The 55,106-nt window shown below is 73.3% G+C and carries 54 protein-coding genes and 1 other RNA gene (2 of these 55 only partly in view); 28 read left to right on the top strand and 27 right to left on the bottom strand.

All coding sequences use genetic code 11. The features are described 5' to 3' along the window. From IE99_RS32630 to IE99_RS0109545, 4 genes are all read left to right on the top strand, one after another. On the top strand, positions 1-591 hold the 3' portion of the coding sequence (locus tag IE99_RS32630) for a zinc ribbon domain-containing protein (RefSeq protein ID WP_030166900.1). It extends 153 nt beyond the left edge of the window; 591 of the gene's 744 nt are visible here — the last part of the coding sequence; its start codon lies beyond the left edge, outside the window; it ends in the stop codon at positions 589-591. After that, positions 588-1,709 (top strand): bifunctional RNase H/acid phosphatase, encoded by a 1,122-nt coding sequence (locus tag IE99_RS0109550; protein WP_051712318.1) that lies wholly within the window; start codon positions 588-590, stop codon positions 1,707-1,709. Before IE99_RS32630 ends, IE99_RS0109550 begins: the two co-directional genes overlap by 4 nt. 25 nt (positions 1,710-1,734) lie before the next feature. Continuing rightward, positions 1,735-2,123: RNase P RNA component class A (gene rnpB / locus IE99_RS30195), an RNA gene on the top strand. 174 nt (positions 2,124-2,297) lie between these two features. Next, positions 2,298-2,516: a hypothetical protein gene (locus IE99_RS0109545; protein WP_245623131.1), complete on the top strand. Its 219-nt coding sequence runs from the start codon at positions 2,298-2,300 to the stop codon at positions 2,514-2,516. A 4-nt stretch (positions 2,517-2,520) separates the two neighbouring features. Here IE99_RS0109545 and IE99_RS0109540 read toward each other — a convergent pair whose 3' ends face one another. The 3 genes from IE99_RS0109540 to IE99_RS0109530 all read right to left on the bottom strand — a co-directional run bounded on the left by IE99_RS0109540 (position 2,521) and on the right by IE99_RS0109530 (position 7,569). Further along, complete coding sequence (locus IE99_RS0109540; protein WP_245623130.1) at positions 2,521-4,695, bottom strand: SulP family inorganic anion transporter; 2,175 nt, start codon at positions 4,693-4,695, stop codon at positions 2,521-2,523. A 150-nt stretch (positions 4,696-4,845) separates the two neighbouring features. Continuing rightward, on the bottom strand, positions 4,846-6,738 hold the full coding sequence (locus IE99_RS0109535) for a hypothetical protein (RefSeq protein WP_157610168.1): 1,893 nt from the start codon (positions 6,736-6,738) through the stop codon (positions 4,846-4,848). A gap of 252 nt (positions 6,739-6,990) precedes the next feature. After that, positions 6,991-7,569, bottom strand: a complete 579-nt coding sequence (locus tag IE99_RS0109530; protein ID WP_030166887.1) for a YbhB/YbcL family Raf kinase inhibitor-like protein — start codon at positions 7,567-7,569, stop codon at positions 6,991-6,993. Between the two features lie 386 nt (positions 7,570-7,955). Between IE99_RS0109530 and IE99_RS0109525 the strand changes: the two genes are divergently transcribed. Next, positions 7,956-9,317 carry an NAD(P)/FAD-dependent oxidoreductase gene (locus IE99_RS0109525; protein ID WP_037558949.1) on the top strand — a complete coding sequence of 454 codons (1,362 nt, stop codon included), beginning with the start codon at positions 7,956-7,958 and terminating at the stop codon, positions 9,315-9,317. A gap of 143 nt (positions 9,318-9,460) precedes the next feature. Here the strand turns inward: IE99_RS0109525 and IE99_RS0109520 are convergent, their stop codons facing one another. Together IE99_RS0109520 and IE99_RS0109515 are read right to left on the bottom strand one after the other, a co-directional pair. Then, positions 9,461-10,270, bottom strand: a complete 810-nt coding sequence (locus IE99_RS0109520; RefSeq protein WP_030166881.1) for an ABC transporter permease — start codon at positions 10,268-10,270, stop codon at positions 9,461-9,463. Further along, positions 10,267-11,256, bottom strand: coding sequence for a daunorubicin resistance protein DrrA family ABC transporter ATP-binding protein (locus tag IE99_RS0109515; RefSeq protein WP_030166878.1), 990 nt, complete (start codon positions 11,254-11,256; stop codon positions 10,267-10,269). Before IE99_RS0109515 ends, IE99_RS0109520 begins: the two co-directional genes overlap by 4 nt. Positions 11,257-11,466: 210 nt before the next feature. Between IE99_RS0109515 and IE99_RS0109510 the strand changes: the two genes are divergently transcribed. Both IE99_RS0109510 and IE99_RS0109505 read left to right on the top strand, forming a co-directional pair. Continuing rightward, on the top strand, positions 11,467-12,027 hold the full coding sequence (locus IE99_RS0109510) for a PH domain-containing protein (RefSeq protein ID WP_030166875.1): 561 nt from the start codon (positions 11,467-11,469) through the stop codon (positions 12,025-12,027). Next, positions 12,024-13,508: a PH domain-containing protein gene (locus tag IE99_RS0109505; RefSeq protein ID WP_245623129.1), complete on the top strand. Its 1,485-nt coding sequence runs from the start codon at positions 12,024-12,026 to the stop codon at positions 13,506-13,508. Before IE99_RS0109510 ends, IE99_RS0109505 begins: the two co-directional genes overlap by 4 nt. Here the strand turns inward: IE99_RS0109505 and sepH are convergent. The 3 genes from sepH to IE99_RS0109490 all read right to left on the bottom strand — a co-directional run bounded on the left by sepH (position 13,480) and on the right by IE99_RS0109490 (position 18,037). Next, a complete protein-coding gene (gene sepH, locus IE99_RS0109500; RefSeq protein ID WP_030166869.1) occupies positions 13,480-15,213 on the bottom strand; it encodes a septation protein SepH in 1,734 nt (577 codons plus the stop codon). The genes IE99_RS0109505 and sepH overlap by 29 nt on opposite strands. 289 nt (positions 15,214-15,502) lie before the next feature. Next, complete coding sequence (locus tag IE99_RS0109495) at positions 15,503-16,813, bottom strand: D-arabinono-1,4-lactone oxidase (protein WP_030166866.1); 1,311 nt, start codon at positions 16,811-16,813, stop codon at positions 15,503-15,505. Between the two features lie 9 nt (positions 16,814-16,822). Further along, a complete protein-coding gene (locus tag IE99_RS0109490; RefSeq protein ID WP_037558948.1) occupies positions 16,823-18,037 on the bottom strand; it encodes an MFS transporter in 1,215 nt (404 codons plus the stop codon). A gap of 130 nt (positions 18,038-18,167) precedes the next feature. On the opposite strand from IE99_RS0109490, the gene IE99_RS0109485 reads away from it, so the two are divergent. From IE99_RS0109485 to IE99_RS0109475, 3 genes are all read left to right on the top strand, one after another. Beyond that, entirely contained in the window at positions 18,168-19,496 is a 1,329-nt protein-coding gene (locus IE99_RS0109485; RefSeq protein ID WP_030166858.1) for a lytic transglycosylase domain-containing protein, read from the top strand. Between the two features lie 131 nt (positions 19,497-19,627). Then, complete coding sequence (locus IE99_RS0109480) at positions 19,628-20,536, top strand: ferrochelatase (protein ID WP_030166855.1); 909 nt, start codon at positions 19,628-19,630, stop codon at positions 20,534-20,536. Further along, positions 20,533-21,342, top strand: coding sequence for an inositol monophosphatase family protein (locus IE99_RS0109475; protein WP_030166852.1), 810 nt, complete (start codon positions 20,533-20,535; stop codon positions 21,340-21,342). The genes IE99_RS0109480 and IE99_RS0109475 overlap by 4 nt, the downstream gene beginning before the upstream one ends. Before the next feature lie 63 nt (positions 21,343-21,405). Here the strand turns inward: IE99_RS0109475 and IE99_RS32395 are convergent, their stop codons facing one another. After that, the gene (locus IE99_RS32395; RefSeq protein ID WP_169744409.1) at positions 21,406-21,582 is read right to left on the bottom strand and encodes a hypothetical protein; all 177 of its coding nucleotides are present in this window, start codon (positions 21,580-21,582) and stop codon (positions 21,406-21,408) included. 236 nt (positions 21,583-21,818) lie between these two features. On the opposite strand from IE99_RS32395, the gene IE99_RS0109465 reads away from it, so the two are divergent. Both IE99_RS0109465 and IE99_RS0109460 read left to right on the top strand, forming a co-directional pair. Further along, the gene (locus IE99_RS0109465) at positions 21,819-22,472 is read left to right on the top strand and encodes a response regulator transcription factor (RefSeq protein ID WP_030166849.1); all 654 of its coding nucleotides are present in this window, start codon (positions 21,819-21,821) and stop codon (positions 22,470-22,472) included. After that, a complete protein-coding gene (locus IE99_RS0109460; RefSeq protein ID WP_245623128.1) occupies positions 22,469-23,824 on the top strand; it encodes a sensor histidine kinase in 1,356 nt (451 codons plus the stop codon). The genes IE99_RS0109465 and IE99_RS0109460 overlap by 4 nt, the downstream gene beginning before the upstream one ends. Here the strand turns inward: IE99_RS0109460 and IE99_RS30185 are convergent, their stop codons facing one another. Together IE99_RS30185 and IE99_RS0109450 are read right to left on the bottom strand one after the other, a co-directional pair. Next, positions 23,825-26,623: an ABC transporter substrate-binding protein gene (locus tag IE99_RS30185; RefSeq protein WP_051712316.1), complete on the bottom strand. Its 2,799-nt coding sequence runs from the start codon at positions 26,621-26,623 to the stop codon at positions 23,825-23,827. A gap of 67 nt (positions 26,624-26,690) precedes the next feature. Further along, positions 26,691-28,358 carry a serine/threonine protein kinase gene (locus tag IE99_RS0109450; protein ID WP_030166840.1) on the bottom strand — a complete coding sequence of 556 codons (1,668 nt, stop codon included), beginning with the start codon at positions 28,356-28,358 and terminating at the stop codon, positions 26,691-26,693. Positions 28,359-28,795: 437 nt separating this feature from the next. On the opposite strand from IE99_RS0109450, the gene IE99_RS0109445 reads away from it, so the two are divergent. Together IE99_RS0109445 and IE99_RS0109440 are read left to right on the top strand one after the other, a co-directional pair. Continuing rightward, positions 28,796-29,092: a DUF4193 domain-containing protein gene (locus IE99_RS0109445; RefSeq protein ID WP_030166837.1), complete on the top strand. Its 297-nt coding sequence runs from the start codon at positions 28,796-28,798 to the stop codon at positions 29,090-29,092. 13 nt (positions 29,093-29,105) lie between these two features. Continuing rightward, positions 29,106-29,969: a hypothetical protein gene (locus tag IE99_RS0109440; protein WP_425423808.1), complete on the top strand. Its 864-nt coding sequence runs from the start codon at positions 29,106-29,108 to the stop codon at positions 29,967-29,969. A 6-nt stretch (positions 29,970-29,975) separates the two neighbouring features. Here IE99_RS0109440 and IE99_RS0109435 read toward each other — a convergent pair whose 3' ends face one another. Both IE99_RS0109435 and IE99_RS0109430 read right to left on the bottom strand, forming a co-directional pair. Beyond that, positions 29,976-30,557, bottom strand: a complete 582-nt coding sequence (locus tag IE99_RS0109435) for a maleylpyruvate isomerase family mycothiol-dependent enzyme (RefSeq protein ID WP_030166830.1) — start codon at positions 30,555-30,557, stop codon at positions 29,976-29,978. Between the two features lie 87 nt (positions 30,558-30,644). Further along, positions 30,645-30,932, bottom strand: coding sequence for a DUF4235 domain-containing protein (locus tag IE99_RS0109430; protein WP_030166827.1), 288 nt, complete (start codon positions 30,930-30,932; stop codon positions 30,645-30,647). Between the two features lie 128 nt (positions 30,933-31,060). Here IE99_RS0109430 and valS point away from each other — a divergent pair, with 128 nt between their 5' ends. Continuing rightward, a complete protein-coding gene (gene valS, locus IE99_RS0109425; RefSeq protein ID WP_030166824.1) occupies positions 31,061-33,580 on the top strand; it encodes a valine--tRNA ligase in 2,520 nt (839 codons plus the stop codon). Positions 33,581-33,599: 19 nt separating this feature from the next. Here valS and IE99_RS0109420 read toward each other — a convergent pair whose 3' ends face one another. The 7 genes from IE99_RS0109420 to IE99_RS32385 all read right to left on the bottom strand — a co-directional run bounded on the left by IE99_RS0109420 (position 33,600) and on the right by IE99_RS32385 (position 37,907). Beyond that, positions 33,600-34,883 carry a cytochrome P450 gene (locus IE99_RS0109420; RefSeq protein WP_030166821.1) on the bottom strand — a complete coding sequence of 428 codons (1,284 nt, stop codon included), beginning with the start codon at positions 34,881-34,883 and terminating at the stop codon, positions 33,600-33,602. Between the two features lie 91 nt (positions 34,884-34,974). Beyond that, positions 34,975-35,529 carry a hypothetical protein gene (locus IE99_RS28985; protein ID WP_051712315.1) on the bottom strand — a complete coding sequence of 185 codons (555 nt, stop codon included), beginning with the start codon at positions 35,527-35,529 and terminating at the stop codon, positions 34,975-34,977. Positions 35,530-35,547: 18 nt separating this feature from the next. Then, a complete protein-coding gene (locus IE99_RS32390) occupies positions 35,548-35,715 on the bottom strand; it encodes a hypothetical protein (protein WP_169744408.1) in 168 nt (55 codons plus the stop codon). Then, positions 35,703-36,254 (bottom strand): hypothetical protein, encoded by a 552-nt coding sequence (locus tag IE99_RS0109405; RefSeq protein ID WP_051712314.1) that lies wholly within the window; start codon positions 36,252-36,254, stop codon positions 35,703-35,705. The genes IE99_RS32390 and IE99_RS0109405 overlap by 13 nt, the downstream gene beginning before the upstream one ends. Then, a complete protein-coding gene (locus tag IE99_RS0109400) occupies positions 36,251-36,709 on the bottom strand; it encodes a hypothetical protein (RefSeq protein ID WP_030166812.1) in 459 nt (152 codons plus the stop codon). Before IE99_RS0109400 ends, IE99_RS0109405 begins: the two co-directional genes overlap by 4 nt. Further along, positions 36,706-37,224, bottom strand: coding sequence for a MauE/DoxX family redox-associated membrane protein (locus IE99_RS30180; protein WP_051712313.1), 519 nt, complete (start codon positions 37,222-37,224; stop codon positions 36,706-36,708). The genes IE99_RS0109400 and IE99_RS30180 overlap by 4 nt, the downstream gene beginning before the upstream one ends. Beyond that, the gene (locus IE99_RS32385) at positions 37,221-37,907 is read right to left on the bottom strand and encodes a hypothetical protein (RefSeq protein ID WP_030166806.1); all 687 of its coding nucleotides are present in this window, start codon (positions 37,905-37,907) and stop codon (positions 37,221-37,223) included. Before IE99_RS32385 ends, IE99_RS30180 begins: the two co-directional genes overlap by 4 nt. Positions 37,908-38,075: 168 nt before the next feature. Here IE99_RS32385 and dut point away from each other — a divergent pair, with 168 nt between their 5' ends. Both dut and IE99_RS0109380 read left to right on the top strand, forming a co-directional pair. Further along, positions 38,076-38,549 (top strand): dUTP diphosphatase, encoded by a 474-nt coding sequence (gene dut / locus IE99_RS0109385; RefSeq protein WP_030166803.1) that lies wholly within the window; start codon positions 38,076-38,078, stop codon positions 38,547-38,549. A gap of 3 nt (positions 38,550-38,552) precedes the next feature. Further along, complete coding sequence (locus IE99_RS0109380; protein WP_030166799.1) at positions 38,553-39,359, top strand: DUF3710 domain-containing protein; 807 nt, start codon at positions 38,553-38,555, stop codon at positions 39,357-39,359. 194 nt (positions 39,360-39,553) lie between these two features. Here IE99_RS0109380 and IE99_RS0109375 read toward each other — a convergent pair whose 3' ends face one another. Then, entirely contained in the window at positions 39,554-40,264 is a 711-nt protein-coding gene (locus tag IE99_RS0109375; RefSeq protein WP_030166797.1) for a PIG-L deacetylase family protein, read from the bottom strand. Between the two features lie 164 nt (positions 40,265-40,428). On the opposite strand from IE99_RS0109375, the gene IE99_RS0109370 reads away from it, so the two are divergent. Together IE99_RS0109370 and IE99_RS0109365 are read left to right on the top strand one after the other, a co-directional pair. Beyond that, on the top strand, positions 40,429-41,196 hold the full coding sequence (locus IE99_RS0109370) for an ABC transporter ATP-binding protein (RefSeq protein WP_030166795.1): 768 nt from the start codon (positions 40,429-40,431) through the stop codon (positions 41,194-41,196). A gap of 2 nt (positions 41,197-41,198) precedes the next feature. Beyond that, a complete protein-coding gene (locus tag IE99_RS0109365) occupies positions 41,199-42,557 on the top strand; it encodes an ABC transporter permease (protein WP_030166793.1) in 1,359 nt (452 codons plus the stop codon). A 65-nt stretch (positions 42,558-42,622) separates the two neighbouring features. Here the strand turns inward: IE99_RS0109365 and IE99_RS0109360 are convergent, their stop codons facing one another. Further along, positions 42,623-44,089, bottom strand: coding sequence for an MFS transporter (locus IE99_RS0109360; protein ID WP_030166790.1), 1,467 nt, complete (start codon positions 44,087-44,089; stop codon positions 42,623-42,625). 188 nt (positions 44,090-44,277) lie between these two features. On the opposite strand from IE99_RS0109360, the gene IE99_RS0109355 reads away from it, so the two are divergent. Beyond that, positions 44,278-44,700: an OB-fold nucleic acid binding domain-containing protein gene (locus IE99_RS0109355; RefSeq protein WP_084219394.1), complete on the top strand. Its 423-nt coding sequence runs from the start codon at positions 44,278-44,280 to the stop codon at positions 44,698-44,700. Between the two features lie 76 nt (positions 44,701-44,776). After that, entirely contained in the window at positions 44,777-45,424 is a 648-nt protein-coding gene (locus IE99_RS0109350; RefSeq protein ID WP_037559007.1) for a DUF3159 domain-containing protein, read from the top strand. 36 nt (positions 45,425-45,460) lie between these two features. Here IE99_RS0109350 and IE99_RS0109345 read toward each other — a convergent pair whose 3' ends face one another. Together IE99_RS0109345 and IE99_RS0109340 are read right to left on the bottom strand one after the other, a co-directional pair. Then, the gene (locus IE99_RS0109345) at positions 45,461-46,114 is read right to left on the bottom strand and encodes a potassium channel family protein (protein ID WP_030166783.1); all 654 of its coding nucleotides are present in this window, start codon (positions 46,112-46,114) and stop codon (positions 45,461-45,463) included. Continuing rightward, positions 46,114-46,779, bottom strand: a complete 666-nt coding sequence (locus tag IE99_RS0109340) for a potassium channel family protein (protein ID WP_030166780.1) — start codon at positions 46,777-46,779, stop codon at positions 46,114-46,116. The genes IE99_RS0109345 and IE99_RS0109340 overlap by 1 nt, the downstream gene beginning before the upstream one ends. Positions 46,780-46,984: 205 nt before the next feature. On the opposite strand from IE99_RS0109340, the gene IE99_RS0109335 reads away from it, so the two are divergent. The 3 genes from IE99_RS0109335 to IE99_RS0109325 are packed head-to-tail and all read left to right on the top strand — an operon-like array spanning position 46,985 to position 50,877. Next, a complete protein-coding gene (locus IE99_RS0109335) occupies positions 46,985-49,024 on the top strand; it encodes an APC family permease (protein WP_030166777.1) in 2,040 nt (679 codons plus the stop codon). Further along, the gene (locus IE99_RS0109330) at positions 49,017-50,345 is read left to right on the top strand and encodes a class I SAM-dependent RNA methyltransferase (protein ID WP_030166774.1); all 1,329 of its coding nucleotides are present in this window, start codon (positions 49,017-49,019) and stop codon (positions 50,343-50,345) included. The genes IE99_RS0109335 and IE99_RS0109330 overlap by 8 nt, the downstream gene beginning before the upstream one ends. 4 nt (positions 50,346-50,349) lie before the next feature. After that, the gene (locus tag IE99_RS0109325; protein ID WP_030166771.1) at positions 50,350-50,877 is read left to right on the top strand and encodes a PH domain-containing protein; all 528 of its coding nucleotides are present in this window, start codon (positions 50,350-50,352) and stop codon (positions 50,875-50,877) included. A 24-nt stretch (positions 50,878-50,901) separates the two neighbouring features. Here the strand turns inward: IE99_RS0109325 and IE99_RS0109320 are convergent, their stop codons facing one another. Further along, entirely contained in the window at positions 50,902-51,159 is a 258-nt protein-coding gene (locus IE99_RS0109320) for a GntR family transcriptional regulator (RefSeq protein ID WP_030166769.1), read from the bottom strand. A gap of 187 nt (positions 51,160-51,346) precedes the next feature. Here IE99_RS0109320 and IE99_RS0109315 point away from each other — a divergent pair, with 187 nt between their 5' ends. The 3 genes from IE99_RS0109315 to IE99_RS30175 all read left to right on the top strand — a co-directional run bounded on the left by IE99_RS0109315 (position 51,347) and on the right by IE99_RS30175 (position 52,258). After that, positions 51,347-51,604, top strand: coding sequence for a hypothetical protein (locus IE99_RS0109315; RefSeq protein WP_030166766.1), 258 nt, complete (start codon positions 51,347-51,349; stop codon positions 51,602-51,604). Continuing rightward, on the top strand, positions 51,601-51,822 hold the full coding sequence (locus tag IE99_RS0109310; RefSeq protein ID WP_030166762.1) for a hypothetical protein: 222 nt from the start codon (positions 51,601-51,603) through the stop codon (positions 51,820-51,822). The genes IE99_RS0109315 and IE99_RS0109310 overlap by 4 nt, the downstream gene beginning before the upstream one ends. Before the next feature lie 70 nt (positions 51,823-51,892). Further along, positions 51,893-52,258 (top strand): helix-turn-helix domain-containing protein, encoded by a 366-nt coding sequence (locus IE99_RS30175; protein WP_051712312.1) that lies wholly within the window; start codon positions 51,893-51,895, stop codon positions 52,256-52,258. Here IE99_RS30175 and IE99_RS30170 read toward each other — a convergent pair whose 3' ends face one another. Beyond that, a complete protein-coding gene (locus tag IE99_RS30170; RefSeq protein WP_051712311.1) occupies positions 52,259-53,281 on the bottom strand; it encodes a glycoside hydrolase domain-containing protein in 1,023 nt (340 codons plus the stop codon). It abuts the gene before it with no gap. A gap of 120 nt (positions 53,282-53,401) precedes the next feature. Between IE99_RS30170 and IE99_RS0109295 the strand changes: the two genes are divergently transcribed. Then, the gene (locus IE99_RS0109295; protein ID WP_030166754.1) at positions 53,402-54,328 is read left to right on the top strand and encodes an LLM class F420-dependent oxidoreductase; all 927 of its coding nucleotides are present in this window, start codon (positions 53,402-53,404) and stop codon (positions 54,326-54,328) included. A 179-nt stretch (positions 54,329-54,507) separates the two neighbouring features. On the opposite strand, the gene IE99_RS0109290 is transcribed toward IE99_RS0109295, so the two are convergent. Beyond that, a protein-coding gene (locus IE99_RS0109290) for a TIGR02452 family protein (RefSeq protein ID WP_030166751.1) crosses the window boundary here: on the bottom strand, positions 54,508-55,106 show its 3' portion. 223 nt of this gene lie beyond the right edge of the window; 599 of the gene's 822 nt are visible here — the last part of the coding sequence; its start codon lies beyond the right edge, outside the window — the gene reads right to left on this strand; its stop codon occupies positions 54,508-54,510.

Genomic DNA, 55,106 nt, shown 5'->3' with positions numbered 1-55,106 from the left:
GTCGCGGCGGAGACGGAGGTCGGCGACCTCCAGCGGGAGCAGAAGAAGGCCGAGCAGGACGTCGAGCAGGTCCGCACCCGGGCCGACCGCGACCAGAAGCGCCTTGACTCTGGCCAGGTCACGTCCGCGAAGGACCTCAGCGGCCTGCAGGCCGAGATCGAGTCGCTGCAGCGCCGCCAGTCCGACCTGGAAGAGGTCGTCCTGGAGATCATGGAGCGCGCGGAGGCCGCCGACGCCCGCGTGGGCGCGCTGCGCGCCGAGCGCGCCGCCGCCGAGGAGGAGCTGGCCGAGGTGGTCCGGCGCCGGGACGAGGCGCGGCGGAGCATCGACGCGGAGTCCGGGATGACCTCCACCGCCCGCACGGGCGTCGCCAAGGACGTCCCGGGCGACCTCCTCGCCCTCTACGAGAAGCTGCGCGGCCAGTTCGGCGGCGTCGGCGCGGCCAAGCTGTACCGGGGCGCCTGCCAGGGCTGCCACCTCGCGCTCAACACCGTCGACCTGAACCGCATCCGCGCCGCCGCGGAGGACGAGGTGGTCCGCTGCGAGGAGTGCCGCCGGATCCTGGTCCGCACGCCCGAGTCCGGGCTGTGAGCAGGGGGGTCGCCGGAGGCCGGGACGGAGCGCCGCGCCGGTTGATCGTCGAGGCGGACGGCGGGTCCCGGGGCAACCCGGGGCCGGCGGGCTACGGAGCCGTCGTCCGGGACGCCGTGACCGGCGAGGTCCTGGCGGAGGTCGCCGAGGCGATCGGGCGCGCCACGAACAACGTGGCCGAGTACCGGGGCCTGATCGCGGGCCTGACGGCCGCCGCCGACCTCGACGCGAACGCCCGCGTGGAGGTCCGGATGGACTCCAAGCTCGTCGTCGAGCAGATGTCGGACCGCTGGAAGATCAAGCATCCGGACATGGCCGAACTGGCGCGCACGGCGAAGCGCGTCGCGTCCGGTCTCGGCTCGGTCGCCTACGGCTGGATCCCCCGGGCCCGCAACGCCCATGCCGACCGCCTGGCCAACGAGGCGATGGACGCCGCCGCCCGCGGCGAGGACTGGGTCCGCAAGGTCGAGGAGGACCCGCCGCCCGTTCCCGCGCCGCGCGCCACCGCGTCCCCCATGACGACTCTGCTGCTGCGCCACGGCGAGACGCCCCTGTCGGTCGAGAAGCGCTTCGCCGGCACGGGCGACGTCCCGCTCACGGAGAACGGCCGCGCCCAGGCCCGCGCGGCCGCCGCCGCCCTGGCGGACCGGGGCCTCGAGGCGATCGTCACGTCGCCGCTGGCCCGCTGCCGCGACACCGCCGCCGAGGTCGCCGCGGCCACCGGCCTGGACGTCCGCGTCGAGGACGGATTCCGCGAGACCGACTTCGGTGAATGGGAGGGCCTCACGTTCAAGGAGGCCGGCGAACGCTTCCCCGACGCCCTCCGCGCCTGGCTGGCCGACCCGGAGGTCGCGCCCCCCGGCGGCGAGAGCTTCGCCCACGTCGGCGCCCGGGTCCGCACCGCCCTGGACAAGCTGAAGGTCCGCCACAACCACCAGAAGGTCCTGGTGGTCTCGCACGTGACCCCCATCAAGCTCCTCGTGAAGGACGCCCTGGGCGCGCCCATGCCGTCCCTGTACCGCATGCACCTGGACGTGTCGTCCCTCTCGTCCATCGCCTGGTACGCCGACGGCCCCGCGTCCCTGCTCACCTTCAACGACACCCACCACCTGAAATGACCGCTACGCTTGCCCTTACGGCGGACGAGCCGGCCGGGCGGCCGCGTCGGGGAGCGATCCTCGCCGAGGAAAGTCCGGGCTCCACAGGGCAGGGTGGTCGGTAACACCGACCCGGGGTGACCCGCGGGAAAGTGCAACAGAGAGCAGACCGCCACCGGCTCGCCGGTGGTAAGGGTGAAACGGTGAGGTAAGAGCTCACCAGCGCCCACGGCGACGTGGGCGGCTAGGTAAACCCCACCCGGAGCAAGGTCAAGAAGGGAAGCGGCGCTTCCCGCGCAGGCGTCCGAGGGCGGCCCGCCCGAGCCTGCGGGTAGACCGCTGGAGACCGCCGGCAACGGCGGCCCTAGATGGATGGCCGTCACCCGCCGCCGTGCGCGGCGGGCACAGAACCCGGCTTACAGGCCGACTCGTCCGCCGCCCTTTCCCTGTTGCGCGCGAAATAGTCCTGAAATGGGACGTGGGGTGTAACTCGGTTGGTTCGGGTCACGCGACACAGACCGGACGATATGGCGCGCTTACCGTTCTGGTAGGGCCGACGGAGGGGTCGGTGCGGGGCCCGGAGACGGTCTCCCGCGGAGAGGAGCGCACATGCTCGCCATCGTGATCATGCTGACGGCGTTCGCCGGGGTGCTGCTGTCGCTGGTCTACCTGTTCTACCTGTGGGACTTCGCGCGGGCCAGCCGCCGGGACGCGCTGTTCCTGCCCGCCTCCGACCGGCGCGCGCGGCGCGCGCGCCGGGTGACGGGCATGTACACGCGGGGCGGCGGCACCGGTGCCGCCGCCGACGACGAGCTCGTGGGCCGCTGAGAGGTCAGACCGGGCGGGCCTCGTCGGGGACGGGGCCGAACGTGCCGGTGGAGCGGTCGAGGACGTGGACGTTCGCGGTCTGGAGGTCGAGGTAGAGGCCGACGAGCTCGATCTCGCCGGACTCGACCCGCTCCCTCAGCCAGGGATAGGTCAGCAGGTTGTCGAGCTGCTGCATGACGTTGATCTTGCAGAGCCGGGTGATCGGCGCCTCGTCCGTCGGGTCGCTCTCCAGGTAGCGGGCGAGGGTGTGGTGACCGTGCCGGATCCAGCGGCTGAGGCCCTCTAGGTGCTCGACCTCGGTGCCGCCGGCGAGGAGCGCGGCCATCGCGCCGCAGTTGGAGTGGCCGCAGACGGTGATCGTCCGGATGTCGAGGACGTTGATGGCGTACTCGACGGTGGCCGCGACGGAGTCGTCGTGCGGGGTCGACTCGTAGCGGGGGACGAGGTTGCCGACGTTGCGGTTGATGAACAGGTCGCCGGGACCGCTCGCCGTGATGATGTTCGGCACGACGCGGCTGTCCACGCAGGTGATGAAGAGGTGCTCGGGCTTCTGCTCCATCGCCAGTTCGGCCATGATCGGCCGGACGAGGCGCGCGGTGCTGCCGTGGTATTCCCGGACGCCGTCGAGCAGCAGCGCGCTGGCGTCCGGCAGGTCGACCGGGAATTCGGACTTGCGGCGCCGGTTCGCCCAGGGCGCCCACCAGCGGGACTGGAGGGGCGTTTTACGTACCGGAGACATATCGCCTGTCACGGCTCTTTCATACCAAGCCTCGTGGATCTCGTCGATGTCGACCCTCCCCCCTTGGCGTTCGTGGCCGCGTTTCCACTGGTGGATGGCGTCGAAGGCGGCGTGGTCCATGAAGTCGACGTTCAGGTCCAGATCCACGGAGGCGCCCGCCGGGACGTCCTCCAGCACCCCCATGACGCGCGGGACGCCGAGGAAGGTCAGGGAGCCCTCCACGACCACGTGCCAGCGCGCCGGCAGCGGGCCGTCGTCCGGCAGCGCGGCGAGGCGCTCGGCCCGCACCCGCAGCCGGGTGAGCCGCCGCAGCGCCAGCACCGCCATGACCCCGATGCCGAGCAGGACGCCCTCGCCGAGGCCGAGGACCACGACGCCGATGAGGGTCGCGATGTACGCGGTGGCCTCGCGGTGGTGCCGCAGGTCGCGGAGGCGGGCCGTGTCGAGCATCCGGACGCCGAGCACCACCAGCAGCGCCGCGAGCGCCGACAGCGGCACCCGCTCGATCAGCGGGCCGCACGACAGCGCGAGCACCAGTACCCAGCAGCCGTGCAGGACCGACGACCAGCGCGTCCGCGCGCCGGCCTGCACGTTCGCGCTGCTGCGGACGATCACCCCGGCGATCGGCAGGCCGCCGAGGAAGCCCGACACGGTGTTCCCCGCGCCCTGTCCGATCAGCTCGCGGTCGAGGTCGGCGCGCGGGACGCCGGGCGGCCGCGTCCGATCGATGGCGACGCTGCACAGGAGCGACTCGACGGACGCGACCAGCGCGATCAGCACGACGGCGCCGACGACGCCCGGCAGCGGGCCGTGCGGGACGACGGGCGGGCCCCAGCCGGACAGCAGCGCGTCCGGCAGGTCCACGCGGGGCGCGCTCCAGCCGAGCGCCCAGGCGGCGAGGGTGGTGACGGCGATCGCGGGCAGCGGGGCGGGAACGAGCCGGGCCGCGCGGCCGCCGTACCTCGCCCAGCCGACCAGGACGGCGATCGTCAGCGCCCCAAGCAGCGCCGGATGCGCCTGCGGCCCGGCGAGCTGGCCGGGCAGTTCCCGCAGGTTGGCGAGCGGTGACTGCTGCGGGCTGCCGCCCAGCAGCACGTGCACCTGCGCCAGGACGAGGACGACGCCGACCCCGGCCAGCATCCCGTGCACGACCGCGGGGGACACGGCGAGGGCGGTCCGGGCGACGCGGCTCGCGCCGAGCGCGAGCTGGAGCAGCCCGCCGAGCAGGGTGATGGTGCAGGTGGCGCGCCAGCCGTAGGTCTGGACGAGCTGTGCCACGATCACCGTCAGCCCGGCGGCCGGGCCGCTCACCTGCAACGGCGTGCCGCCGATGAGCCCGGCCACGATGCCGCCGACGATCGCGGCGATCAGTCCGGCGGCGACGGGGGCGCCGGACGCCACCGCGATGCCGAGTGACAGCGGGATCGCCACCAGGAACACGACGAACGATGCGAGCAGGTCATACCGGAGAGTCGATACGCGAGGTGTTGTGGGAGTCACGCAGCGTATATAACCATGGTTCGCGGGCTTCACCCCCGGAAACACGACAGGGCCGCCGAATCAACCGGCGGCCCTGTGCGGACGGACGACCTAGCGGCGGTACTCGCCGTGCCGCTGCCAGTCGTCCGGCGGCTGCTGCGTGCCGTACTGGTCCTGCTCGTTCGGCGGGTAGCCGCCCTGCTGGCCGCCGTAGTAGCCGGAGCCGTACGCCTGGGTGGCGTTCGGGTCCTGCGGCGGGGCGGTGAGCGGGTCGCCGCCGTTGTAGCTGCTGCCGCTGAAGTCGCCGTAGCCGCCGGAGGCGTTGTGCGCCCCGCCGCCGGGACCGCCCTGGGCGCCGCCGCCCTGACCGGTGTCCGAGCCGTACGGGCCGTAGGGCTCCTGGCCGCCGCCGAGCGGGTCGTCGTAGCGCGGGCCGTCACCGTAGCCGGTGTTCTGCTCGCCGTACGCGGGCGCCGTCGGGTAGCCGTCGGGCTGGCCCTGCCCGTAGCCGGACGGGGCGCCGCCCGCGCCCTGGTCGTACCCGGACGCGCCGGGCGGCGGCCAGGGGCCGCCGGTGTTCCCGGAGCCGGGTGCGGGAGCGCTGGGGGCGGGCGCGCCCGACCCGAAGGGACCGGTGCCGAGCGGGTCGCCCAGCGGGTCGTTCAGCGACCCTCCGTAGGCGCCGCCGCCGTCGGCGGGGCCGGTCGTCCGCTGCCGGTCGGTCTGGATGCGCTGGAGCAGCTCGTCCACGGTGGGCAGCTTGTGGCCGTCGGTGTCGCCGCCGCCCTGCGCCGCGGCCGGGGCCGGGGCCGGGGGAGCCGCCGGCGGGGCCATGGGGGGCGCGGGCTGCTCGTAGCCGCCGAGCGCGGGCTCGTCCTGGCGGCCGAGGGGCAGTCCGAGCGGGTCGGACGTGCGGGGGTCGCCCGCCGCGGGCGTGCCGAGGGGCAGGTCGTAGGCGTCGGGACGGCCCTGCGGCGCACCGGGCCCGTAGGCGGGCTCGGGCGGACCCGACCCGTAGGGCTCGGGAGCGCCGTACTGCGGCTGCTCGGGACCGCCGTAGGGAGGCTGCTCGGGACCGCCGTACGGGGGCTGCTCCGGCGCGTTGTACTGGTCGCCCGGGACGCCGTACTGGTCGCCCGGCACGCCGTAGGGCGGGTCGGACTGCCCGTAGTCACCGGACGCGCCGTAGGCCGGCTGCGGCTCCTGGCCCCCGTACAGGGGCTGGTCGGGCGGGCCGTAGGGCCCCTGCGGGCCCGGCGCGCCGAGATCCGCGGGGATCGGGTCGTGCGCGGTCTGGCCGGGGTCGCCGACGCCGAACGAGGGGCCGCCCTGGAACGCGGGGGGCGGGGTCGGCATCTGCTGCGGACCGGTGCCGCCGCGTCCGCCGAGCGGCATCTCCGCGGCGAGGGGCGCGGGCTCGCCGGGCGGCGGGGCGTGCGGCTCCGGCGCCTGCTGGGTCTCCAGCGGGTCGGGCGCGTGCTCGGCGCCCTGGTGGTCGCCGTTGCGGTCGTGCTGCCAGGGGAACCGCGGCTTGTCGAACGTGATGGTGGCCCAGTAGTCGTCGTCCTCCATCTCGTCGGACGCGTGGGCGCTGGGAGGCGGCGGCGGGGACGCGGGGGTGGGCGCCGCGAGGGGACCGCCCGCGACGCGGCGGTCGACTCCCTGCTCGGGCGCGCCGGGGCCGTACTGGGCGCCGTCGTAGTCGTCCTCGTACCCGTCGTCGTACCCGGAGGAGGTGTACCCGGCGTTGGGGGGAGCGGCCTCGTTGTACCCGGCGTCGGCGTACCCGGGGTCGTTGTACCCGCCGTCGTACCCGTCGGGCGCGCCGTGTTCGTCGCGCGGTGGGAGGGCACGCCGGCCGCGCGGCTGCTGCTGCTGCGGCTCGTCGTCCATCCAGTCGTCGTCGTCGCGTCCTTGCTTGCCGGCCCGCAGGCCGAGGGCCACCAGGACGACCACGAGGACCACGACCACAATGAGGCCGAAGACCACGATGTAAGAAGTCATGCCACCACCCAATGCCTTGGCCCGGCGTATGCCGCCGGTGCGGACCGCGGATCCGTACCGTTCGCCGCCGGCGGCCGGTCGCCCTCGGAGCTAGCCCGATTCTGTCCGACTGCTATGACCGTTGTCACACCCTTCGCGCACATTTGCCCTCATCCGGCGTGTCCCACCCGGCCGTTCGGCCGGGTCGGGCACCCCTGTCAGCTCCGGCCCCCTGAGGGGCCCGCGACGACCGGGTTCTGTCAGGCCTCATGGTCAACGCGCCTGCTCGCCGCCGAAGTTCCCGGTGATCCGGCCCCGGCCCACGGTGTGCTCGGCGATGGCGCCGAGCGCGTCCTTCAGTGTCGCCCCGCTGCGAAACGGGGCCGGCGCGTCCAGCGCGTAGATGGTGAACCGGTACCGGTGCCGCTCCCCCTTGGGAGGGCACGGAGGCACGTAGCCCACCTTCTTTCCCGTGGTCACGCCTTCGACCGTGCTGTCCAGCCGGGCACCTTCGACGATCTCGTGCGTGGTGCCGTCGATGCCCGCGATCACCCAGTGGACGTAGGCGCCGTCCGGGTCGTCCACGACGATCGCGAACGACCTGGTCTCGGCCGGCGTCCCCGACCACCGCAGCGGCGGGGTCTTCCCCTGCCCGCCAGGGTACGTGCTGCAGCCGTAGCGCGTGGGCAAGTCGTGCCCATCACGGAAGACCGGGCTGGTCACCGTGAACCACTCCGACAGCTCCGCGCTCTTGTTCTGGGGCGGGCCGATCAGCCCGCAGCCGCTCAGCGCGCCCGCGAGCGCGAGGGCGCCCGCCGCGGCCAGGATCGGACGCCGGTCTCTGCTCATCATCGATAACGCTCCCGCGCGTGATCGTACGCGTCGGCCCGCCGGATCGCCTCGCATCCCGGCGGCGCGCTCGCCCGGGCGGCGCCCCCTTCCTCGGTCCGAGCCAACTTTAGGGGCTCCGCAGGGTGGAACGGGCGCATTCGTCCCGCGCCCTCGCCGCGCCGTGTCCCCGTCTCGTCCACCGGACGATGTGATGCGCGTCATGAGGCGTAGGTTCGGGTTTGTCCCACTATTTGAGAAGGAGTGGCTTAATTCACAGGGGTAGCCACGGTCCAGTTTGCCCTGACGAGAACAATCGCGGTTCTTTCGTTGTTATGGGTTGGTGCAGCGAAGATCTATCCGGTAGCTTGTGAATGTCTTCACAAGCCGACCGTGACAGGAGGGCCGCCATGGCCAGGACCGCTCAGGGCACCTCGGGCGCTCCCCACATCCTCATCGTGGGTGGCGGCTATGTGGGCATGTACACCGCACTGCGACTGCAGAAGAAGCTCCGTCGCGAGCTCAAGCGGGGCGAGGTCAAGGTCACGATCGTGGACCCCAACTCGTACATGACGTACCAGCCGTTCCTCCCCGAGGCCGCCGCCGGGAACATCTCCCCGCGGCACGTCGTCGTCCCGCTGCGCCGGGTGCTCCCCAAGTGCACGGTGCTCAAGGCGCGCGTCACCGAGCTGTCCCACGACGAGGGCTGGGCCATCGTCCAGCCCCTGGCCGGGCCGCCGGAGCGCATCGCCTACGACTACCTGGTCATGGCCGCCGGCGCGGTGCCGCGGCTGCTGCCGATCCCCGGCCTCGCCGAGAACGGCATCAGCCTCAAGACCGTCGGGGAGGCCATCCACCTGCGCAACCACGTCCTGGAGCAGCTGGAGATCGCCGAGTCGACCGACGACGAGGAGCTCCGCCGCAAGGCGCTCACCTTCGTCTTCGTCGGCGGCGGGTTCGCCGGCGTCGAGGCCGTCGCCGAGCTGGAGGACATGAGCCGGGACGCCACGAAGTACATGCGGAAGGTCACGCCGCAGGACCTGCGGTTCATGCTCGTCGAGGCCGCCGACCGCATCCTGCCGGAGGTCGGCCCCGACATGGGCAAGTGGACCGCCGAGCAGCTGCGCGGCCGCGGCATCGACGTGAAGATGAACACCTTCCTGCGGTCCGCCGTCGACGGGCGGATCGAGCTCTCGGACGGCAGCAGCTTCCACGCGGGGACGCTGGTCTGGAACGCGGGCGTCAAGCCGTCCCCCGTGGTGCGGCACGGCGACCTGCCCCTGGACGAGCGGGGCCGGGTGAAGGGCACCGAGTACCTCACGATCGAGGGCCGCGTCCGCGCCTTCACCGCCGGTGACAACGCCGCCATCCCGGACCTCACCCAGGAGGGCATGTTCTGCCCGCCGAACGCGCAGCACGCCGTCCGGCAGTCGAAGGTCCTCGCCGACAACCTCGTCCGGTCGCTGCGCGGCAAGGCGCTGAAGCCGTACGTGCACGGGAACGTGGGCGCCGTCGCCGGCCTCGGCCTGCACAAGGGCGTCGCGCAGACCTACGGGTTCAAGGTCAAGGGCTGGCCCGCCTGGTTCATGCACCGCAGCTACCACGGCGCGAAGGTGCCCACCTTCAACCGGAAGATCCGCGTCATGGCCGACTGGACGCTCGCGCTGTTCCTCAAGCGCGAGACGGTCTCCCTGGCGACCGTCGAGCAGCCGCGCGCCGACTTCGAGCTCGCCGCCCTCGACGAGGTGAAGCCGAAGCAGTCCGTGGCCTGACCGTCCGTCCCGGGCCCCGCCGGCGACCGGGCCGAAGCAGCCTCGGCCCGGTCGAACGCCCCGGCGCCCCCTCGCGAGGGAGCGCCGGGGCGTTCGCATGGCACGGCCGAGAACGCGTCGTAGGGACGACCGCGCGGACGCCCCTACGCGCGCTTCTTGAAGGCGTGCAGGGAGAGCGGGGCGAACACCAGCGAGATGCCGAGGCCCCACGCCAGCGCGATCCAGGCGTGCTCGAGGACGGGGCCGCCGACCAGCAGACCGCGCATCGCCTCGACCAGGTGTGTCACGGGGCTGTTGTCCATCACCCAGGCCACCGGACCGGGGATGCCGTCGGTCGACTTGATGAACGCGGTGCTGAGGAAGCTCAGCGGGAAGATCACCGTGAAGCCGAAGATCTGCACCTTCTCCGGCTCGTTGACGACCATGGCGATGTAGACCGACGTCCAGGAGAACAGCACCGCGAAGCTCAGCAGCAGGAGGAACGCCGAAAGCAGGGCGACGACGTTCGTCTCGAGGCGGAAGCCGATCGCGAAACCGACCAGCAGCAGGATCATCATCGACCACGCCTGCTTGACGGTGTCGGCGAGGATCCGGCCGGCGAGCGGGGCGCTGCGCGCGATCGGCAGGCTCCGGAACCGGTCGAACACGCCCTTGGTGATGTCGGTGTTCAGCCCGAAACCGGTGCTCATCCCGGCGAACAGGGCGTTCTGCGCGATGATCCCCGGGATCACCACCGGCAGGTACGCCTGCACGCTGCCCTCCATCGCCGGTCCGAAGACGTAGGCGAACAGCAGCACGAACATGATCGGCTGGATGGACAGGTCCAGCAGCTCCATCGGGTTGTGCTTGATCTGGACGAGGTTGCGCCACGCCAGCGTCAGCACGTTGCGCACGCCCGTCCCGGGCGAGACCCTCCTGGCCAGCCCCTCCGGGGCCAAGGTGGCGGTGCTCATGTGCGGGCCTCCTGCTTCGCGGCCGCGGCGAGCTCGTCGGCCTCGGCGTCGATGTCGTCGGTGTGGTGGCCGGTGAGGGCGAAGAAGACCTCGTCCAGGCTGGACTTGCGCAGCGACAGCTCGCCCACGGCGATCCCGGCGTCGTCGAGGCGGCGGACCACCGCGGGCATCAGCGCCGGGTCGGTGATCGGCGCGGCGATCAGGCCGTCGCGCAGTTCGGGCTCGCTGCCGGCGAGCTCCCCGACGATCGCGGCGGCGTTGCCGACCTCGGCCGCGCGCAGCGGCCGGACCTCCAGGATCTGTCCGCCGACCTGGGACTTCAGGGTGTCGGACGTGCCGTGCGCGATCACCTGGCCGCGGTCGATCACGACGATGTCGTCGGCGAGCTGGTCGGCCTCCTCCAGGTACTGGGTGGTGAGGAGGACGGTGACGCCGTCGTCGGTGAGGCCGCGGACGATGTCCCACAGGCCGCCGCGGCTGCGGGGGTCGAGGCCGGTCGTCGGCTCGTCCAGGAACAGGATCTGCGGGCGGCCGATGAGGCTGGCGGCGAGGTCGAGGCGGCGGCGCATGCCGCCCGAGTACGTCTTCGCGGCCCGCTCGGCGGCCTCGGTCAGCTCGAACCGGTCGAGCAGCTCGGCGGCACGGGCCCTGGAGTCGCGCCGGGACATGCCGAGCAGCCGACCGATGAGGATCAGGTTCTCGGTGCCGGTGAGCATCTCGTCCACGCCGGCGTACTGGCCGGTGAGGCCGATCAGCTGGCGCACCCGGTGCGCGTCCTTGTGCACGTCGAACCCGCCGACCCGGGCGCTGCCCTCCGTCGGCTCGATCAATGTGGCGAGGATTCTGGTGGTCGTGGTCTTCCCGGCGCCGTTCGGGCCGAGAATGCCGAGGACCGTTCCCGGTTCGGCGGTGAGGGAGACGCCCGCGAGGGCCTCCGTCGCGCCGAACCGTTTCACCAGGCCTTCGGCCTGGATTGCGTAGGTCATGTGATCTCCTGCATCTCGTCTGACCGGACTGACCGCGAAGACCTGCAAAAGTAAGCGGAGTCCGGTGTGATCCGCACCTCTTTTTCCGCCGCCCGAGGCACCCTGACGACTGTCCCACCTCCCACTGACAGAACGCCGACGCCCAGGTGAGGGCGGTACGACCGGAAATCGTCGGCGTGCCACCGCGCCTCCTGGATCTACACTCACGGTGTGACGTCGGTCCGGCACGGTCACCACCCCCGCGGCGGGGAGCCGTCCCCGCCGCGCTTGAGGCCGCCCGCCTACCGGGTCTCGCCCCGCGCGATCGCGCACTGGGCGATCGAGTACCTCCTTGTCTGGGGCCTGCTGTTCGGCCTCGCGCTCGGCGTGGCCGCCTGGATCGGCGACTCGGGCTGGAGCGCCCTGCCCGGCTGGCTGTCCGACCGCGTCCGGCTGCTGCCGCACGCCGTCGGCGGCGCCGGGCTGCTCATGGTGGCGGTCGCGCCGGTCTGGCGGTACCGGGTCCACCGCTGGGAGGTCAGCGCGGACGTCCTCTACACCCGGACGGGCTGGTTCAGCCGCGAATGGCTGCTGGTCCCCGTCAGCCGGATCCAGACGGTCGACACCGAGCAGGGCTGGATCGAGCGGCTCCTCGGCCTCGCGACGATCGAGGTGAACACCGCGTCCCACACCGGTTCGTCGGAGTTGTCCGGCCTGCCGGTGGGCGTCGCGACCCGGCTCGCGGAGGACCTCGCGCACCGCGCCCACGACCTCCGCGACGACGCCACGTGAACGTCCACGGCGAGGCGTCCCCGGCGGTGCGCGATCCGCACCTTCCGGACGACTCCGCGCCGGGCCGGCGGCTGCATCCGCTCACGTTCGTGGTGGGCGCCGTCCGGGAGATGCTCGCGCTGCTGGCGGCGGGGGCGACGGGCCTGCTCGTGGGCGGGCTGTCCACCGCCTTCTACTTCACGCTCGCCGGGCTGCTGTTCGGCCTGGTGTTCCACGTCGTCAGCTGGGGGACGTTCACCTACGTCCTGTACGACGACCGCATCGAGCTGCGCCGCGCCCTCGTCGGACGGTCGGTGAAGAGCATCCCGCGCGACCGGATCCGCGGCGTCGACATCAGCGCGTCGCTCCCGCACCGCCTGCTCCGCCTCGCGGTCGTCCACATCGACGCGGGCGCCGACGGCGGCGAGGGCACGCTGAACGCGGTGTCGCGGCAGGAGGCGGAGCGGCTCCGCCGCGCCCTGCTCACCCGAACCGGCGCCGTGCCGCGCCTCCGGCCCCTCGGCCGGATGCGGCGGCGCTGGTACGTGTACGCGCCGCTCAGCGGGGCGTATCTGCTCACGCCGTTCGCCCTGGCGGGCAGCCTCCTCGGCACCCTCTACAACGTGGGCGACGACCTCGGGCTGATCACCCGGGACCGCGTCGAGGCCATCGCCCATGACATGGTGGGCCTGCCGCCCGCCGTCGTCGTCGCCCTCGCGATCCTCGTCCTGCTCGCCATGCCGATCATGTCGATCGTCGTGTTCATGCTGTTCAACTGGGACTTCACCCTGTACGCGCGGGGCGGCTCGCTGGTCGCGGAGCGCGGCCTGATCACCCGCCGCAGCGTGTCGCTGGAGCGGCGGCGGCTGCGCGGCGTCGAGCTCGCCGACAATCCGTTCGAGCGGATGTCGGGGGTGGCGCGCCTGGGCGCGCTGGTCACCGGCCTGGGCGACGCCGCGCACCGGGGGCGGCTGCTGCCCGCCGCGCCCCGTCCGGTGGCGGTGTCGCTGGCGGCGCGCGTGCTGGGGGAGCTTCCGGGGCCGCTGCGCCGCCATCCGCGCGCGGCGCGCGGACGGCGCGTGGTGCGGGCGGTCGCCCCGCCGCTCGGCGTCGGCGCGCTCGCCCTCCTCGCCGGGCAGCCGTGGGTGGCGGGGACCTGCGGGGCGCTGGCCGTCCTCGCGGTCCCGCTGGGGCTGGACCGGTACCGGCAGCTCGGCCACGCCACCGACGACGCGCGCCTCACCGTCCGCTCCGGGTCGCTGCGCCGCCGCCAGGTGGTCGTGGAGCACGGCGCCGTGGTGGGGTGGCGGATCCGCCGCACGCTGTTCCAGCGGAGACTGGGCCTCGCCACCCTCTCCGTCGCCGTCGGCGCGGGAGAGGGCGGCTACCAGGCCGTCGACATGGCGGAGCCGGACGCGGTCGCCCTCGCGGCCGCCATCACGCCCGCGTGGGTGACCCCGTTCCTGGCGGCGCCTACTCCGGGCGGCGGGCGCCGAACATGATCTCGTCCCAGGACGGGACGGACGCGCGCTTGCCCTTGGCCTTGCGGCGGCTGCGCGCGGGCCGCTGAGCCGCCGGCGCCTCGGTGGCCGCCGCTGCCGCCGCGGCGGGCGCCGGCTTCTCCTGGGGGGCGGCGACCGGTGCGGCGGGCATCGTCGGACGGGCCGTCGGCTTCTTCTTCGCGGGCGGGCGCGCGGGCTCGCGCCGCGCCGGACGCTGCGGCGGCACCGGCTGCGGCTGCTCCACCGCGGCGGCGGGCTCCACGGGACGCTCCTGCGGCTCTTCCTCCGCCTCGGCCGGGGGCTCGGCGGCCGGCTCGGCGGAGACGGGCTCGTCGCGCCGGTGCTGGACGGGCCGCTCCCGGACGGGTGGGTCGTCGGCGGGGCGCTCGCCGACGGAGTCGTCGGCGGCCGGGCCGGGGGCCTCCGACTCCGGCACGGAGCGTTCCTGCGCGGGGGCCTCCTCAGGAGCCTGTGCGGCGGGCTGAGCGGGCGCCGCCTCGGCGGCCGCCTCGTCCGCCCGGGGCTCCTCCGCAACGGGCTCCTCCGCGGCGGGCTCCGCGGGCGGCTCCGGGGCGGCGGGAGCGGGGGCCTGCTCGATCCGCTCGGGCGCGGCGGCCTCCGCCGTCCGGTCGTCCTCGGCGGCGACCTCTTCCGGGGACTCCTCGTCCTCTGCGGCGACCGCGTCCTGTGCGGTGGGCGCGTCCTCTGCGGTCTCCTGCGGACGGACGTCCTCCCGCGGCGCGACCGCCTCGACGGCGGACTCCGCGTCGACCTGCTCGGCGGCGGGAGCCTCGTCCTCCCACGCCGCCTCCGCCTCCGGCTCCGGTTCGGGGGCACGCGGAGGCGGAGGGGCGGCCTCGCGCACGGCGGGCTCGGGGTCGCGGAACGCGGGACGGGGGTCGACCATCCGGCCGCGCTCGATGATGTACTCGCGCGGCTCCGCCGCCCGCAGGGAGTGCTCGGGCGTGCGGAGGGCGGGCTCGGGTGCGCGCAGGGGCGGCTCGGGGGCACGCTGCGGCTCCGGGACGCGCAGCCGGGTGTCGGACCGTTCGGGGTCAGCGACGACCTTCATCGCGGGACGGCGCGGCACGAGCGGAGTGACGGTGTCGGACAGGGACTCGTCGTCCTCCCACTCCACGGCCGTGAGGCGCGCGGCGATCTCGTCCAGCGGCGAGACGTGCCGGCGGCGCGGGTCGAAGACCCACTCGGCCGCGTGCGGGCGGCCGCTGTCGAAGAAGGACAGGCGGATGCGCCAGGTGCTGTCCTCGCACTTCCAGGCGTCCCACTCGACCTCTTCGAGATCGACGCCGCCGCGGCCGAGGCGCTCCTCGACGGTCTCACCGAGCGGCGGCCCGGGGGTGGTCTCGCCCGGCCGCCGGACGGCGACGCGCTGCGCCTGCTGGGCCATGTACTCGCGTTCCTGCAGGACGGGCCCCTCGAACCAGCGGACGCGTTCGACCGGGATACCCGCCGATTCGGCGATCTCCTCCGCGGTCTCGCCCGACCGGATACGGGCCTGGATCTCCTTGGGACGCAAGGAACTCTCCACTTCGATCTCGAACTGGCCGAGGCGGGAGAAGTGCCCACGGACCGCGGCTCTCAGCCGGTCGTCGACGGGCAGGGTGAACCGGGTGCCCCGGCCCGCGGTCGCCAGGACGAGGTACGTTCCGTCCTCGCTGACCGCGACGAGGCGCAGCTCCTGCATGCGTGTCCTTCCTGCCCTGTCCTGACGGCACGGAGGGCGCCGGACGACCGTGTGGCCGGTCCGGCCGATCGTCCGATGCCCGCCGAGGGCGCATGCGTGCCCTTTCCCCCGGGTTCCCGAGTCTCTCTTTCGGACACACCTGCTGCCAGCACCGTACCCGGCATGTCCGAACATCGCCGCTCTCGAAGCCCTCCTCACGAGGTTGAAGAGGGCACCTGAGCCAGCTTGCCGGGATCGCGGTGCCGCTGGGGGCGGCCTTCCGGATTCTTGTGCAACCTTTTCCACACTGTCAGTCGCCGAAGACCTGCCGCGTGTAGGGGTTGGCGAACCGGCGCCCGGGGTCGAGCTCGTCGCGCAGGGCCTGGAAGTCGCCGAAGCGGGGGTAGACCTTCTCCAGATAGGACGCGTCCCGGGTGTGGAGCTTGCCCCAGTGCGGGCGGCCGTCGAGGGCCGTGAGGAGGTCCTCCACGCCGCGGAAGTAGTCGTCGTGGGGGTCGCGGTTGAAGACGTGGACGGCGATGAACGCGCTGCGGCGACCGTGGGCCATGGACAGCCACGCGTCCTCGGCGGGCAGCAGGCGGACCTCGATGGGGAAGCTGATCCGCCAGCCGCGGCGGTCGAACAGGGACCGGAGCTCGCGCAGCGCGGGGACGAGCCGCTCGCGCGGGATCGCGTACTCCTGCTCCTTGAACCGGACCGTCCGCTCGCTGGTGAACACCTTGTGGGACGTGTCGGTGTAGGTGCGGGCGCCGAGGGCCCGCGCGGAGATGCCGTTCACGAACGGGGTCACGGCGGGCGCGGCGTGGGTGAGCCGGTTGATGGCCCCGAACACCGTGTTGGACAGGAACCGGTCGTCCATCCAGTGCTTGAACCGGGGGAGCGGCTGGGCGGGCCCCTCCGCGCGGTTGTTGCGCTTGGTGAGGCAGCCCTCGGTGTGCGGGAACCAGTAGAACTCGAAGTGCTCGTTCGCCTCGTCGAACTCGTCGATGCGGCCGAGGACCTCGTCCCATTTCATGGGTTCCTCCTGCGCGCGCAGGAGGAACGCCGGGACGGTCTTCCATGTGATGGCGGTGACGATGCCCAGGGCGCCGAGGCCGGCGAGGGCGGCGTGGAACAGGTCGGGGCGCTCGTCCGGCGAGCAGGTCGTGACCGTGCCGTCGGCGAGGACGAGTTCCAGGGCGGCGACCTGGGAGGCGAGCCCGGCGGCGTCGCGTCCGGTGCCGTGCGTGGCGGTCTGGAGGGCGCCGGCGACGGTCTGCTCCTGGATGTCGCCCATGTTGGCGAGGGCGAGGCCGTGCTCGTCCAAGAGCCGGTTGAGGCGGTGCAGGGGGAGGCCCGCCTCGACGGTGACGAGGCCGGTGGAGGTGTCCACGGAGCGGACGGCGGTCATCCCGGTGGGGCGCAGCAGGACGCCCTCGGCGACGGCGGCGCCGGTGAACGAGTGGCCGGTGCCGGTCATGCGGACGGTCCGGCCCTCTTCGGCGGCCGCGCGGACGGCGGCGGCGACCTCGTCGGTGCCGCGGGGGATGGTGACGCGTTGCGGAGTGGCCTGCTGGTTTCCTGCCCAGTTACGCCATGGTTCGTTGGTCACGAGGGACATGTCAGGACTCTACTGGGCGATTGAATGTGAGGGAAGTTCATGTTTGCGGATGGCCCGCGATCCGGCGATCCCGATCACCGCCGCCACCACCGCGCACCCCAGCGGGACGAGGAACGCGGCCCGCGCCCCGAACCCGTCCACGACCCGCCCGGACAGGGACGAGCCGAACGCCACCCCGATCCCGACGGACGTGGAGACCAGCGCGAGCCCCTCCGTCAGCTGCCGCGGCGGGACGAGCCGCTCCACGAGCCCGTAGCCCGGGATGATGGTCGGGGAGATCGCCAGGCCGGAGAAGAACACCACGGCCATCATCAGGTACAGGTTCCCGACCAGCACGGGCGGGACCAGCCCCGCCGTCAGCAGGACGAGCCCCGCCAGGAACCGCCGGGACAGGGGCCGCCGCCAGTTCCGCGCCCCGTACCAGAGCGCCGCCGCGCCGCTGCCGAGCGCGTAGCAGCCGAGCAGCACCCCGGCGAGCGCCTTGCGCCCCTCCTCCTCGGCGAACGCGACGCCGCCGACGTCGATCGCGCCGAACACCATGCCGAGCATCAGGAACACCGGTGTCAGCACCGCGATGCCCGGGTTGCGGGCCACGCTCCCGGCCCGCGTCCCCGGCGGATGCGGGTTCGGCGGCGGCTCGGTGCCCGGCTGCGCGGCGAGCGCGAGGGAGCCGGCCAGCGTGCAGAGCGCGGCGGCGGCGAGGCCGGCGGCCGGATGCACGGCGGTGGCCAGCACCGTCACCAGCATCGGGCCCGCCACGAAGATCGCCTCGTCCACCACGGACTCGAACGAGAACGCGGTGTGCAGCCGCTGCGGGGCCTCCCGCAGGACGTAGGACCACCGCGCCCGCACCCACGCGCCCAGCGACACCGACGTGACCCCGGCGGCCGCGGCGGTGGGGAACAGCGTCCAGGTCGGCAGTTCCGCGTACGCGAGGCCGATGAACAGCGCGAAGCTCGCCGCGTTGGCGAGGGTCAGCGGGAGGAGCACCCGGCGCTGCCCGTGCCGGTCGGCGAGCCGCGCCGAGAGCGGGGCGCCGGCCGCGAAGGCGAGGGACATCGTCGCGGTGACGGCACCGGCGATACCGTACGATCCGGTAACCGCGGACACGAGTAGGACGATGCCGATCCCCACCATGGACATCGGCATCCGTCCGACGAAGCCCGCGGCGACGAACGACCGGGCACCCGGCACCGTCAGCAGCTCCCGGTACGCACTGGGCACCGGACCCTCCCCACACCCCCGGGGCGGGCCGCTCCCCGAGGACGTCATCCGATGTCAGGCCCATGATCACGGTACCTGGGAGAAAGCACTGCAAAGACGGGTAACCGACCCGTAGCGACACTCGTTGGGAATGGTTGTGGCCTCACCTTCAGCACCGCGCCCGTCCGACAGCGGGTCGCCCGACGGCCGGGCGATCCGCGCCGCGATGGCGGCCGAGGCCTCGCGGCCGGCGCCGCGCCGCCCCCCGACCACGCCCAAGGAGAAGAAGCAGCGCAGGCTCCGCAAACGCGGCGGACGGCCACAGGGCGGCGGACGTCCGCAGGGCGCCGGCGCGGCGCAGCGCGCGCTGCCGCTCGCCGTCGTCGGGATCGCGGTCCTGACCGCCGCCAGCATGTCCGGCGGCGTCTACGCGGCGCTGAGCGCGCAGGAGCGGCCCGCGGCGCCCGCCGCCGACCCCGGCGCCGCGCCGCCGACGGGCCCCGCCCCCGGCGGGCCGGTCACCATCACCGACCCCGGGCGGCAGATCGCCCCGCTGCGGCGCGTCGTCCCGCCCGACGTCCTCGCGGTGGGGGGATCGGGCGCCCTGCCCGCCGCCAAGATCGAGCGCATCCGGAGGCTCAAGCGGGTCCGGGACGTGATCGCCGTCGCGGGCGGCGCCGTCCAGCTCCAGGGCCGCCAGGTGAACGCGCTGGCGGTCGACCCGTCGGCGTTCCGCTCCTGGACGCCCCCCGGCACCGCCAAGAAGACCGAGCTGTGGGCGGGGCTCGCGGGCGACCGGTTCGTGGTGTCCCCCGCCGCGGCCGAGCAGCTCCAGCTCGCCCAGGGCACGCGGTACCCGATCGTCGGGCGGACGATGCCGCAGCTCACGATGGGCGGCTCCGGCGACCTCGGCCTGCCCGGCATCGACCTCCTGGTCGGCGCGAAGGCCGGCGGCGAGATGGGTCTCGTCCCGAACGTCGCGGTGCTGGTCAACGCGCCCGGCGTCAGCCCCGGCAAGGTCGTCGCCGCGGTGACCAAGATCCTCGGCCCCGGCGCGAACGTCGTGAACCTGCACGAGGGCAAGTATCAGGCGCCCGGCCGCTCGGGCGGCTACCTCGACCTCTACAAGCAGGCCGCGACCACCTGCCCCGGGCTGTCCTGGACGGTCCTCGCCGCGATCGGCCAGGTGGAGAGCGACCACGGCCGCAACACCGGCCCGTCCAGCGCCGGCGCCCTCGGGCCGATGCAGTTCATGCCAGCGACGTGGAAGGCGTACGGCGTGGACGGCGACCGCGACGGCAAGGCCGACATCATGAACCCCTACGACGCGATCCCCGGCGCCGCCCGCTACCTGTGCGCCAACGGCGCGGGCCGGGGCGGCAAGCAGCTCTACCGCGCGGTCTGGCACTACAACCACGCCGACTGGTACGTCCAGAAGGTCCTCAACCTCGCCCGCGCCTACGAGGCCAGGTACAACTGACCGGCGTCCGCGACGGAGCGCGCCGGAGTGGCGGACGCCGGCCGGTGCGCCTCCGCCGGGCCGGAAGCCGTTCCCTCGGATGACACCGCCCGCCTGCACGGGCGTCCGGGGGCGGCTGGTTGGATGGGGGCATGGCGTACGACGCTCTGCTCTTGCTGTCGTTCGGGGGGCCTGAGGGACCGGACGACGTGATGCCCTTCCTCGAGAACGTGACCCGCGGCCGGAACATCCCGCGGGAGCGGCTGGAGAAGGTGGGGGAGCACTACTTCCTGTTCGGGGGGGTCAGCCCCATCAACCAGCTCTGCCGCGACCTCAAGACCGCGATCGAGGCCGACTTCGCCGCCCACGGCGTCGACCTCCCCGTCTACTGGGGCAACCGGAACTGGACGCCGTACCTGGCCGATACCGTCCGGCAGATGAAGGCGGACGGCGTCCGCCGGGCCGCCGCGTTCGTCACGTCCGCCTACAGCGGCTACTCCACGAACGAGCAGTACCTCGAGGACATCGCGAAGGCGCGCGAGGAGGTCCCCGGCGCGCCCGAGATCGAGAAGCTCCCCGCCTACTGGGACCGGCCGGGTTTCCTCGACCCGTTCGCGGACGCGGCCCGCGAGGCCCTGGACGGTCTCCCGTCCGACGCCCGCCTGGTGTTCACCGCGCACAGCGTCCCGCTGTCCCAGCCGAACCAGGAGCGGTACGTCGCGGAGCTGGAGAAGGCCGCGGCGACGGTCGCCGAGAGGGCCGCGCCCGGACGGCCCTGGGACCTCGTCTACCAGAGCCGCAGCGGAGCCCCGGACCAGCCGTGGCTGGAACCGGACGTCCTCGACCATCTCGACGCGCTGCACGCGAAGGGCGCCCGCGCGGCCGCGCTCGTGCCGATCGGGTTCGTGTCCGACCACATGGAGGTCAAGTACGACCTCGACGTGGAGGCCGCCGCGCGCGCCGCCGAGCTCGGCATGGCGTTCGCGCGCGCCGCCACCCCCGGGCCCGACCCCCGCTTCGCCGCCCTCCCGCGGCTGCTGATCGAGGAGAGCACCGCATGAGCCTGCCGGACGAGCTGCTCGCGCTCGCGGTCGAGACCGCACGGGAGGCCGGGCGGATGCTGGTCGACAAGCGGCCCGCCGGCGGACCCGACGTCGTCCAGACGAAGTCGAGCCCCACCGACGTCGTGACGCAGATGGACCGCGCCGCCGAGGCCCTCATCATCGAGCGGATCCGGGCGGCCCGGCCGGACGACGCGTTCCTCGGCGAGGAGGGCGGCACGCGGGCGGGCGGCAGCGGCGTCCGCTGGGTGGTCGACCCCATCGACGGGACCGTCAACTACCTCTACGACCTGCCCGACTGGGCGGTCTCGATCGCCGCGGAGGTGGACGGCACGGCCGTCGCGGGCGCGGTCGAGATGCCGCGGCGCGGCGAGACGTACACGGCGGCGCGGGGCGGCGGCGCCCTCCTGCACGCGGCGGGCGGCACCCGCGAGCTGCGCGTGAACGCGCGGGTTCCGCTGGCGAGCGCGCTGGTCGCGACGGGGTTCGGGTACGCGGCGGACCGGCGGGCGACCCAGGCGCAGGTGCTCACCGGCGTGCTGCCGAACGTCCGCGACATCCGCCGCGGCGGCACGTGCTGCGTGGACCTCTGCTCCGTCGCCGCCGGACGGCTCGACGCCTACTACGAGCGCGGCGTCCAGGCGTGGGACATCGCCGCCGGGGCGCTCATCGTCCAGGAGGCGGGCGGGCGCGTCGAGGGGCTGCACGGCGCCGCGCCCGGCTCCGAGCTGACCATCGCGGCGGGGGAGGGGACGTTCGAGGCGCTGCACGACCTGCTCGCCCCGCTCGACCCCCTCCGGGACTGATCCCGGAAAGGACGAGAGCCCGGGACGCGATCGTCTCGGGCTCTCCTCGCGGGGTGCTTCTGCTCAGTCGCAGCGGGGCGGCGGTAGGCCGATGTCATGGTTCGCTGCGATCCGGCGCAGTTCGTTGATCTCCTCTTGGCGGATGTCCGCCAGGTAGGTGTCCCCGTCTGCGTGGGCGCTGCGCAGCGACGCGTAGGCGTCTTCGAGCCGCTGCTGAATCGTGTTCGACAACTCGCCCATGGGCCTCCTCCCGGATCCTGCCCATCCCTACCCAGAACTAACCTGAAGGTAAACCAGGTGTCTCCTGCAATTTTCAAGGATCCTTGCGCGCGGGCGTAAGGTCGTCCGGCCGACGAGCTCCTGAACAGGCGTTTACGTACGTCTTACGGCTCGCGTGGCATACCTGGGACGATGGGACGTGCCGGGGATCACAGCGCCCCGGAGGTCGGTTCGCGCTGCCACTGCTGGGGGACGCCGTGCGTGTACTAGTCGTCGAGGACGAGCGCGTGCTCGCCGACGCGATCGCCACCGGCCTGCGCCGCGAGGCGCTCGCCGTGGACGTGGCCTACGACGGCGCGGGCGCGCTGGAGCGGGCCGGGATCAACGCCTACGACGTGATCGTCCTGGACCGCGACCTGCCCAGGGTGCACGGCGACGACGTCTGCAAGCAGCTCGTCGCGCAGCGCTACCCCGCCCGGATCATCATGCTGACCGCGTCCGGGGAGCTGGAGGAGCGGGTCGAGGGGCTGTCCATCGGCGCCGACGACTACCTCGCCAAGCCGTTCGCGTTCGCCGAGCTGATCGCCCGCGTCCGGGCGCTCGGGCGGCGCGCCGCCGCGCCGCTGCCGCCCGTCCTGGAGCGCGCCGGGATCACCCTCGACCCCGCGCGCCGCGAGGTGCTGCGGGACGGCCGCCCGGTCGAGCTGACCCGCAAGGAGTTCGCCGTCCTGGAGGTGCTGATGAGCGCGGACGGCGCCGTCGTCAGCTCCGAGCAGCTGCTGGAGAAGGCGTGGGACGAGCACATCGACCCCTTCACCAACGTGGTCCGGGTGACGATGATGACGCTGCGCAAGAAACTCGGTGAACCCGCCGTGATCGAGACCGTGCCGGGAGTGGGGTACCGGCTTTGACCAGGGAATCCGCCCCCCGCCCCGAACCGGACGCCGCCGCCCGGCCGGCCGAGGCCCCCACGACGGCCGAGACGGCCGAGCCCACCGGGGCGACCGGGCCGCTCGGCGTCCGGGAGACCGGGCCGCAGGCCGAGGCGGGCGGCCGGCGCGGCCGCTGGCGCCGGCCCGGCCCCCAGCAGGTCCCGCAGCCGCCGCCGGCCGGCAAGGGGGCGCTGTGGCGCGCCGACGCCGGCCCGATGGGCGACCTGAAGGCGCTGCCCGGCCGGATGAGCGTCCGGCTGCGGCTCACCCTGCTGTACGGGCTGCTGTTCTTCATGGCGGGCGCGCTGCTGCTGTTCGTCATGTCGGTGCTGATGGCCGACATCCTCGGCAACGTCAAGGTCATCGGATTCGGGATCACCGACGAGGAGGCCGCCGAGCTCCAGCACCAGTTCGTCGAGCAGACGATGCGGCAGCTGGTCGGCCGGTCCCTGGTCGCGCTCGGTGGGGTCGGGATCATCACGATCGTGCTCGGCTGGTTCGTCGCCGACCGGGCGCTCAGCCCGCTGCAGCGGGTGACCGCCACCGCCCGCCGGCTGTCGGAGTCCACGCTGCACGAGCGGATCGCGCTGGAGGGCCCGGACGACGAGATCAAGGAGCTCGCCGACACGTTCGACGCGATGCTGGGCCGGCTCGGGGAGGCGTTCGACTCGCAGCGCCGCTTCGTCGCCAACGCCTCGCACGAGCTGCGCACCCCCCTCGCGATCAACCGGACGCTGCTGGAGGTCGCGCTCGGCGACCCCGAGGTCTCCGACGACCTGCGCACCGTCGGCCGCACCCTGCTCGCCACGAACGCCCGGCACGAGCGGCTCATCGAGGGCCTGCTGCTGCTCGCCCGCAGCGAGCGGGAGCTGACCGACCGGACGCCCGCCGACCTCGCCGAGGTCGCCGCGACGGTCCTGGAGCACGCGGCGCGCCGCGACCACGACAACACCGTGGCCGTCCACCGGGAGCTGACGGCGGGACCGACGGCCGGGGACCCGGTGCTCCTGGAGCACCTCGTCTCGAACCTCGTCGACAACGCGATCAAGCACAACGAGGACGGGGGGGAGCTGTGGATCCGCACCGGCGTCCTCGACGGCTACCCCACCGTCCAGGTGGAGAACACCGGCCCGATCGTCCCCGCCTACGAGGTGGAGCGGCTGTTCGAGCCGTTCCGGCGGCTGAACGCCGACCGGGTCGAATCGGCGAAGGGCGCCGGGCTCGGGCTGTCGATCGTCCGGTCGGTGGTGCTGGCGCACCGCGGCGCCGTCTACGCGACGCCGCGTCCGGGCGGCGGGCTGATCGTGACCGTCCGGCTGCCGCCCGCCTGACTACTTGAGGGCGGCGGTCGCGAGCGTCGGGTCGCCGTGGTAGTCGAGCGTCAGCCCGACGTACCGGGGGCTGATCCGGGCGGCGTACCCGAAGTGCAGCAGCGGGATCAGCGCCATGTCGTCGAGGGCCAGCCTCTCCGCCTCCTGGAACACGTTGCGGCGGCCTTCGATCGACTGGTTCCGGAGCGCGTTCCCCATCAGCTCGTCGAACCGCTTGTTCGTCCACCCGGAGTAGTTGCTGTAGGGGTTGTCCGCGGTGGCGAGGCCGGTGCTGCCGAGCAGCGGCCACAGCATCGTGTGGCCGCTCGGGTAGTCGGGTCCCCAGGAGAACAGGGCCAGACCGGACGCGTCGTCGGCGACCACGGCCTTCCGGAAGTCGTCGTAGCGGCTCGCCGGGGTCTTCTTCAGCTCGACCTTCCAGCCGAGCGTCTCCCGCAGCGTCGACGCGACCTGGTCGGTGATCCGCTCGGCCGTCGTCGACTCCTGGACGTACAGCCGGATCGACGTGCCGGACCCGAGCCCGGCCCGCTCGGCGAGCTCCTTCGCCTTCGCCGCGTCCGGGCCGGCGCAGGCCGAGCACGTCGCGGCGCCCGCGTGCCCGGGGACGGCCGGCGGGACGAGGGCGCGTGCCGGGCGGTAGACGCCGCCGTAGACCCGGCTCAGCCGGTTCCGGTCGAGGGCGTGGGAGACGGCGAGCCGCGCGTCCTTCGACGCCATCGGCCCCCGCTTGACGAGCGGCACCAGCATCTGCGTGTACGGCGCGGGGCCGGTGGTGACGTCGTTCAGGGAGATCGAGGGAAAGTCGCCGGAGTCCAGGTGCGCCCAGCCGAGGTCGCCGTTTCGCCGGGCCTCCGACGAGCTCGAGACCAGGTTGACGACGACCCGGTCGAGTTTCGTCCTGCCGAACGCCCAGGTGTCGTTGCGGACGAGGATGACGGCGCCGTCCGTGCCCGTCCGGTAGGACTCCAGTTTGAAGGGGCCGTTGCCGATCGGCGCCTGGTTGAAGGTCTTGTCGTCGGAGGCCCCGGCCTCGTCCGGCAGGGGCGCGAACACCGGATCGGACAGCCGGGCGGGGAAGTCGCAGTTCGCCGACGTGAGCTTCACCGTCAGCGTGTTCCCGGACGCGGTGACGCCCGTCAGGCCACTGCTGTGGGCGGCCTGCGAGAAGCCGTCGATGTCGGCCATCAGGACGGGGCCCGCGCCGCCGGCCGTGGCGGCGCTGCGCGACCAGCCGCGCCGGAACGCCTCGGCGTCGACCGGATCGCCGTTGCTGAACGTCGTCCCCTCGCGGATCCGGATCGTCCAGTTCTCGCACAACGCGTCGGGGGTGATGGACGTGGCGAGCCGGTTCCGCGCGCCGCCGTCCGGGCCGAGCTCGGTCAGGCCGGTGAACAGCTGCTTGGCGATGAACCGCTCGGTGCCGCTGTAGCTGTGCGACGGGTCGATCTCGCCGTCGGTCGTGTAGATCTGCGCGGCCGTCATCTCCAGCGCGCCGCCGACCCGGCCCTCCTCCGTCCCCTTGTCGCGGTCCTTGGTGAGCTGGACGGTGATCGCGGTCCCGGCGACGATCAGCGCGACCAGCGCGGCGCCGCCGGCGGCGGCGAGCACGCCGATGCCGCGCCTGCGGGCGGGGGGCCGCGCCTTGCCCGTCCCCATGAGGGGGCCGTTGCCCTGCGGCCATGTCGGGCCCTGCGGCACCGCCCCCTCGGGACCCTGGCCCGGCGGTGGTGCCCCGTGCGGTGGCGTGCCGTGCGGCGGTGTCCACGGCGGGGGAGTCGACGGCGGCCCGGGGGCGGGGGGAGGCGGCTGGAAGGACGGCTGAGCCTGATGCGCGGCCTGCTGGGAAGGCTGCCGGGGCGTCGCCTGCGGGGGCGGCGGCGCCTGGAGGGCGGCGAGCCGCCCCGAGTCGGCGGAGGCCGCCTCCACGCCCTGGGTGAGCATCCCCGTGCCCCCGTTGCCCTCCGGCGCGCCCGCCGGGGCCGGGAGGCTGCCCGCGAGCGTCAGCAGGCGCGACAGGACCTGCAGGGAGCCGGGCCGCAGCGCCGGGTCCTTCGCGAGGCAGTCCTCGACGACCGACCGCAGCGGCTCCTGCAGCCCGTCCATGTCCGGCGGCCGGTTGAGGATCCGGTGCATGACCGCGGGGATGGTGTCCTGCCCGAAGGCGGGACGCCCGGTCGCCGCGTAGACCATCGTCGCGCCCCACGCCCACACGTCCGCGGCCGGGCCGACCGGCGCGCCGGAGATCTGCTCGGGCGCCATGTAGGCGGGCGTGCCGATCGCGGTGCTGGACAGCGTGCCCGTCGCGTCCAGCGCCTTCGCGATACCGAAGTCGATCACGCGCGGGCCGTCCGCCGCGAGCAGCACGTTCGCCGGCTTGAAGTCGCGGTGCACGACCCCCGCCTGGTGGATCGCTGCGATCGCCGTCATCGTGCCGATCGCGACCCGGTCGAGGTCGGCGCCGCGGCGCGGGCCGTCCTCCGCCAGTACCGCCGCGAGGGACGGCCCGTCGATGTACTCGCTGACGATGTACGGCCGGTCGTCCTCGACGTGGGAGTCGAGGATCCGGGCGGTGCAGAACGCCGACACCCGCTTCGCCACGTCCACCTCGGCGGCGAACCGCGACCGGGCCTTGCGGTCGCCGCTGAACCGGGCGTGCAGCAGCTTCACCGCGACCTGGTCGCCGTCCTCGTCCTCGCCGAGGAAGACGGCGCCCTGCCCGCCCTCCCCGATCAGGCCGGTCAGCCGGTACGGACCGAGCCTGTCGGGGTCACCCGGGCGCAGCGGGGCGATCTCGGGCATCGGCGTCCTTCCGTGGGGGCGGGCGGGCGTCGCCGGGGCGGGCGTCGTCAGCTGGTCGGCGACCCGGTCACTGCTTGATCACGAAGCCGTACGCGTCGGCCGACGTGGCGGACTGCAACTGCCGCCACTCCCACCGCATCGAGCTGCCGCTGGAGGACGGGATGAACGTGACGTACCCGGCGGCGCACTCCTTCGGGTCCATCCCGGCCATCGGCTCCTCGCGGTACTCCAGCTTCGAGCTGTTCTCGTCGCCGGACAGCAGCGAGAGCCGCGTGATGCAGGTCGAGTGGTTGCCCGTGTAGGTGTACCGCGCGGTCCCGAACGTCCTGATCAGCGAGAACTGGACCTGGAAGTTGCGGCCGTCCGCGTCGGCGCTGGGCTGGCTGCCCGTCCCCTTGAAGACGCCGATCAGCCCGCCGCTCGTCGAGGTCGTGCTCGGCGCCGTCGGCGTGTACGTCACCCGCGGCGTGTACGGGTCGTCCGGGTCGTCGTCGGAGTTCGCCCCGATGATCGCGAGCACGACGATCACGACGACGACCAGCACCGCGAGCCCGCCGCAGCCGATCGCGATGATCGGCCCGGCCGAGCTGGACTTGCGCGGCGGGTACCCGCCCGGCCCCGGCGGGAGCGGCCCCGGGGGCATCGGCTGCATCGGCCCCATGTGCGGCTGCGCCGGGCCGGGCGGCGCCATCGCCGGCTGGTACATCGGCATCGGCGGCGGCGTGATCGGCTGGGGCGGCGGGGTGTTCGGGCCGTGCGGCGCGGGCTGGTGCATCGGCATCGGCGGCGGCGTGATCGACTGCGGCGGCGGAGCGTGCCGGGCCGGCGGGACCGGCGGCGGCGCCTGCATCTGCGCGGCGATCCTGGTGCCCTGGTTGAGCAGGTCCTCCTGGCCGGCGCCGGACGGCGCCGCGCCGACGTGGCCCAGCAGGTTCAGCAGCAGCTGGGCGGCCGGGGGCCGCAGGCCCGCGTCCTTGGACAGGCAGCGGCCGATCAGGTCGCGCAGCGGTCCGGCGGGCAGCGCGGACAGGTCCGGCTCCTCGTTGAGGATCCGGTTGATGATCACCGGCAGCGTGTCGGCCTCGAACGGCGACTGGCCGGTCGCGGCGAACACCATCGTCGCGGCCCACGCGAAGATGTCGACCGCCGGCGTCAGCGGCGCGCCGGTGAGCTGCTCGGGCGCCAGGTAGCCGGGGGTGCCGACGACCATGCCCGTCGCGGTGACCGCGCTCTCCTGCGAGTTGACCGTCCGGGCGATGCCGAAGTCGACGACGCGGGGGCCGTCCGAGGCGAGCATCACGTTGTTCGGCTTGAAGTCGCGGTGGACGATCCCGGCCTCGTGGATGGCGGCGAGCGCCGTCACGGTGCCGATCGCCAGCCGCTCCAGCTCGGCCGCGCCGAGCGGCCCGTTGTGGGCGACCACGTCGTGCAGCGACGGCCCGTCGATGAACTCGCTGACCACGTAGGGCTGCTCGCCCTGGACGTCGGCCTCGATCACCCGCGCCGTGCAGAACGGCTCGACCTTCTGCGCGGCGGCCACCTCGCGGGTGAACCTGGCGCGCGCGGCGGGGTCGTTGGCCATCTGGGCGTGCAGCAGCTTGACGGCGACGTACTCGCCGTTCGGGGCCTTGCCGAGATACACGGCGCCCTGCCCGCCGGCGCCGAGGCGCCCGACGACCTCGTACTGTCCCAGCGCCCTGGGATCGCCCGGCTCCAGCGGAGCGGCATCCGGCATCTGATTCCTCCATAGACCCGCGGTGATGGGGCCCGCCCCCAGTCTCAGGCGGGCACGATATCGCGTTACTTCAGACGTTGTCCCGGACGATCTGGTTCGGCGGTCGACCTGCCGATTCAGGCCGTCCCGCCGCGCGCGGCCCGGTCGGCGCGCGCAACCCCGCCGGGGCCGGTATGATCCCCGCGCCGTACCGGGACGCCCGCCGGATGTCCGACCCCATCGGACGTCGGGACATCTGCCGGGTTTGTGACGGAAGACACATTTGCGAGGGCTGGATCAGGGGCTGGGTGTCACGCGTGGGAACGGTTGCGCCTTGTGTGCCGCAGCTCACCAACCGTGACAGAATTTCCCGCCCGGATCGGGCACAAGAACGGCCCCCCGAGCGTTAGATCCGCGCGACGGGGCGCATAAAGCACTGAGGGGGATGGAGATAGAAGATGGCGACCGACTACGACAGCCCACGCAAGACCGACGACGACCTCAGCGAGGACAGTCTCCAGGAGCTCCAGGCCCGGCGCGCGGACAAGGCCGCGAGCATCATCGACGAGGACCTCGACGCCGGTGAGGTGGCCGAGCTGCCGGGCGCCGACCTGTCCAACGAGGAGCTCACCTTCCGGGTGGTGCCCCGGCAGGCCGACGAGTTCACCTGCAGCCGCTGCTTCCTGGTGCACCACCGCAGCCAGCTGGCGGCCGAGAAGAACGGACAGCCCGTCTGCCGCGAATGCGCCGCCTGACCGGGAGTGGCCGGTGACGGACAGAGGTGATGTGAACGGCCGCCGCGACCCCGGCGGCGGCGACCACGCCGGCGGGGACCGCGCCGGCGCCCCCGACGGCGGCGCCGTGGCGCCGCTTCCGGACGACCCCACCGAGATCGGTGAGCTGATCGGGCGGCTCACCGGCGACGACGACATGGACCGCGAGACCCGTGGCCGCCTCCTCGGGCGCCTGGCGAGGCTGCTCGGCCAGAGCGCCCGCCGGGCGGGCGCCGCGGGTTTCGCGGGCGGTCGCCTGCTGGCCGACCTGATGGTGGAGGTCGCCCCGCACATCCGCATCCGCGATCTGGAGACACTCCAGGCCCATCACGGCGGCCTGACCGGGGAGGCCCTCGCCGAGAGCATCGTCCGGGTCGCGGCCAACGGCACGACCGCCGTCGGCGCGGCCGGCGGCGCCCTCGCCGCCGCCGAGTTCGCCGCCCCGCCGCTGCTGCTCACGGCCCCCGCGCAGATCGCCGCCGAGACGCTCGTGGTCGCCGCGATCGAGGTCAAGATGATCGCGGAGCTGCACGAGGTCTACGGCGTCACCGTGCACGGCACCGGCACGGCCCGCGGCGCGGCGTTCCTCACGGCCTGGGCCAGGCAGCGTGGGGTCAACCCCCTGGAAGGCTCTCTCACGAGCGCCCTCGGCTCCGCCGCCAAGGCCGCCCTGCGCAAGCGGCTGCTGCGCGTCTTCGGCCGCCATCTGACGACCCTCGGGCCGTTCCTCACCGGCGCGGCCGCCGGCGCAACCCTCAACCGGTCCGCGACCAAGGCCCTGGCGAGCAAGGTCCGCCACGACCTGCGCGGCCCCGGGGCCCTTCCCCGTCTCGTCCCGAAACCCCTGCCCCCGTCCTGACCCCCGTCAGGAGAAGGTGAGCTCCGGCTCGACCGCGTCCCGGCCCGCCAGCCAGAGGCCCAGCGCCTCGCGGGTGCCCGTCACCGTGCGGCCCCGGCCCACCGGCCGGTGGCCGTCCGTCGGGACGAGGCGGTGGCGCAGCACGCGCCGGTTCAGCCACAGGCTCAGCTGCAGCCCCTCCCGGAAGATCGCCGTCGCGACGGCGTCCGGCACCACGCGGGACCGGCCGAGGCCCCGCAGGACGTCCTGGTGGTGGATGGCGAGGTCGCCGAGGATGATCGCGCCGCCCAGCCGGCTCGTCAGGGACGGGTTGTCGGCCCAGTGCCGCGCCCATTCCATCAGGCGGGCCCGGGGGAGCGAGCGGGCGCGGTCGGCCTGCGCGTTGTTCGCGGCGTTCACGCGCGGCCCGAACGGCAGGTAGGAGGACAGGAGGTAGTCGAGGCCGACGACGTGGCCGAGGACGTCCCGGGGAGCCCACTGCGCGCAGAGGGTCGTCCCGGCGTCGAACTCGTCGTCGGACAGGTCGTCGAGGGTCGCGATGAGGCGGTGGCGCTCGGCACGCAGCTCGTTCTCGAACGGCAGGCGCATCGTGGTCGGTCCCTTCGTGGCTCCGGGGGACCGACCACGATACGCACGCGCCCGCCGGGACGGGGGTTCGCCCCCCGCCCCGCGCTGTCAGGCGTCGACCTTCAGATGCGCGGGCAGCTCGCCCGTGCCCTTCGCCCACTGCCTGGCCGCGGCCCGGGTGGCGAGCAGCCGCGCGAGTTCCATCCCGACGCCCATCACGACGGCCCAGCCGATCGCCTCGGACAGGGCCACGTCGGGGGATTCGGGGTTGGTCGGCGGCTCCTTGCCGGTGCTCTTCTTCCACAGCATCGTGATGGCCTTCTTCGCGACGAAGCCGCCCGCGAAGGCGGCGGCGCCGGCCATCACCCGCCAGCCGATGTCGCCCTTGTCCGCCATGTTCGTCCTCCACTCGTCCTGTCGTCTCCGACGCTACCGGAACGCCCGCTCCGGGCGGCGGGGCGATCGGCGCGTCATGCGGCGGGTATTCGGCATGCGGGACGATCCGATGTCAATACCATTGGCCCATGACATCGCAGCCGCGTATCCCCGACGTTCCCGCCAAGCCCTCACTGGACGGCCTGGAGGAGAAGTGGGTACGCGCCTGGGAGGAGAAGGGCGTCTACCGCTTCGACCGGACCCGGCCGCGCGAGGAGGTGTACTCCATCGACACCCCGCCGCCCACGGTCAGCGGATCCCTGCACGTCGGACACGTCTTCTCCTACACCCACACCGACACCGTCGCCCGTTTCCACCGCATGCGCGGTCGCGCGGTCTTCTACCCGATGGGCTGGGACGATAACGGCCTGCCCACCGAACGCCGCGTCCAGAACCACTTCGGTGTCCGCTGCGACCCCTCCCTGCCCTACGACCCCGATTTCGCGCCGCCGGCCGAGCCCGACCCGAAACGGCAGGTCCCGGTCGCGCGGCGGAACTTCATCGAGCTGTGCGAGCGGCTCACCGAGGTCGATGAGAAGGCGTTCGAGGAGACATGGCGCCGGGTCGGCCTGTCCGTCGACTGGAACCACCTCTACACGACGATCGGCGACGAGTCGCGCCGGGCGTCGCAGCGCGCCTTCCTGCGGAACCTGGCGCGCGGCGAGGCGTACGTCTCCGAGGCGCCGACGCTCTGGGACGTCACGTTCCAGACGGCCGTCGCGCAGGCCGAGCTGGAGGACCGGGAGCAGCCCGGCGCGTTCTACCGGCTCCGGTTCCACGGCGACGAGCGCCCGGTCTACATCGAGACGACGCGTCCGGAACTGCTGCCCGCGTGCGTCGCGCTCGTCGCGCACCCCGACGACGAGCGGTACCGGGAGCTGTTCGGGACGACCGTGCGCACCCCGCTGTTCGGCGTCGGGGTCCCGGTCCTCGCGCACCGGCTCGCCGAGCCCGACAAGGGGTCCGGCATCGCGATGATCTGCACGTTCGGCGATGTCACGGACGTCGTCTGGTGGCGGGAGCTCGACCTGCCGACCCGCGCGGTCGTCGGCTGGGACGGCCGCCTCGTCGCCGACGCGCCGGAGGGCGTCCCCGCCGGCCCGTACTCCGAGCTGGCCGGCAAGACCCTGTTCTCGGCCAAGGAGCGGGTCGTGGAGATGCTCCGCGACTCCGGCGACCTGGACGGCGAGCCGCGCAAGATCACCCGTCCGGTGAAGTTCTACGAGAAGGGCGGCAAGCCCCTCGAGATCGTGACGACGCGGCAGTGGTACATCCGCAACGGCGGGCGCGACACGGCGGTCCGCGCCGAGCTGATCGGGCGCGGCCGGGAGCTGCGCTGGCACCCCGGCTACATGCGGGCCCGCTACGAGAACTGGGTCGAGGGCCTCAACGGCGACTGGCTGATCTCGCGGCAGCGGTTCTTCGGCGTCCCCATCCCGGTCTGGTACCGGCTGGACGGGTCGGGCGAACCGCTGTACGACGCGCCGATCGTCCCGTCGGAGGACGCCCTGCCCGTCGATCCGTCGTCGGACGCCCCGCCCGGCTTCACCGAGGACCAGCGCGGCAAGCCCGACGGCTTCATCGGAGACCCCGACGTCATGGACACGTGGGCGACGTCGTCGCTGACCCCGCAGATCGCCGGCGGCTGGGAGCGCGACACCGACCTGTTCTCGCGCGTGTTCCCGTTCGACCTGCGGCCGCAGGGGCACGACATCATCCGCACCTGGCTGTTCTCGACGGTCGTCCGGTCGCATTTGGAGCACGGGTCGCTGCCGTGGACGGACACGGCCCTGTCCGGCTGGATCCTCGACCCCGACCGCAAGAAGATGTCGAAGTCGAAGGGCAACGTCGTCACGCCGATCGCGCTACTGGAGGAGTTCGGGTCGGACGCCGTCCGGTACTGGGCGGCGAACGGGCGGCCGGGCACCGACACCGCGTTCGACACCGGTCAGATCAAGGTCGGCCGGCGGCTCGCCATCAAGATCCTCAACGCGTCGAAGTTCGTGCTCGGGCTCGGCGAGGCCGCGCCGGACGCGCGGGTCACCGCGCCGCTCGACCGGGCGATGCTGGCCGCGCTGGCGGAGGTCGTCCGGGAGGCGACCGAGGCGTTCGAGGGGTACGACTACGCGCGGGCCCTCGAGCGCACCGAGCGGTTCTTCTGGGAGTTCTGCGACGACTACCTGGAGCTCGTCAAGGCCCGCGCCTACGGCGAGGGCGACGAGGCCCGGTCGGCGCGGGCCGCGCTGCGGACGGCGCTGTCGGTGCTGCTGCGGCTGTTCGCGCCGATCCTCCCGTTCGTCACCGAGGAGGTCTGGTCGTGGTGGCGGCACGGCTCGGTGCACGCCGCGTCCTGGCCGTCGGCCGGGGAGCTGCCCGGCGGCGGCGACCCGGCGGTCCTCACCGCGACCGCCGAGGCGCTCCGCCAGGTCCGCAAGGTGAAGTCGGCGGCGAAGGCGTCGATGCGCGCGGACGTGGCGCGCGCCGTCGTCCGCGGTTCGGAGGTCGTCCGGATCGCCCGCGCGGACCTCGCGGCGGCGGGCCGCATCGCCGACCTGGCCTTGGAGGACGCGCCCGCGACCCTGACCGTGGACGTCACGCTCGCGACCTGAACCGGGGTCGTGAACCGGGTCAGAACGTGCAGGGCAGGTGCTTGATGCCGTTGATGAAGTCGGAGTAGAGCCGGTCGGGCCGCCCCGCGGTGCGGATGGCGGGCACCCGGGTGAACAGCTCCCGGAACATCACGGTGATCTCCCGGCGGGCCAGGTTCGCGCCCAGGCAGAAGTGCGGACCCGGCCCGCCGAACCCGACATGCGGGTTCGGCGACCGCGTGATGTCGAACGTGTCGGGGTCGTCGAACACGGCCTCGTCGCGGTTCGCCGAGTTGTAGAACAGCAGGACCTTCTCCCCGGCCCGGTACAGGTTGCCGTTCATCTCGTGGTCGCGGGTGACGGTGCGGCGGAACTGGATGACGGGCGTCGCCATGCGGACGATCTCCTCAACGGCGCCCGGCATCCGCGCGTCGAAGTCCTCCATGAGCAGCGCCCGCTGCTCCGGGTTGTCGGTGAACAGCTTCAGCCCGTGCGAGATCGCGTTCCGGGTCGTCTCGTTGCCCGCGACGACCAGCAGGATGAAGAACGAGCCGATCTCCTGGTCGGTGAGCGTCTCGCCGCCCACGTTCGCGCCGACGAGGGCGGACACCAGATCGTCGCCCGGCTCGCGGCGGCGCCGCCGCGCCAGCTTCATCGCCAGGTGGTTCAGCTCGTACCCGGCGGTCATCGCCTTGAGGATGCCGTGGAGGACGCCGCTGCGCGTGATGATCCCGGTCCGGCCGAAGTCGGCGCCACCGCTGAACTCGGGGTCGCCGACGCCGAGGATGATGTTCGTCCGGTCGTACACCATCGGCCGCGCGGCCTCGGGGATGCCCATCATGTCGCAGATGACCTGGACGGGGAGCTTCGCCGCGACGTCGGTGACGAAGTCGCCGGGGCCGTGGAGCAGCAGATCGTCGACGATCCGCGTCGCGCTCGCCTGCAGGTCCTCCTCCAGCTTGGCGAGGACGCGCGGGGTGAACGCCCGCGACACGATCCTGCGGATCTTCGCGTGCCGCGGGTCGTCCATGTTGATCATCGAGCCGAAGTACCGCGCCATGTAGCGGGGCAGGTCGGCGACGCCGGTGACGGACGGCTCGCTGCTGAAGACGTCCGGCTTCCGGCTGGCCTCGACCACGTCGGCGTGCCGGACGAGAGCGTGGTAGCCGGGTCCGGCCTTGAAGAACGGCACCTCGAGCTCCGGGAAGAACACGGGCCTGTCGAGTTGCCGCAGCCGCTTGAACGCCGCGAGCCGCTCCCGCTGCGGCAGCGCCCAGAAGGTGAGGTCCGACAGGTTGACCTGGTCCGCCGCCGTGATCGTCACGCCGCACCGCCCTCGGCTCCGCAGAACATCATTCGGTTTCCATGCAACCCACGCCCCGGCCCGGCGTCAAGGTCGCCCGCGGTGAGTGCCGCTACGTGAGGAGGAGCGACAGGGCGATGAGGGTGGCGATCGCCGTGGTGGTCTTCGTGTGCGGCATACGGGCGGCGATCGCGGCGTCCCGGTGCTCGTCCCGGGCCAGATAGGTCAGGGCGGCGCTCAGGGCGCGGCCCGCGCCGAAGGCGGCGCCGGTCAGAAGGGTCGTCGCCAGAGACCGGTGCGCCAGGAGGAGGCCCAGCGCCAGCACGTAGGGAGTGCTCGCGGAGACGTAGGTGCGGACGCCGGTGCCCAGCTCGAAGCCGAACTGGAGGGAGCCCCGGCGCAGGCGGGTCTGGAGGACCTCCGGGGCGATCTGACGGGCGTTCTGGGGGAGCGGGATCGGCAGCAGGCCCGTTTCGCGCGCCACCGCCAGCGCGGCGATGCCGATGATCGACGCCGCGCGGGCCGGGGCCGGAACCGGCTCGGTGAGACCGGACAGCAGCCAGACGACCGCGGCGCTGAGGGTGCCCCCGGCGAGAAGGCCGAGGGTGAAGACGGCGAGGACCTCGCCCTGCCGTATCGGGGCCCGCCAACCTGGCGAGAACAGCACGGATTCGCTGTTGCGCGTTCAAACGCTGCCGGACAGGGCGAAGCCCGCCAGCGCGCCGACGGACGCCCAGCACAGGACGGTCGCGTCCAGCGCGGCGGCGGCCACGGCGAGCAGCGACAGTGCCGCGACGGGGAGGAACGGCTCGGTGAGGCCCCGCCGGAGGCGTCCGGCGGTCAGTTCCGGCACGCCGTCGCCTTGCGGCAGATCGTCCGGTACCAGTTCCCGCGCTTGGACTTCTTCCAGCCGTCATGGCAGCGCCAGGTGACGCCCTTCTTGCAGCTCCCGCAGCTCTTCGTATAGGCCCAGAGCCAGCCGTCGTACCCGCCGCCGACGCACGCGTCGGGGCGCAGCTTGTAGCGGCCCGGGTCGGAGACCCCGGACCTGTGGAAGCCCTTGTACTTGCCGCTCGTCCGGCAGCACACGCCGCACACCAGGCTCGGGCCGCACCCGGGAGAGCAATTGTGGTTGGACGCGTACGACGGGCAGCGCGGATAGATGTCGTAGTACCCGGCCAGCTGGAACCCGGACGCGAGCGCCTCGCGGGCGGGCGGGAACACGCCGAGCGCCTTCAGCCCGGCGGTCGCGCCGGCGGCGGCGAGACCGGTCAGGACGCTGCGGCGGACGGGACGCGGCCGCGGCTCGCCCGGGGCGGGGCGGCGCCGGGCGCGCGGCGCCCCGGCCGGACGGGGGCCGCGCAGCAGCGGGACGTCTTCCAGTTCGATCATCGGGCGGCCTCCAGGGCGAGGGCGCGGAGCGCGTCGGGCGAGCCGACCGGCTCGGCGGCGCGGACGCGCCCGCCGGTGTCGATCAGCACGGCGAAGGGGGTGGCGGGGACGTCGTAGGCGGTGAACAGGCCGTCCCGCTCGTCGGCGTGGACGGTCAGCCCCGGTGAGGTGACGGCGGGCGCCCCGGCGAAGGCGACCTGCACGGGGCGGTCGAGGGACTCGGCGGCGGCCAGCACGTCGGTGCAGACGCCGCAGTCGCGGTCGAGGAACAGCAGGAGGCCGGGGCCGAGCCGGTCGAACGCGGGGGCGGGTGTGCCGGGGGCCGGGCCGAGGGCGGACGGGGCGGGCGCGCCCCTGGTCAGCGCGGCGACCTGCCGGACCAGTCCCGCGACCACCAGGGAGAGCAGCAGGATCGCCGCCCACGAGAGCAGCAGGGCGCTGTTCTGGAAGCTCATCCGGCGAGGGTCCTCTCGTGGGTCATGGCGTGCGGGAGCGTCCACAGGAGCACCGCGAAGGTGAGGCCGGCGATGGTGGAGACGGACGTCTCGTAGGCGGTGGAGGGCAGGCCGCCGGACGCGCCGGCGAGCGCGAGCGCGGCGAGTGCGGCGGCGCGGGCCGCGACCCAGCCGGTCATGGGCGTGCCGGGGTCGCCGGCGCAGCCGCAGGGGACGCCGTGCCGCGTCCGCGCCACCCACGTCCCGTAGGCGGCGTAGATACCGAGGAGGGCGGCGGCCGCCCACAGGGCAGGGGTCTCCCGCCACAGGACGAGCCCCGCCAGGCCCGCCGACCCCGTGACCGCCTCGGCGAGCAGGACGGACGCGGCGACCGGGCGCACGAGGACGGCGGGGAGCGTCCGCTGCGCCCGCAGCGCCCCGGCGAGGGCCCGGGGGCGCCGCAGGTGCCCGGCCAGCGACGCGAGCAGGACGAGCGGGATCGCGACGGCGGCGGCCCCGGCGAGCAGGGCGGTCACCGGATCGCCTCGACCGCCAGCCCGGCGAGCCGCCGCGGGACCTCGCGGACGCGGTCCTCCTCGGGCAGGACGGTGACGAGCAGCGAGGTCAGCGCGAGCAGGAAGTACGGTCCCTGCCCCTCCACGGCGTCCTGGAACAGCTCGCCGCCCGCGACCGACGCGCCCCGCCAGGACGGCAGCCGCCTGCGGGTCCGCGCGGTCAGCGGCGCGATCTCCAGGAGCCCGAGCCCGGGGACCTCCTTGGCCATCTCCGCCGGTTCGGGGCGGCGCGCCCGGCCGCGCGGGACGGCGGTGATCCCGTCGGCGTGCTCGGTGAGCCGCAGCGTCCGGAAGAACGCGACGGCGTCGGCGGGGCGGCCGTGGTAGAGGTGGGTGAACACGGCGTGGCGGCGCCCCTCCCAGACGGCGGCGAGGACGGGATCGCTCAACCCGGTGTCGGCGTCGCGGGTCGCGGTGCGGCCGACCCTCAGCCGTCCGCCCTGGGTGTGGAACTCCTGGTCGAAGCGCCGGACACCGATGTCCTCGGCCCAGGCGAGGGCGTCGGCGCGGGTGCCTGAGGAGATCTCGTGGAGTCGTCCGGCGTCGGCGACGCGCGCGACGGACGTGCAGGGGCGGGCGAGGTCGTGCGGGCCGGACATGCGAATCCGGACGCCGTCGAGTGAGCGGTGGGTGACCTCGGCCATGACGCTTCCTCCTGGTTCGCGCCCCTTGTGGCTGCTGTGACGGTACGCCTGGAATGGCTCTTACGGGGCAAACCTTCCGGAAGTGGTCACGCTCCGGAGCCGGTAGGGTCGGGGGGCCTCCCGGCGCGCGGCGTCCGGGCGGAGGCTCCCAGAGCGTGAGGTGGAACCGTGAGCAAGGTCGACGTCCTGATCAAGCGGCTGGACCCCGGGCTTCCCCTGCCGGAGTACGCCCACGCGGGCGACGCGGGCGCCGACCTGCACGCCGCGCAGGACGTGGAACTCCCGCCCGGTGAGCGCGCCGTGGTGCCGACCGGGGTGGCGATCGCCCTGCCGGACGGCTATGCCGCGTTCGTGCACCCGAGGTCCGGTTTGGGCGCTAAGTTGGGGGTGACCATAGTCAATGCACCCGGTACGGTCGATGCCGGCTATCGGGGCGAGATCAAGGTGACCCTGCTGAACACCGACCCGCGCGCCACGGTCCGGCTGCGGCGGGGCGACCGGATCGCGCAGATGGTCGTGCAGCGCGTGGAGCGCGCCGTGTTCCACGAGGTCAGCGACCTTCCCGGCGCGGCCCGCGGGGCGAACGGATTCGGCTCCACGGGCGGTGTCGCCGATATTGAGCACAGCAGAGAAGGAGTGTGAGTCGTGGCTTTTGGACGTCGTCGGCAGGGCGAGGAGCCCGCGAAGGGCGCCGAGGCGACCGAGGAGTCGGCGCAGCCGGTCGATGAGGCCGAGGCGGAGGCTCCCGAGAGCGCCGAGGGCGGCCCCTGGGACTCCGAGGACTCCTTCCCCGAACTGCAGCGCCTGGACTTCGGGGCCCTCCAGATCCCGGTCGCGCCGGGTCTCGGCTTCCAGGTGAACTTCGAGGCGACCCAGGTCGACGAGGAGGGCAACCCCCTCGACGGCCGTCCCGTCGCCGTCCTGGTCCAGTACGCCGAGAGCGCCATGCAGCTCCAGGTGTTCGCGGCGCCCAAGCGCAGCGGCATCTGGGCGGACGTCCGGCGCGAGACCGCCAAGGACATCGAGGAGGAGGCGCAGGGGCAGACGCAGGAGGGCGACGGCCCGTTCGGCCCCGAGCTCCTCGCGATGGTGCCCGCCGCGCTGACCGAGGAGGTCCTCGCGGAGATGCCGGACGAGGTGCGCGAGCAGATCCCGGCCGAGTTCATCGAGCAGGGCTGGGCGCCGCAGATCATCCGCTTCCTCGGCGTGGACGGCCCGCGCTGGTTCCTCCAGGCCGTGGTGCAGGGCGCCGCGATCGAGGACGAGGAGCAGTGGCAGGTGCTGGAGGACGTGCTGCGCGGCGTGGTCGTCGTCCGCGGCGACGCCCCGATGCCTCCGCGCGACCTGCTCGAACTCCAGATCCCCAAGGAGTTCGGCGAGGGCGAGCCCGAGGAGGGCGAGGAGAACTTCAGCCCCTTCGAGCGCGGCCCCGAGATCACCGAGGTGCGCTGAGCCTGCGGCGCCGGGCCCGCACGTCCGCATTTCGGACGTGCGGGCCCGGCGTTTCCGCTTTCCGGGCGGGGGGCCGTCCCTTGCCGCGGGCGGCGCCGCGGGTGCTCAATCGATGGCATGTCGAAGAGGACCCGCAAACGCCGCGCCCGCAAGCGGAACAAGCACAACAAGGGCAGGCGGCCCTGCGCCCGGCACTAGGTGGCGATCAGTTCGAATCCGATCGCGTGCTCGACGCCGACGGCCTCGCCGGTCGGCGTCGCCATCGAGGTGAGGAACGCGGCGGCGTCGAAGTCCGCGCCGAGGCCGTCGAAGTAGACCTTGTGCGCGAGCAGGGAGTCGATGCCGGCCTGCAGGTGGCCGGTGACGTCCACGTAGTGGGCCGCCTGCGGTGACCCGCCGAACAGGGCGAATTTGACCCCCTGCCACGGGTCGAGGTCCAGGTCGCGGAACACCCAGCGGTTCGCGGCGTCCCGGATCGCGTCGGCGACGGCGAGGCCGAGGACGCGGTGGTCGGCCATGTTGAACATGCCGCCGGGGAACGTCTCGCGGAAGTTCACCGAGATCACGACCTCCGGGCGGTGCCGCCGGATCGCCCCGGCCAGCAGGCGCCGCAGCGGCAGCCCGTACTCCAGCATGCCGTCGGGCTGGTCGAGGAACTCGACGGTGCCGACGCCGACCCGGCGGGCCGCCTCGATCTGCTCGGCGGTCCGTATCCGGGCCACCTCCTCGGGATCCATCCCGTCGATCCCGGCCTCGCCCCGGGTGGCGAGGACCTGCACGACCTCCTTGCCCTGCGCGGTCCATTTCGCGACGGCGGCGGACCCGCCGTACTCCAGGTCGTCGGGGTGCGCGACGATCGCGAGCGCCCGCCCCCAGTCCTCCGATACTTCTTCCATACCCACCATCCTGGCCTACGCCGGCGCGCTCGTGAGAGCGCCTTCGCGGCTGCCGGAGGTGGGGTTTTGCCTACCCCGATCGGCGTGCTGGACCCCTCCTGCGGCGCGCCCGCCGTCCGTAGCTTCGATCTCGCGGCGCCCCGACGGGGGGCGCGGGGCGGAAGGTGAGAGCGATGGCGGCAGGTCGGGAGGCGCTCCGGCTGGACGGGGTGCGGAAGGTCTACGGTGCGGAGGGCAACCGCGTGGTGGCGCTGGACGGGGTGTCGCTGTCGCTCGCGGCGGGGTCGTTCACGGCGGTGATGGGCCCGTCCGGATCGGGCAAGAGCACGCTGCTGCAGTGCGCGGCGGGCCTGGACCGGCCCACCGGGGGCCGGGTGTTCGTGGACGGCGCCGAGCTCGCGGGGGACTCGGAGGCGGCGCTGACCCGCTTTCGCCGCGAGCGGATCGGGTTCGTGTTCCAGCAGTTCAACCTGCTGCCGACGCTGACCGTCCTGGAGAACGTGACCCTGCCGCTGCGGCTCGCCGGGAAGAGGGTCGACCGGGCGGGCGCGGCGCGGATCCTGGCGCGGGTCGGGCTGGGCGACCGGCTCGGGAACCTGCCGGCGGAGCTGTCGGGCGGGCAGCAGCAGCGGGTGGCGATCGCGCGGGCGCTGGTCACCCGGCCGGAGATCCTGTTCGCGGACGAGCCGACCGGCGCGCTCGACACCCGCAGCGCCCGGGACGTGCTGGGGCTGCTGCGCGAGTCCGTCCGGGAGTTCGGGCGGACGGTCGTGATGGTGACGCACGATCCGGTCGCCGCGTCCGGCGCGGACTCCGTGGTGTTCCTGGCCGACGGCCGGATCGTCGGGCACCTGCCCGCGCCGACCGCCGAGGCGGTCGCGGAGCGGATGACGCACCTGGCGGACGAGGTCGAGCGGCAGCGCGCCGAAGCGGGGGTCTGACCGTGTTCTGGCTGGCGATCCGGTCGCTGCGGCGCCGTGCGGGCGCGTTCACCGCGACCTTCCTGTCCATGTTCCTCGGTGCCGCGATCATCATGGCGTTCGCGGCGATGCTCGACACCGCGAACGGCGAGGGCGCCACCGGCCCGGCGCGGGAGACGCTGACCACGATGGCGGGCGTCGTGGGCGGCTGGGGCCTGATCCTGGTGGTGTTCGCGGTGGCGTCGACGCTGACGCTGTCGGTCCGGCAGCGGGCCGCCGAGCTGGCCCTGCTGAAGAGCGCCGGCGCGACCCCCGGGCAGCTCGGCCGGATGATCGTCGGCGAGGCCGCCGGGCTGGCGGTGCCGGCCGTGCTGCTGGCGATCGTTCCGGCGGTGCCGCTGGGACGCGGCCTCCTCGGACTGCTCCACGGGACCGGCCAGGTGCCAGAGAGCGTCGGCTACGCGTTCGGTCCGATCGCGGTCTCCGTGGGCGCCGGGGTGACGCTGGTGTCCGCGGTCGCCGCCGCGCTGATCGCGGTGCGGCGCGCCGTCCGGGCGGGCGCGACCGAGTCCCTGCGGGACGCCGCGACCGGCGCGGAGCGGCTCGGCCGCGGGCGCGCGGTCTTCGCCGGGGTGTTCTTCCTGGTGGCGCTCTGGGAGGTCGCGATCACGGTCACGGTGATGCGCGGCAAGGGCATGGACGCGATGGCGACGTCCGGTCAGGCGGACATCTTCGCCGCGATCGGGCTGGCGCTGCTGGCCCCGCTGATCGTCCGCCGGGCGACGGGCGTCCTGGCCGGGCCCGTCCGCCGGTTCGGCGGCGTCACCGGCGACCTCGCGGTGACGAACATGCGGCGCCGGACGGGGCAGCTCGCCGCGGCGGTCACCCCGATCATCCTGTTCACCGGCACGGCCGTCGGCACCCTGTTCCTCCAGGCCACCGAGAACGCGGCGGCCGCCGCCGAGGGGCTCGTCAAGGACGCCGAGCAGAAGAACATCGAGACGCTGAACTTCGTCGTCATCGGCATGGTCGTCCTGTTCACCGCGATCATGCTGGTGAACACGCTGGTCGCGGCCACCGCGCACCGCCGCCGCGAGTTCGGCCAGGTCCGGCTCGCCGGCGCCACCCCGGGGCAGGTCCTCGGCATGGTCGCGATCGAGTCGGCCGTCCTGACGGTGATCGGCGTCGCGTGCGGCACGGTGGCGTCCGTCTTCACGATCGTCCCGTTCGGCATCGCCCGGCGCGGCACCCCCGTCCCGGACGGCGGCGTCTGGACGTACCTCGCGGTGGTCGCCCTCGCCGCGGCCATCACCGGCGCGACGGCCCTCACCGCCTCGCGGCGGGTCCTGCGGACCCCGGCGGTGGAGGCGGTCACCGCCTGACCGGCCGGACGCGGCGGCGGGCGCCCGCTCCCCTTCCGGGGTGGGCGCCCGCCGGCGTGCGCGGATCAGTGCGGCTGCCGGGCTCTGCGGGGGAGGAGGAACGCGATCGGGAAGGCGGCCAGGGTGAGCGCGATCGTCGCCCATGTCACCTGCCGGGCGCCGGTCAGCGCCGCCGCCGCGTCGAACCCGTGCCCGGTCTCGCCGCCGAGCGCCGCGAAGAACACGGTGCCGAGGACGGCGACGCCCAGTGTCGCGGCGAGCTGCTGGATCGACTCCAGCGCCGCCGACGCGGAGCCGACCTCGTGGTCGGCGACGTCCGCGACGATGATGTCGAAGAGCGGGACGAAGATCATGCCCATTCCGGCGCCGAAGACCAGCAGCGGCGCGGCCAGGTGCGGGCCGCCGAGTCCGGTGCCCGCCGCGGCGAGCACGGCCGACAGCCCGATGAGGCCCGCGGTCATCAGCGTGAGCCCGATGGGCAGGATCGTCCGGCCGAGCCGCGCCATCTGCGTTCCGCCGAAGGCCGAGCCGGCGAACGCGCCGATCGCCCAGGACACCATCGCGAGGCTCGCGGCGAGCGGCGTGTAGCCGAGGCCGAGCTGGAGGAACAGGCCGGTGGCGAGGGAGAACCCGGTGATCGTCCCGAAGAACACGATGACGAACAGGACACCGGAGCGGTAGCCGCGGTTCGCGAACACCGACAGCCGCAGGATCGGCGTCCGGCCCGCGCGGTCCCGGCGGAGCTGGTGGACGGCGAAGGCGGCGAGGACGGGCACGGAACCGGCGAGCAGGAGCAGTGACCAGGCGGGCCAGCCGAGTTCGCGGCCCTGTACGAGCGGGTACACGAGCATGCTCATCCCGGCGCCGCCGAGCAGCATCCCGACGAGGTCGATGCCGCCGCCCCGCCCGGTGGGGGCGGCCGCGGGGAGCACCCGGGCGCCGACGACGAGGGCGAACGCGCCGAGCGGCACGTTGATGAGGAAGATCGCGCGCCAGCCGGTCCCGAACGGGTCGGCGTCCACGAGCACGCCCGCGACGACCGGGCCGAGGATCGTGGCGAGGCCGATCACCGGGCCGAACAGGGCGAACGCCTTGCCCATGTCCCGCGCGCCGAACAGGTCGCGGATCAGCCCGAAGCACTGCGGGACCATCACGGCCGCGCACAGCCCCTGCGCGACGCGGGCGGTGATCAGGCTCTCGGGGGACCAGGCGAGCGCGCACGCCAGCGAGGTCGCGAGGAAGCCGGCCGTGCCGGCGAGCAGGACGGGGCGGCGGCCGAACATGTCGCCGAGCCGTCCGCCGGTGAGCAGCGCGACCGCGAGGGCGAGGGTGTAGCCGGCCGACATCCACTGGAGGGCGGACAGCGATCCGCCGAGGTCGGCGCGGATGGCCGGGGCGGCCACGCCGACGATGGTGGAGTCGAGGAGGTTCAGCAGGGTCGCGGCGAGGATCGCCGACAGGCCGAGCCAGCGGCGGGGGACGGGTCCGGTCGGTGCGGCCGTCGGAGTCGCCCGGTCGATCGTGACGGTCATCGGCTCATCCCTTCGTTTTGCGGAGCGGAACGTTCTGTTCTCATATTAACAGAACGGAACGCTTCATTCCACAAGTGGCGAGGGCACGCCGGTGTCCGCGCGCCGCGGCCGGGGTACCGGTGGCGGGGTGACAGATCGTCCGGGCCGTATGAGTTCGATTCGCCCCCATATGCCCTACGCTTTCGGGTATGGATGAGGTTTCGGCCGGCGGAGCCCCGGAGACCGATCCCGCCGCGCCGGTTCGCGGTAACGGAGCGCTGCGGCGCTTCCTGCGGCGGATGGGTGCCAGCAAGGCCGAGCTCGAGGCCGAAGAGCTGCAGAAGACCACCGACGACGAGGGCGCCACGCCCATCACCGCGTGCGGAGAGCGCAAGCGGCACTGCGTCGCCGGTACGCTGCGTACCGTGACGCTCCGGCCCCGGGGCGGCGCCCCCGCCCTGGAGGCCGAGCTCTACGACGGCACCGACGTGGTCAGCCTGATCTGGCTCGGCCGCCGCAGGATCGCCGGGATCGACCCCGGGCGGCGGCTGATCGCCGAGGGGCTGGTGAGCCTGCAGGACGGGCGCAAGGTCATCTTCAATCCGCGATACGAGCTGCGCGGCGGGTCGTGAGACCCCCGCCGGCCGAGGGGGCGACGTGAGCGACACCGGGACCGAGACCGGGACCACCGCGACCGCGGCCGATGCCATGGCGGCGCACGACACCGTCGAGGCGGCCGTCCGGGCCCAGCTCGCCAAGGCGCTCGGCGGCGTCCGGGGCATGCTGGAGGCGGCCGTCCCCACGATCGCGTTCACCGGTACCTACGTCGCGATCGACGACATCCGGCTCGCCGTCGCCGCCGGGGTGGGCGCCGCGGTCGTGCTGCTGCTGATCCGGATCGTCCAGCGGTCCAACCCGCAGTTCGTCCTCAACAGCCTGTTCGGCATCGCGATCGCCGCGTTCTTCGCGCTCCGCTCCGGCAAGGCGGAGGACGCGTTCCTGCCCGGCATCCTCATCAACGCCGGCTACGGCGCCGCGATGATCTTCTCGATCGCGGTGCGGTGGCCGGTCGTGGGATTCCTCATCGGGTCCGTGACCGGCGACCCCACCGCGTGGCGGTCCGACCCGGGCATCCTGAAGCTGTGCTCCCGGCTCACCTGGCTGCTGGTGGCGCCGTGCGTGGTGCGCGTCGCCGTCCAGTACCCGATCTACGTCGCGGAGGGCGACCAGAGCGGCTTCCTCGGCACCGCCAAGATCCTGATGGGCTGGCCTCTCCAGGTCGCGGCCCTCGCCGCCATGGTCTGGGTCCTCGCTCGCGGACGGACCCCGATCCGCCGGGAGGACCCCGCCACCTGAGGCGGGCGGGGCGGGCCCCGCCCGCGGGCGGCCTCGTCAGCCCAGCAGCTCGGCCAGCTCGTCCTCCACGTCCTGGCTGGCCACGAACATCAGCTCGTCGCCCGGCTCCAGGGTGTCGTCAGGCGTCGGGACGAGCACCCGGCCCTCGCGCAGGATCGCCACCAGCGCCGTGTCGCGCGGCCAGGCCACCGACCCGACGCGCTGGCCGCCGAGCGGCGCGTCCTCCGGCAGCGTCAGCTCGACCAGGTTCGCCTCGCCCTGCCGGAACGTCATCAGCCGGACCAGGTCGCCGACGCTGACGGCCTCCTCCACCAGCGCGGACAGCAGCCGCGGCGTCGACACCGCCACGTCCACGCCCCACGACTCGTTGAACAGCCACTCGTTCTTCGGGTGGTTGATCCGCGCCACGACCCGCGGCACCCCGTACTCCGTCTTCGCCAGCAGCGACACGACCAGGTTGACCTTGTCGTCGCCGGACGCGGCCACGACCACCTGGCAGCGCTCCAGCGCCGCGTCGTCCAGCGACGCGATCTCGCACGCGTCCGCGAGCAGCCACTCCGCGCGCGGCACCATCTCGACCTTGATGGCCTTCGGGCTCTTGTCGATCAGGAGCACCTCGTGGCCGTTCTCCAGCAGCTCCTGGGCGATGGACCGGCCCACCGCGCCGGCCCCGGCGATCGCGACCCGCATCAGGCGCTCCCCTCGTTCCGCGCCGCGACCGCGGCGTTCACGCGCTCCACCTCGTCCGAGCGCGCCATGATGTGCACCACGTCGCCGTCCTGGATCACGGTGTCCCGGTCGGGGACGAGCGCCTCGCCCATCCGGGAGAGGAACGCCACCCGCGTCTTCGCGTGCTCCTCCAGTTCCTGGACCTTCTCGCCCACCCACAGATGCCCGGCGTCCAGTTCGGCGAGCACGACCGCGCCGGTCGGGTCGCGCCACAGCGGCTCCGCGCCCTCCGGCAGCAGCCGGCGCAGGATCTGGTCGGCCGTCCACCGGACGGTCGCCACGGTCGGGATGCCGAGCCGCTGGTACACCTCGGCGCGGCGCGGGTCGTAGATCCGCGCCACGACGTTGTCGACGCCGAACGTCTCGCGCGCCACGCGGGCCGAGATGATGTTGGAGTTGTCGCCGCTGCTGACGGCGACGAACGCGGACGCGTGCTCGATGCCCGCTTCGGCGATCACATCGCGGTCGAACCCGAACCCGGTGACGCGGCGCCCCCGGAAGCCGCTGCGCAGCCGCCGGAACGCCTCCGGGCTCTGGTCGATGATGGCCACCGAGTGGCCCTTGTCCTCCAGGATGTGGGCCAGCGTCGAACCGACGCGCCCGCACCCCATGATCACGATATGCACGGCCGTTCCCTCTTCCGACCAGGGGGACGCTCCCCCTGTACCCCCGCGCCGTGCACGGCGTCCGTCGTGGCTGCCCCGACACCGTGCGCACCCGAGGACCGCTGCTGTGAATGATCCCTGCCGGGCTGCCAACCTACACATTGCCCCAGGCGAGTACTACCCGGCAGACAGGCGGCCGCCCGCCGGGGGGTTAGAGTTCCATTTCGTGTCGAAGGTTCCCGACCTCGTGAAGCGCGTCCTGCTGGGCCGCGCCCTGCGGAGCGCCCAGCAGCACGAGCAGCTCCTGCCCAAGCGGATCGCCCTGCCGGTGTTCGCCAGCGACGCCCTGTCCTCGGTGGCGTACGCCCCGCAGGAGATCCTCCTCGCGCTCGGGGCGGGCGGGCTCGTCATGTACCACTACACGCCGTGGGTCGCCGCCGCCGTCGTGGTGATCCTTCTGACGGTGGTCGCCTCGTACCGGCAGAACGTCCGCGCCTACCAGAGCGGCGGCGGCGACTTCGAGGTCGCCACCACCAACCTCGGCGACAACTGGGGCGTCCTGGTCGCGAGCGCCCTGATGGTCGACTACGTCCTGACGGTCGCGGTGTCGGTGTCGTCCGGCGTCGAGAACCTCGGCGCCCTGCTGAAGTTCATGCAGCCGCACGAGGTCGTGGTCGCGCTCGTCATCGTGGCGCTGCTCACCGTCGCGAACCTGCGCGGGCTGAAGGAGGCCGGCGCCGCGTTCGCCGTCCCGACCTACCTGTTCATGTTCGCGATCGGCAGCATGCTGCTGTGGGGCGCCCTCCGGCTGCTCACCGGGGACGAGCTGCGCGCCGAGACCGCGGGCTACGAGGTCCGCGGCGAGGCGGTGGACGTCGCCGGGTTCGCCCTCGTGTTCCTGCTGCTGCGCGCGTTCTCGTCCGGCTGCGCCGCCCTGACCGGCGTCGAGGCGATCAGCAACGGCGTGCCCGCGTTCAAGAAGCCGAAGGGCGACAACGCCGCCGCCACCCTGCTCCTGCTCGGCGTCGTCGCGATGACGATGTTCGGCGGCGTCACCGCGTTCGCCTACATCACCGACGCCAGGTTCGCCGAACCCGACCAGGGCAGCCACCTCGTCGACCCCGCCACCGGGCAGGAGATCCACAACGCCGACCCGGTCGTCGCGCAGGTCGCGCACACCGTCTTCAGCAACTTCACGCCCGGGTTCGCGCTCGTCGCGATCATGACCGCGCTGATCCTGTTCCTCGCGGCCAACACGGCCTTCAACGGCTTCCCCGTCCTCGGGTCGGTCCTCGCGCAGAACCGCTACCTGCCGCGCCAGCTCCACACCCGCGGCGACCGGCTCGCCTTCAGCAACGGCATCATCATCCTCGCCACCATGGCGGGGCTGCTGATCTACGCCTACGACGCGTCCGTCAGCAAGCTGATCCCGCTCTACACCGTCGGCGTGTTCGTGTCGTTCACCGTCAGCCAGATCGGCATGGTCCGGCACTGGAACCGGCTCCTGCGCGCCGAGACGGACCCGGCGCAGCGCCGCCGGATGAAGAGCTCCCGCGGCATCAACGCGTTCGGCGCCACCCTCACCGGCGTCGTCCTCATCGTCGTCCTGATCACCAAGTTCGCGCTCGGCGCCTACATCGTCTGCATCGCGATGCCGGTGCTGTTCGTGCTGATGAAGAGCATCCGCAAGCACTACGACCGGGTCGCGACCGAGCTGGAGCCGTCCGGCGAGGACGTCGTGCTGCCCGCCCGCAACCACGGCATCGTGCTCATCTCGAAGATCCACAAGCCGACGCTGCGGGCCCTGGCCTACGCTCGCGCGACGCGTCCGTCCACGCTGGAGGCCGTCTCGGTCGCCGTGGACGCCGACGAGTCCCGGCGCCTCCAGGAGGCATGGGACGCCCTGGACGTCCCCGTCCCGCTCAAGATCCTCGACTCCCCGTACCGGGAGATCACCCGGCCGGTCCTCGCCTACGTGAAGAACGTCCGCCGCAAGAGCCCCCGCGACGTCGTCACCGTGTTCATCCCCGAATACGTCGTCGGCCGCTGGTGGGAGCAGCTCCTGCACAACCAGAGCGCCCTCCGGCTCAAGGGCCGGCTGCTGTTCCAGCCGGGCGTGATGGTGACGAGCGTCCCGTGGCAGCTCCACTCGTCCGACCGGCTGAAGGGGCGGCAGGAGCCGCCCGGCCCCGGCTCGTCGCGCCGCCCGCCCCGCGGCACGGCCGACGCACGCCCCGGTGCCGGTAGTGTTTCGGACCGTGACTGAAGAGCTCCTCGACCTGCACGTCGGCAACGTCGCCAACGGCGGCTTCTGCGTCGCCCGCCATGAGGGCCGCGTGGTCTTCGTCCGGCACGCCCTGCCCGGCGAGAGGGTCAAGGCGCGCGTCACCGAGACCACCAAGAGCTTCCTGCGCGCCGACGCCGTCGAGATCATCGAGGCGTCCCCGGACCGCGTGGACGCGCCCTGCCCCTTCGCCGGCCCCGGCCGCTGCGGCGGCTGCGACTGGCAGCACGCCTCCCTGCCCGCGCAGCGCCGCCTCAAGGCCGCCGTCGTCGAAGAGCAGCTCCAGCGCCTCGCCGGCATCACCCGCACGGTGGTCGTCGAGGAGGTGCCGTACCCGGTCGAGAGCGAGATCGTCCCGCCGCCCGGCCTCGGCTGGCGCACCCGCGTCCAGTTCACCGTCGCGGGCGGCACCGTCGGCCTCCGCCGGCACCGCTCCCACGACATCGAGCCGATCGACGAGTGCCTGATCGCCCACCCGGGCGTCGAGATGATGGGCATCGAGCGCAAGCGCTGGCCCGGCGCGACCGGCGTCGAGGGCATCGCCTCCGCCTCCACCGGAGACCGCCTCGTCGTGCTGCGCGGCCGCGACCGCCGCAAGATCCGCGTGCCCCGCCTGGACGTGCCGGTCCGGCTCGTCCGGGGCAAGCCCGAGCCGGGCGCGAACCTGCCCTATGTTCGCGAGGAGGTGTCCGGCCGCCTCTTCCAGGTCAGCGGCAGCGGCTTCTGGCAGGTCCACCCGGGCGCCGCGCAGCTCCTCGCCGACGCCGTCCTGGACGCCCTCGAACCGAAGCCGGGCGACATCGCCCTCGACCTGTACAGCGGCGCGGGCCTGTTCTCCGGCGTCCTGGCCGACCGGATCGGCCCGTCCGGACTGGTGGTCGGCATCGAGTCCGACGCCCAGGCCGTCCGCGACGCGCGCTTCAACCTCCGCGACCTGCCGAACGTCTCGATCGAGCGCGGCCCGGTCGAGGAGGTCATCGCCGAACTCGAGTTCGGCCACGCCGACGCCTCGTCCCGCACCCAGAACAAGCGCGGCACCGGCCACCAGGGCGGCGCCCGCGTCCGCGCCGCCGACGTGGTCGTCCTCGACCCGCCCCGCACCGGCGCCGGCCGCGCCGTGGTCGACCAGGTCGCCCGCCTCGCCGGCCGCAAGATCGCCTACGTCTCCTGCGACCCCGCCACCCTGGCCCGCGACCTCGCCTACTTCAGCGAGAAGGGCTGGACATTGGAGTCGCTGCGAGCCTTCGACGCCTTCCCGATGACCCAGCACGTGGAGTGCCTGGCGGTCCTGGTGAGAGGATAGGCGCATGGCCGACGCGCCGCTTCGGGCGGACATCCAGGCCGCGGCCGACCGCATGGACGACCAGGTCGGGGCCAAGCGCGAGATCCGCAGGCTCGCCGAGTCCCTGTGGGAGGGCGAGACCGTGCGGCACATGCTGTCGGGCACCTATCGCGGCGGCACGGGCCTGCTCGTGCTCACCGACCGGCGGCTGCTCTTCGTCAAGGACGGCTGGGTCGGCAAGACCACCGAGGACTTCCCCCTCGACAAGATCTCGTCCGTGCAGTGGAACAGCGGCATGGTCCTCGGCAAGCTGACCGTCTTCGCGCCCGGGAACAAGGCCGAGATCACCGACGTCGGCAAGCAGGCGGGCAGGGCCATCGCGGACGCACTCCGGGAACGCCTTGCCGCCGGACGGACCGACCCCTCGACCGGTCCGGCGTCCCGCGAGGACGTGTTCGAGGCGCTGGAGAAGCTCGGCCGCCTCCGCGACGCGGGGATCGTCACGCCTGAGGAGTTCGAGGCGAAGAAGAAGGAACTGCTCGACCGGATCTGAGCGACGTGATGTGAGCCCGCCGCCCTACTCGCCGGCGGGTTCTTCACCGTCCGGGCGCGCGATGACGAACATGCCACGGCCTGGCTCGCGCTCGATCAGTCCCTCGTCCTTGAGGACGTTCAGCGTGCGTTGAATCGTGTTGCGGGCGAGTCCGTACTCGGCCTCGAGCGCGGTCATGGAGGGTATCCGGCGACCGATCGGGATCTCGCCCTCCGCGATCCGTTGCCGGATCAGATCTGCGAGCTGAAGGTATGGCGGCCTCCGAGCCTCAGGATCGATCATGAACCGGACCTTAGGCGATCAGGGGCGACCTTGGATATCTATGGGAGCCCTAGCACTACCTAGGTATACCGAGGTAGTGTTAACTCCATGCTCCGTCGAGTGCGGGGCTGCGCGGCTGCCCGCCCGGCTTTGCACCCCGGGGCTCCCGAGGCGGGGGCCGTGCTCCTCTTTCGCCGAGGAGACGACGATGTCCGAGACTCCCCGCATCGACGGGTGGCGGGTCACTCGCGAGGGCGAGGTCTGGCGTGCCGCCCGCGCGGATTTCCTGACCCACGTGCAGCTCCGTTACGGCTGCCAGTTGACCGTGACCGCTTCGACCGTCGGTGAGCTCCGCCTGCTGTGCGGCGCCGAGGACCTGAAGGCGGACGTCGTCACGATGGCGGAGAACCTCGCCGCCCAGATCACCGCGGCCGAGGCGAAGCGTGTCGGTGGGGAGACGGCATGACGGTCAACGATGCCGGGCGCGTCGACGTCGAGGGTGACGATGAGATCATCCTGCTGATCGAGCACGGCACTCGCGTCGTGGTGGGTGCGGCGTTCGCCGAGGACGACGACCCGCGCTGGTGGCGCGGCGTCTACGCGCACCGGACCCGGCGGCTGTTCGTGCCGGACGGCGTCGACAAGCCGGGCCTGGACGTGGCCCGCCGCCTGATCGACGGCTAGAGCCGGACGGGGCGGTGCCAGGTGGGTTACTTTTCTGGAGGTTTTTAGGCGATTCCGGCATGGTGGGCGCATGGGCACGGCCGTGGACCGGGAGCGGGTCGCCAAGTACGTGGCGGCCCGGCGGGGGGCGCTCGGGTTGACGCAGGAGCGGCTCGCCGAGCGGGCCGGTGTCACGATCAAGACCGTCTACAACCTGGAGGCGGGGGAGCGGTGGCCGCAGGCGCGGACGCGGTCCGCGATCGAGGACGCGCTGCGGTGGCGGGCCGGTGATCTCGTGCGGATCGCCGGGGGCGATGAGCCGCTCGGGGCCGAGGCGGAGGACGTGCGGGGGGAGCTGGCGGAACTCAGCTCCTACTTCGCCGAGCTGCGGGCCGACCCGGGGGAGAAGCGGCGGACGGCGCTGGCGTTCCTGCGGGTGCTGTACGGCGAGCGCTGATCACTTCCAGAAGAGGACCTTGGCGGTGCCGCCGGTGATGGTCGCGGCGGCGGGGCCGTGCTGGCGCACCTGGAGGCGGACGCGGCGGTCCCGGCCGACCGAGTCGGCGGCCATGCCGAACAGCAGGTTCGTCGGGTCGCCCGCGGAGAGGTGGTCGTGGACGGCGCCCGTCTCGTGGCGGCTGGTGTCGGCCGCGTCCACCTCGATCGAACGGGCCTGGACACGGGTGCCCGCGGGGACGCCGACGAGGGTCAGGGTGGCGCTCAGCGTGTACTTGGCGGGGCCGGTCAGCAGGCTCGGGCCGCCCTCGTCGCGGTGCTGCCCCTCGGCGTCGGAGTACTCGATCCCCCAGTCGACCGTCGTCCACACGCCGGGCTGGAGCTCCTGGCCGATGACGCCGGCGGACACGTAGTCGGGCATGTCGTCTCCTCGGGGCGAGACGCCCACGCGCCACTGCCCGTAGTCGGTCCGGACGGCGCGGTCGTAGTCGACGATCACGCCGTTGAGGGTGCGGTCGTTGGAGTACTGCTGGAGGTGGATCCGGGGGTCCCAGCGCCCGCCGGACCAGGCGTAGGTCTGCCAGCCGTAGGTGATCATCCCGGCGTCGAAGGCGCGGTCCATCGGCCCGTATCCCGCGTACAGGCCGATGCGGTCGCGGCCGATGACGGAGGCGGCGCCGTCCAGGTAGGCGTTGATCGCCGGCTGCTGGGACGGTGCGGCGTCGAAGTCGACCGCGAAGTAGATCGGACGGTCGTCCGGCATGCCGCAGGCGGCGGCCTGCTCTGCGGCGTCGCGGGCGTCGGCGACTCCGGCGCCGCGGCCGGCCAGGGCCCTCGCCGCGGCGGTCTCCCAGACGACGACCAGCCACAGCCCGGCGTCCGACAGTTCCTCGGCCTCGTCGCGGGTCAGGTTCTTGCCGGTGGTGTCGTGCGACAGGTAGCGGCAGGCGAACCTGGCCCCGGCGTTCCTCAGCGCGGTCGTGCCCGGACGGCCCCACGCGTAGTCGACGCCGAAGACGGCCATGTCAGCTCCATGTTCGCGAATCAGGTCATGGACGATTCAACAGCCTTTCCCTCATGATCACTGGCGAATCGGGAGGTTCGGTGGTGCCGTCGGGACCGCGCCGGGGCGAGGATGGGAGGCATGCGACTTCGGATCTTCACCGAGCCCCAGCAGGGGGCGGACTACGAGACGCTGCTGGCGGTCGCCAGGGCGACCGAGGACCTCGGGTTCGACGCCTTCTTCCGGTCGGACCACTACCTCAAGATGGGCGACGTTCCCGGCACGCCCGGACCCTCGGACGCGTGGGTCACCCTGGGCGCGCTGGCCCGCGAGACGAGCCGCATCCGGCTCGGCACGCTGATGACCGCCGCGACGTTCCGCTACCCGGGCCCCCTCGCCATCTCCGTGGCGCAGGTCGACCGGATGAGCGGCGGGCGCGTCGACTTCGGCATCGGGACGGGCTGGTTCGAGCAGGAGCACGCCGCGTACGGGATCCCGTTCCCGGACCTGAACGAGCGGTTCGAGCGGCTGGAGGAGCAGCTCCAGATCCTCATCGGCCTCTGGGGGACGCCGGAGGGGGAGACGTTCTCGTTCGGCGGCGAGCACTACGCGCTGGCCGACTCCCCGGCGCTGCCGAAGCCGGCGCAGGCCGGGGGCCCGCCGATCCTCATCGGTGGTTTCGGGGCGAAGCGGACGCCGCGTCTGGCCGCCGCGTACGCCGACGAGTACAACGTCCCGTTCCACAAGCTGCCGGACACCGGGGAGGCGTTCGACCGGGTCCGCGCCGCCTGCCGGGCCGCCGGACGGGCGCGCCCGATGGTGTACTCGGCGGCGCAGGTCGTCTGCTGCGGCCGGGACGAGGCGGAGATCCGCCGCCGGGCCGACGCGATCGGCCGCGAGGTGGACGAGCTCCGCGAGAACGGCCTGGCCGGCACGCCCGCCGAGCTCGTCGAGAAGATCGGGGCCTTCGCCGAGCTGGGCACCGAGTGCATCTACCTGCAGGTCCTCGACCTGAGCGACCTGGAGCACATCGAGCTCCTGGCGTCCGAGGTGATGGCGAAGCTCTGACCGAAAGGGCCCGCGGCCGGGGAGCGGCCGCGGGCCTCCGGTCGTGTCAGGCGTCCTCGGGGCGCGGGTGCCGCGGCAGGAGTAACGAACTGACCGGTGGGGACGGCGAGGACCGGTTCCGGTTCGGCATCGACATCCTCATTCGCGGCATCGCGTCCTACGCGCGTCCCTAGGGCGCTTCAGGCGAAGGCGCGCTGGAACGCGGCCAGCCGCGGGGAGCCGCCGGAGGGGTCCCAGACGGCGAAGACGACATGCTCGAACCGGCCTGCGAACTCGTCGCGGAGCGCGGCGGCGAACGCCCCGGCGACCTCGGACGGGTCGTTGCGGAACACGCCGCAGCCCCAGGCGCCGAGCACGAGCCGCCGGTGCGCGTGGGCGAGGGCGACGGCGAGGACCTTGCGGGCCCGGACGGCGAGGACGCCGGGGATCAGCGCCGCCTTCCCCGGATCGCGGATCGCGCCCCGGTTCGGAGCCGGTGACGTCACGAACGCGACCTCGTAGGGGTCTTCGAGGAGCCGGCCCGCGTCGTCCCGGAACACCGGCACGGACGGCGAGTAGATCATGTGGTCGCTGTAGAGCAGGTCGCCCCGCGCCCGGTGGAAGTCGTAGTACTCGCGGGCCTCCAGCAGCGACGGGTACAGGCCCGACGACCGGGCGAGCCCCTCCTCCTGCGCGTGCGCCCCGTTCAGGAACCCGCCGCCGGGGTTCTTCGCGGACGCGAAGTTCAGCGCGAGCGGCGCCGCCCCGCCGGGGACGCGCAGCCGCCGCGCGGCCGCCA

Origin of the sequence: Spirillospora albida, from assembly GCF_000718255.1 — a bacterium.
In the GTDB taxonomy this organism is placed as follows: Bacteria; Actinomycetota; Actinomycetes; order Streptosporangiales; family Streptosporangiaceae; genus Spirillospora; species Spirillospora albida.
This window is presented reverse-complemented; position numbering and strand designations above follow the sequence as displayed.

Bases quoted from the DNA above. Each gene is read 5' to 3' on its own strand.
- IE99_RS0109315 (WP_030166766.1), top strand. From the start codon at position 51,347: ATGTCCGAGACTCCCCGCATCGACGGGTGGCGGGTCACTCGCGAGGGC.
- IE99_RS0109355 (WP_084219394.1), top strand. From the start codon at position 44,278: ATGGATGAGGTTTCGGCCGGCGGAGCCCCGGAGACCGATCCCGCCGCG.
- IE99_RS0109295 (WP_030166754.1), top strand. From the start codon at position 53,402: ATGCGACTTCGGATCTTCACCGAGCCCCAGCAGGGGGCGGACTACGAG.
- IE99_RS0109475 (WP_030166852.1), top strand. From the start codon at position 20,533: ATGAGCCTGCCGGACGAGCTGCTCGCGCTCGCGGTCGAGACCGCACGG.
- IE99_RS0109485 (WP_030166858.1), top strand. From the start codon at position 18,168: ATGGTTGTGGCCTCACCTTCAGCACCGCGCCCGTCCGACAGCGGGTCG.
- IE99_RS30185 (WP_051712316.1), bottom strand. From the start codon at position 26,623: ATGCCCGAGATCGCCCCGCTGCGCCCGGGTGACCCCGACAGGCTCGGT.
- IE99_RS0109545 (WP_245623131.1), top strand. From the start codon at position 2,298: ATGCTCGCCATCGTGATCATGCTGACGGCGTTCGCCGGGGTGCTGCTG.
- IE99_RS0109525 (WP_037558949.1), top strand. From the start codon at position 7,956: ATGGCCAGGACCGCTCAGGGCACCTCGGGCGCTCCCCACATCCTCATC.
- IE99_RS32385 (WP_030166806.1), bottom strand. From the start codon at position 37,907: ATGGCCGAGGTCACCCACCGCTCACTCGACGGCGTCCGGATTCGCATG.
- IE99_RS0109375 (WP_030166797.1), bottom strand. From the start codon at position 40,264: ATGGTGGGTATGGAAGAAGTATCGGAGGACTGGGGGCGGGCGCTCGCG.
- IE99_RS0109515 (WP_030166878.1), bottom strand. From the start codon at position 11,256: ATGACCTACGCAATCCAGGCCGAAGGCCTGGTGAAACGGTTCGGCGCG.
- IE99_RS0109350 (WP_037559007.1), top strand. From the start codon at position 44,777: ATGGCGGCGCACGACACCGTCGAGGCGGCCGTCCGGGCCCAGCTCGCC.
- IE99_RS0109445 (WP_030166837.1), top strand. From the start codon at position 28,796: ATGGCGACCGACTACGACAGCCCACGCAAGACCGACGACGACCTCAGC.
- IE99_RS0109480 (WP_030166855.1), top strand. From the start codon at position 19,628: ATGGCGTACGACGCTCTGCTCTTGCTGTCGTTCGGGGGGCCTGAGGGA.
- IE99_RS0109325 (WP_030166771.1), top strand. From the start codon at position 50,350: ATGGCCGACGCGCCGCTTCGGGCGGACATCCAGGCCGCGGCCGACCGC.
- IE99_RS0109450 (WP_030166840.1), bottom strand. From the start codon at position 28,358: ATGCCGGATGCCGCTCCGCTGGAGCCGGGCGATCCCAGGGCGCTGGGA.
- IE99_RS0109360 (WP_030166790.1), bottom strand. From the start codon at position 44,089: ATGACCGTCACGATCGACCGGGCGACTCCGACGGCCGCACCGACCGGA.
- IE99_RS0109320 (WP_030166769.1), bottom strand. From the start codon at position 51,159: ATGATCGATCCTGAGGCTCGGAGGCCGCCATACCTTCAGCTCGCAGAT.
- IE99_RS32395 (WP_169744409.1), bottom strand. From the start codon at position 21,582: ATGGGCGAGTTGTCGAACACGATTCAGCAGCGGCTCGAAGACGCCTAC.
- IE99_RS0109370 (WP_030166795.1), top strand. From the start codon at position 40,429: ATGGCGGCAGGTCGGGAGGCGCTCCGGCTGGACGGGGTGCGGAAGGTC.
- IE99_RS30170 (WP_051712311.1), bottom strand. From the start codon at position 53,281: ATGGCCGTCTTCGGCGTCGACTACGCGTGGGGCCGTCCGGGCACGACC.
- IE99_RS0109535 (WP_157610168.1), bottom strand. From the start codon at position 6,738: ATGACTTCTTACATCGTGGTCTTCGGCCTCATTGTGGTCGTGGTCCTC.
- IE99_RS0109435 (WP_030166830.1), bottom strand. From the start codon at position 30,557: ATGCGCCTGCCGTTCGAGAACGAGCTGCGTGCCGAGCGCCACCGCCTC.
- IE99_RS0109495 (WP_030166866.1), bottom strand. From the start codon at position 16,813: ATGTCCCTCGTGACCAACGAACCATGGCGTAACTGGGCAGGAAACCAG.
- IE99_RS0109405 (WP_051712314.1), bottom strand. From the start codon at position 36,254: ATGATCGAACTGGAAGACGTCCCGCTGCTGCGCGGCCCCCGTCCGGCC.
- valS (WP_030166824.1), top strand. From the start codon at position 31,061: ATGACATCGCAGCCGCGTATCCCCGACGTTCCCGCCAAGCCCTCACTG.
- IE99_RS0109400 (WP_030166812.1), bottom strand. From the start codon at position 36,709: ATGAGCTTCCAGAACAGCGCCCTGCTGCTCTCGTGGGCGGCGATCCTG.
- IE99_RS0109430 (WP_030166827.1), bottom strand. From the start codon at position 30,932: ATGGCGGACAAGGGCGACATCGGCTGGCGGGTGATGGCCGGCGCCGCC.
- IE99_RS0109345 (WP_030166783.1), bottom strand. From the start codon at position 46,114: ATGCGGGTCGCGATCGCCGGGGCCGGCGCGGTGGGCCGGTCCATCGCC.
- IE99_RS0109530 (WP_030166887.1), bottom strand. From the start codon at position 7,569: ATGATGAGCAGAGACCGGCGTCCGATCCTGGCCGCGGCGGGCGCCCTC.
- IE99_RS30175 (WP_051712312.1), top strand. From the start codon at position 51,893: ATGGGCACGGCCGTGGACCGGGAGCGGGTCGCCAAGTACGTGGCGGCC.
- sepH (WP_030166869.1), bottom strand. From the start codon at position 15,213: ATGCAGGAGCTGCGCCTCGTCGCGGTCAGCGAGGACGGAACGTACCTC.
- IE99_RS0109520 (WP_030166881.1), bottom strand. From the start codon at position 10,270: ATGAGCACCGCCACCTTGGCCCCGGAGGGGCTGGCCAGGAGGGTCTCG.
- IE99_RS0109310 (WP_030166762.1), top strand. From the start codon at position 51,601: ATGACGGTCAACGATGCCGGGCGCGTCGACGTCGAGGGTGACGATGAG.